Origin of the sequence: Bacillus sp. FSL K6-6038, assembly GCF_038050455.1 — a bacterium.
In the GTDB taxonomy this organism is placed as follows: Bacteria; Bacillota; Bacilli; order Bacillales; family Bacillaceae_G; genus Bacillus_A; species Bacillus_A pseudomycoides.
Window position 1 is genome coordinate 2826860 of the sequence record NZ_JBBOUH010000001.1, and the last position, 57671, is coordinate 2884530.

The following is a 57671-nucleotide window of genomic DNA, read 5'->3' on the forward strand; positions in this document are numbered from 1 at the left end:
ATAACAACAAATCTCGGGGTAATCTAACAAAATATAAGCCAATCTATAATGAGTAAATCAACCAAGTTAAACATCATTAAAATTCCAAAAGAATGCAAGAAAGTATCTATAAACAATAATTTCTCATATTGATTTAGTAAAAAAGTTGAAATCAACGGTATTCCAAAAAGAATTACATTATATACAATTCCAAAGTATAAAGTAACTTTTATAAAGTCATTCCGCTTTACACAATATGAATGATTCGTATAGAATATAATCGATCTTTATCTCATGTCACTTCTAATTTATCCAGATTTTTAATACGCTAATGAATGAGAGGGATTTGAAAGGGGTGTAAGGTATGAATAAACTAATATTCAAACAATTTGCGATGACAAGAAGTTATTTTATTAAAAACGTAGAATCATTTTCGAAGGAAATAACAAATGTACAGCCCGACGGTTTTAACAATACGATCCAATGGCATATCGGCCATGTATTAACGGTTACTGAACAGTTTATGCTCGGCTTTCCACATAAAACGACGCATCTTCCTGCAAATTATATCGAATTATTTGGAAACGGTACAAAGCCGGCTGATTGGAAGGGAGATGTACCTACCGTAGATAAACTCATTATAGAGTTGAAAGATCAATTAGTTCGTCTCCAACAAATTCCTGCTGAACAGTTAAATGAAACGCTGGAAAAATCATTTATGGGATTGGAAACCTTTGGAGAATTAGCCGGCCTTACATTAATGCATGAAGCAAATCATTTGGGGCAAATTCAAGCGATGAAGCGCATTATTGAACACGCGGGACTAAAGAACTAACAAAATCCAAAAAATAATTTGATGACTTTCAAAAGGAGTTATTCTCACATGAGATAGCTCCTTTTGATTTTGCAAAAACACTTATATGATTCTTTTTGATTTAATGTTCAAAAAAACCAACAAATAAAATTGACATAGGGAAAATGACAAGATTTTATTTCGAAAAAATAAAAATAGTGGTGCTGTAATCTTCGTTACTTTTGCAAATTTTGCACCTTTTGCCAGTGTAGTGACTTTACTTATCCCTTTATCACCAATCAATCCTAATCCTGCTTGTGTTAGGGCATAACTTCCCCACTTTGCACGACTTTCAGCATCACCATTTATTACATCATTAATAAATGAATCTGATAAGGTATTCCACATAGCAAGAAGAGTCTCATCTAAGTGAGTAACTGCATACTCCATATTCTCCCACGTTTCCCATTTACGTGATAGTCAAAACCGGAATCAATCACCGCAATATTTACCCCTTGTCCTTTGTATCCTTCTTGCCAAAAATCTTCTGCATTCACAATAGAAACTCCGTAATTCTTTTGAGAATGTGTTGTTTTCAAAACTTTTGGTACAACGACTTCAGTACTCATATAAAAACCTCCTTTTACATAGAGGTGAAATTTATTTTTTTGAAACTTTTTTTTAATTTCCCAATATTCGTTTCACCTTTAACTATTAGAAGAGGTTGAGTACACAACTTCTTACTCAATTAAATTTAAAGGAGCAACTTTCTATGGAAATGGCAATTAACAACTTTCAATTAATCGAAGCGAAAAGCTTGAATGGCAAGTTACAAGTTGTGGAAGAGAACAAAGTATTCAAGGAGCTTCAAGGCTATTTGAAAGCAGAATTTGGTAAAGAAGTAACTATTCTTGAGCACAAAGGTATTGAATACGACATTTTAAATGATCGTGCAGAAAAAGCTGAGGTTCATTACTTATTAGATACTAACTCTAATATTCGCTTACTTTTCGGTCTTGCAACAAATAAAGAAGGCAAAACTTTTGAAACAGCTACTGTAGATATGATTGTTGAGGAAAATGGCCATCATTATATTAAAATGGTAAGTTATGATGTGGAAACAAAACAATTCGTTGTTACTTATTCTGAAAAAATCCAACAAGATGTTGAAGCTGCTTGGGTAAATATGCTTAGCACTGGTGACAGACCTTTCGAAGCTCTTAAAGCTGAACCAGAAATGTATAAAGCAAAAGGATTCTTTGATTTCTGCTTACCAGGTGGATATAAATGGTGTGGACAAGGTTGCGGTAAAGCAACAGGTGGTGGAGCACTTAAAAATAAAATTGATGGTTGTTGCTTTATCCACGATGATTGCTATGACAAATATAGTTCAAATCGTTGTGCTAACTGTGATAAGAGCTTTGTTTCTTGCATATCAAACCGTACTAACTATGCTACTGATCCAGCAACAGCATCAGCTATCATTATTTTCTTCCAGACTAAATGTTACTTCTAAAACCGGATGAATATGGACAGCATAAACAGAATTGGTATTAAACCAACAATAATGTGTCCTATAAGATTAATTTTCCAGTAAATATTTCTAGGTTTATTCTTTCCGAGCAGAAGCATTAAAGCTAGAATTGTAATCAAGGGACATATGTATGAAATGGCGTCCCACTGGCTAATTTGGTTAGTAAGCATCCGGTTTAATATAGGAGTTACAAGCAAAGTGTTGATTAGCAGTAGAATGTATCCAAAGGCGTACTTCATAGTGCACCAACCTTTACATTTTTATCCTAATTTTAGCATCATGACTGTATATCAAGCAATATAAAAAGAAGTTCCGAATTCATCTATCCACATATATTCTCCTCCTTACAAAGCGACCAAATATATATTTTTTTGCATTTGAATAAACATCTCTTGTAAAACAAGGTTTAATGAAACGTTTGCTTGTCTTCTTATGTAACCTTTTTCTAAAAGTTCTATAGCATCAGCTATTCCTTGAACTCCTAGTTTCTCTGCATGTAGCTCTAAAATATTTATTTGGCTTTGAAAGGATATGAAATTCTTCTTACTCGTTAAAGCATATAGTACATCTTTAAACCATATATTTATAAATTTAAAAAGTATGGACTCCTTTTCTTTTGTATCTATTAATTTTAATAACCTTATTATTTCTATAAAAACTGTGGACTTCATTACACTTTTCATCAAACTGACTGTTTGTAAATATAGGTCTATGAACCACTGCTCACTTGCTAGTGACAAAGCCTTTTCAATATTGTTTGTCATACGAGTTAAAAGCTTCACTATATCTTGAGAGATATTAGCAGCAGATAATTCCTCAACATATTCATCCATAGGTGTTACTAGAAAATTTAATATTTGGCATCTAGATTGAATGGCAAATATTCTATTGTAACTGATATTGAAAAAACGTTTGTACAAGGTCATCGAATCCCAATTGATGAGGAGCTCGCAAAAATTCTTTCAATTTTAATTTCATATTCCAAAGAAAATAGCACACAAGATAATAATCCAGAAAGATATATTTTTGTACGATATCAAGGGATACGAAAAGGTAAACCCTATACTCAAGGTTGGATTCGAAGGCATTTGAATGAACTAGCAGAAAAGAAAAATATTGCAGATGAAAATGGTGATATCTTTCGTTTTAAGCCCCATCAATTTCGTCATACATATGCTGTAAAATTATTGAATGGCGGTGCAGATATTTTAACGGTACAAGAATTACTAGCTCATGCGTCTCCTGAAATGACTTTACGGTATGCCAAGCTATTGGATGAGACAAAACGAAAAGCATTCGAATCTGTTGTGAATCAAGGAGTTTTCAACTTTGATTTGAATGGTGAGGTGCAAAAGATTAATGCTTGTAAGATATTCCTGAGAATATCTTACAAGCACTCTGGCAAGAGCATAAATTAAATGCAATGGACAATCCCTATGGAACATGTCACGCACGATTGAAAGGAGATTGTCCACATATGGAAGCGCCACCTTATTTAACATGCAACAGTGGTAGCCCTTGCAAAGACTTGGCGATTGGATTTTCAGAGCTAGATATTGAAAAATATGAGTTATATATTAAAACAACAACAAGGGCTGTAGAAGTAGCTAAACAGCATAATCGTGAGGATATGGTTGAAAAACATGAACGAAATTTACACCGATATCAAGGTATTTTGAACAATATTCGAGAAGGTAATATTATATTCGGCCGACAAGATCGTATAAAGAGAAAGTATGGTGTGAAATATGAATAGTTATGGTCGTAGAGAACAGCTAAAAGCAATTCATGCATCCAGAAAGGCAGGTACCGCTCAAAAAATTGATGAAGCTATTCAAAGGCTCGTGCGAGCCAATCAGAACATCAATTTTAATAGTGTAGCAAGTGAGGCAGGTGTTGCTAAAGCAACACTCTACAACAATACTGGAATACGCGAACGGATTGAATCCTTACGTCAGCAACAAGCCCAAGTTTCTACCCCAAAGCAAATTAAACGGGAAACGGATGAGAACAATAAGGACGCCATTATTGCTTCATTAAAACGGAAAATCAAGAAATCGGATGAAGAAAATAAAGAACTACGTGAGCAGCTAAAATTTGCTTACGCAGAGGTTTATAAAAAAATATAAACCATTTTATAAGGGAACGTCATACCCATACTTGCTCAACTAAAGGGTACAGGTTAGTTTGAGAAGAGTTAAACCATGAATCATAGAATTAATTTAATAATCTCTAATGTTGGAGGGAGAAAAGAATGAAATTGGGATTAAAAAAAGATGAAGTGAAATTAGTTCCATACACCACTGATTGGAGTACAGAATTTTTAAAAGTACAAAAGGAAATATACCAATGTACAGGTATTAGTGAAAATCGTATTGAACATATCGGTAGTACAGCAATCAAAGATATGTTAGCAAAAACCATTTTGGACATATTAGTAGCAGTAGATGATTTGGGCATATTAAATCCTTCGATTATAAATGGGCTAAAGAGCATTGGATTCCTTCGGCTAAGAGTAGAAAGACCTAATGAAATTGTATTTGCGAAATTTACAGATAACACTTATGAAGAAAGAACCCATTATATTCACATTGTAGAATTTGAAAAAGAACTATGGAAAAACTTAATTTTTTTAGAGATTATTTAAATGCGAATGAAAATGCATACAAAGAATATATCAACATAAAATTGGATTATTTAAAGAGCCATTCTACGGGGATAAATGAATATACCAACCACAAGGAAAGTTTTGTGAAAAGTATATTTGAAAAAAGGATAGATAACTAAGTTATATACGATTGTCGGTCACGGAATACAAACCGAAGCGTGTGTTGATACAACTTGTAGAAGGGCATTTAGTATGGGATACAAGGTTACTTTAGTTTCAGATATACATAGTACGTGGGATTCTGAAGAAATTACTGCTGAACAAATTATTAACCATCATAATGGTGTGTTACGTTGGTTTGCTAATGTTTATCCAAGCAAAGAAATTAAATTTGATTAAATGAACAAATCTATTTGCTAATAAGGAATTAGTTTAGGTAAGAATTCAAATATGAATTAAAAACGCACAGATTATATAATCTGTGCGTTTTTGTATACTAATTTAAGTGTTATTTCTGTTGCGATTTGCATAGTTTTTTATGCCAAAGATTGTACTGTGAATTTAGATTTTCTCCACGTTATCTGAACTACTTAGGTATATACCCTAGTCTTTTTAATTTGGCATTACCTCTTATATACTTAGAGGTATCGTTATTTATTAGTTGATTTTTTGTTCATCTTGACTATAAATTTCAACAGTATATAAATCATTTTCAATCCATTTGTTTACTTTCTTTGTTTTTAGTAAATCATCAACCTCTTTTTCTATTTTCTTTCCAAAGTCTTTGGCTCCTGGATCTGAATTATTTATTGTAGTATGTATAGCAAGGGTAAATGGTTGGTTCGATTCGAAATTAACTGGTTGAATTCCAAAACCTTTGTATCCATTTTTGGTAAACACTTCATCAAAAATAGAACTGTAAACTTCGCTCCATCGCCTCTCTTTCTTTACAATGTCCATATTTCTCTGACTCACATTAATTGTATATGGTCTTATATCTTGATTCTTTAATTGAGTGTTAATCGCTTTTTTTAACTTACTTGTATTCACAGTATCAGCTATTTCTAAGTCTACTGTTCTTGGTGTATCGCTCATGGAAGCACTAAGGAAATCCTTATCATCTACCGTTTCCATAATAGTGTCCATAACTTTTGATTCTTCACTTTTTGCTTCTTCTTTATCGTTCTGACAGGAACATAATAAAACGAGTGAAAATAGAAGTGCAAGCAACTCTTTTCCCTTTTTCATCTTATTCTCCTCCCTAATCATTTCTTTGCTCTTATAATAGCTGATATCTTTAGTTATGTTTATTCTAACCTTGTAACATTCTCCAAAATAAATAAAAAACCTTCATCTTATCTTTTTTGTTTGTAGTATTCATAATACCTTTTTAAAGAAAGTTTAGATTTAAATCCTACTTGTTGCACTTTAAACTGTATTAGCAGCCATCCCCATTTGCGTAGCAATTTGTGCTGCCGTTTGAAAATCACTTAATTTTAGCTTGATGGGTCTGAGCAGTCATCCGTATTTCTTGACATATCATTTCAAACTTCATAAAGTGAAACTCTAATCGTTGTTTTTCATCTTCACTGATTATTAGCCCACAATACTTAATTAACTTATATAAATTTATATAGGAATAGGACAGGTGAAATAAATGAAAATCGAACATATAGCTATTTGGGTAAATGATTTAGAGGCAATGCGCACTTTCTATACACAATACTTTAATGGAGAGGCAAATTCTTTATATCACAATAAAGCTAAACACTTCGAATCTTATTTTATTACTTTTGAATCTGGAGCACGCCTTGAAATTATGCGAAAGAAAGGAATAGAAGATAAACCTAATCCCAATATAACCGGGTATGCTCACTTGGCTTTTTCTGTTGGTAGTGAAGAAAATGTGAATCAACTAACCAAAGCATTAAAAGAAGCTGGATATCCTGTATTAAATGGACCACGTTTCACTGGAGATGGCTATTATGAGAGCGTAATTAGTGATCCAGAAGGAAATCAAATCGAAATAACTATCTAGCATAACTTTTCAATATATAAGTTAAAAAATAATATAACAACCAAAAACCGTTCGAAAATTTTGAACGGTTTTATTATCTAATTCTGTCGCATTTAAAAATTTGATTATTACAGAAATGCTAGTTCTATCGTGTTCCTTAATGACAATACTGATCTACTAACTTCTTTAGATATTCTATGTTTTCTGAAGATACTTTTTCTGACAATCTTGCCCCAGCAATAATAGGAGCCCACTTTATAACTTCATCCCTTGATAAACCAGCATTTTTGCAATATATACGTAAATACATTTCAGCCAACTCTACTGAAGCCTGGGCATACAACAAATATGTTCGGTAGACATCGGCACGAATATCTCCCGCGCTAGCATCCACCCAATCAATAATTTTCACATTATCATTACTCAAAATCAAATTAAATGGATGAAAATCCCCATGACATAGCCTAGATTCAAATACCATTGAATCCAATTTTCTTAACAATTTACCCTTTTGTTTCTCATCTAGATTCTGTACTGATTCAATTTGACGACGTAGCTTTTCTGACATCGGTTCAAGTAAATCCGAATCAACAACAACAGCATGCACCTTTTGTTGTGCATTAACACAAATACTTATGTAATGCTCCGCTCGTTCCATATTATGAATTAAGAGATCACCTACTGTTTTTCCTTTTACATATTCCATTATAATTGCTTGCCTACCCTTTATTTTTGTGACTTCTAATACCTTTGGGACTTGAATCCCACATGAATAAGCGTATTCTTGTTTCTTTGCCTCATATAAAGATTCTGTATTTGGAAAGTGCTTTTTAAACACTTTCACAATTTTATTATCATAAAGATATATCTTTGCTGTATTCCCAATAGCTATCGGATTACCTAGGTTCAATTATTTTCTCTCCTTACAATATAGTGAATTTTTATATTTTAACGCGATCTTTTCTAATGCAATATATACAGTTTTTTTCATATTTCATTATTCTCCCTTAATCACTTCTATCAGTGTAATCGAAGAAGAACCAAGATCCATTCCTATTAGATACTAATAATAAATCGAAAAATTCAGACTTTAATAACCTTAAATTGGACACTTCTTCTTATTTTGACTTCCATATTCAATCTACGACGTTTTTTCTTCATCCCTCTTACTTCATTACTATATTCATAGACAGTTTTATATTATCCTAAATAATATGTAAAAGGCTAAATCCATACATCGAAGCAACTACAAAAATGATTGTCCATACCGCTAGACTGACTGTCATCCAACTTATGACGTGCGTCTTGTTAGATCCAAATGTTAAAGCTAATACGGCTGCAATATCAGTTCCTACGAGAATGGGAGCAAGTAATGCCAAACCAGGAATACCATATCGTTCCCATATTCGCCTTGATCTAGTTTCTTTTTTAGAAGGTGTTGTTATACCTTTTTTTAACTTTCTTGCCGCTTGCCATTTTGCATACTGCTTAAAGAAGAATCCCAATAATAGAACCAAGATAAGATTCCCTGCAAATGCAGTCACCCCTACTGCAAATGGTTGCAATCCCCATGCAATACCAAGTGGTACAACGATTGATACATCCATCCATGGAGCAAAAGCTAATAGAAATAAAACGACATATTGCCACATTTCACCTGCATTTTGAGCCCACTCTAGCATATTGTTTCATCCCCTTTTTTCTTTAAATTAAATACGATTTAAAATAAGAATAGTAGTTAACCAATAGACCATGTATTGGCCTGCACCTAATACACCAATGCACAGTAATGGAACAAAATTATGTTGAGAAAAGAAGAAGAAGATCCCTGCCATTACTGGAAGTGCAACGCTATAGTAAATATATACATTTCGGCAAGCCTTATAAGTTACCCACTGCTGCCCTTCATCTATTTCACGAAATTCGGATGGTATAAAGCTAAATAATCTAATCTTATCATCCGAATTCTTTCGATTATAAAACTTTGTGAGAATGAACCAGAAAACAGTAACCGTCACTAGAATCCAAAAACATAATCTAGCTAAAACGACCTGTGTACTCATAAGAGAAAATAGTAAAAATGCAATAATCAAAACAAATATACCGGACCCTATAAGCGGAGATTTTAAAACCTGTTTCATTATAATCATTCCTTTCCCTTTAAATAAAAAACATCTTCTACTGTAAGTTGAAACGCGGCAGCTATTTTTAACGCCATGGTGACAGAGGGAGAATAATCACCTTTTTCAATTAACCCAATTGTCTGCCTCGTCACTCCAATTGCATCAGCCAAGTCTTGCTGAGTCCACCTAAATCTTGCCCGTAATTCTCTAACTCTGTTTTCAAGCATCCTAACTTCACTTCCCTCCTTTTCAAACACTCTCATTGTAAATGATTACCAATAAAATGTAAATAATCATTTGCATTTTGTAATAAATAATTGCTCAAAAACTATAAAACAACACCATCTATAAAATGGTGTTGTTTCGTTTAAAGATCAAGTTAGTCAATTTTATACTTACTTCTTTTCCATAATTGCAAAGTAATTTTTCTCATGATCAGCAAAATTAAACGCTCTACCAGACGGCATATTTACAAGTTCTCCAACTGTAATTTCTTTCTCTACAAACTCTTTATATAATTTATCGATATCTTCAGTGAAAAACAACATGGATGGTGTACTAAGATTTAATTCTGGCTGCATCTTCGCAATTAATTCTTTATTATGTAGAACCATACTCGTTTCTGCTTTCTCTGTTGGCGCGATTTCAATCCATCTAAATCCTTGACCGTTATCTTCATCAGCAACTAAGTGGAAACCTACTTTTTCTGTCCAAAATTGCACAGCCTCATCTTGATTATTTACATATAGCATAATTTGACCAACTTTATGAATCATCATCTTCTCTTCCCTTCTTCTACTTCAACTTCAACTTCAAATGTATTAAGTATATACGAACTAGCGTTCTTTTTAAAGTTTTTTTATGGTAAACTTTCACTTCAAACATTTTCACACACTGTTTTTATCTCTTTCTTACTATCTTGAGATGAGGGTTATCAATTAAATAATAGCATCCTTAAACGTCTTAACCATAATTATATTATGTAAATAGTGTTATTGTATTATATCTTCCTTTTAACATGTGGCTCTTAATTTATTCCCCCTCTTTCTCTTCATATATATTTCTAGCACACTACAAATAAGTGCCAAAAAGAAAATAAATGCTCCTATTAAAAAAGTTTTATTAAAACTACGAATAACCCCGTATTTATATTTCCATTTAATTTGTTCGTAGAGTTTATTTCCTTCCTCTGATTCCATGCTTACATATTTCTTCTCATCAATTGCTTTTATTACGTGTAGTATTTTTTGTTTTTCAAAGTCTGTTTGATCGTCTTTTTGAATCATCGCTTTCACTTGTTGCTTTATTTCTTCTTTTTCGATAGATAATTGATGATTTAAAATCACAACTAATATCGCTACACCTACTATACTTCCTACTGTTCTAGAAATATTAGATATACTTGACGCAATACCTGATTTTTCGATTGGAACACTTAAAACGGCAGTTGTTGTAAATGGAGCAAGCGTACACCCTGCACCAAAACCTACAACCACGAGTCGCCAAATATAATCCCAATTTGAAAAGCCTGATTCCATATGACCAAATAAATACGAAGCGATTATAAATGCGATAATTCCTATAATACCGATAACACTACTTCCATGTTTTGCAGCAATGGGTGTCATAATCGCGGTAACTACCATTGATACTATCGCAAGTGTACTAATAATCATCCCTGATTGAAGCTCGCTCATTCCATCTACTTGAACTAAGTAAAATGCAAAAACAAATAAAAAGTTCATTAAACCCATGCCTACAAAAAATAATGAAAGATTTGAAAACGAAAACTCCTTATATGAGAATAAATATAGGGGTAACATCGGATTTTTACTTTTCTTTTCAATAAAGATAAACAATATAAAGCTTATAAAAGAAATAACAAAGAGAAGACTTATACTTAGCGGACTTAAACTCGATTTATTTACTTGTATCAGAGCGTATACAAGTAAAAACAATGCACATGATGAAGTAACCATACCTGCCCAATCTATTTTAGAACTAGCTGTATAATCATATGATTCTTTAATAAAAAGAAAGGCGAAGAGTAAGGATAGAATACCGACTGGAACATTAATAAAAACTACCACTTCTTGAACTTAATTCACCTTTCACATCATAGTTAACTACAGATTTCTACATTTGAATATACACTTCATTCACAATATCCTCTACATCCTGCTTATCTACTACTAAAAAAGCTACTGTTCTATAAATATCTTTACATGTAAATTTATAAATAACCTGAAAGGCTTGTTGATCTCCAGAGGCCCTTCTCTGTAGCCATTCCTTTAGTTCAATTTCATCCAATTCTCGTTCCCCTCTCATGTTTTAAACAATCTTTCACACTATATTCGCTCGTTTCTCACAAAAGGTTCATTTTACATGAAAATTTATGTATTACAATAAAGAAGGGACAACTCATGTAAGTTGTCCCTTCTTTATACACCGTTAAAATATCAATCTAACAAAGCGATTTATCGCCCAACCTCCAACTAAACCAACGCGCATGGCCATCCGTTTCTCCAACAGTTTCATTGCATTCTTTCCCATTCATAAAATAATCAAGATGAAGATCTCTATCCCACATATTGTTATAAAGATGGAAAACATCCCGTTTCGCACCAATTTCTTTAACTTTTTCTACTAATTTATGTTTTACACTCTCTGGTATTTGATTCGCTACATGTGTATGGAAAACACAAATCACCGAATCCTCTGGAATTTGTTCTGCAATGTCTGAAAGAAGAGCTACTCCATCCCCTTCTATTAATTTCACAGATTGTTCTTTTAAACAAGCTGCTGCGTGATCAAACATTTCAAGTCGTTCTTTATGCTCAGGCCAAATAAGTGAGCGTAACCATAAATAATCTTCCTCATTATTTAAATCATTTATATGTAAATCAAGTCCGATTCTTTCTACGACAGGTGGACTTTGTTGTAAGAAAAATGGCTGATTCTCCCCTTTTATTTCTGATTTCAAATGAACTTTAGAGTCTTTATTTCCAAACACCTCTCCTGTTCCATAAGAATATCTATATTGATCCCAGAACAGCTGCAGGCCCGCACTTGTCCCAATTTCAATTAGCGCTAAAGGCTTATTCACTTTATTAAACATATAACAAAAACTCGGATATAAATATGTACATCGTCTTACTTCGTTCGTCTGCACTAGCTTTGTTTTTAAAATATTGATTATCTCTTCCCTATGAATCTGACAAAAATCTTTAAAATGTTGAAAAGAATGTTCTAGATTTTTTTCTGGAGCCGAAACAAGGCTACCATAGTATTGTTTTAATACATGATTATTCCCTTTCAGTAATAAATAGTGAACGGCACCAAGTAATAAGTTAGGAGTTGGCTGACCAAGTTGTGCGTGTGACGCTAATGCAAGGATTTCCTCATCTTCTGAAATTTCCAATGATAAATGTTCGTATAAATCGCTCGATCCTTTACATTCTTTTATAGAAAAATTTCTAAATAAGTTGAAGATCTGTCCTTGTGTAAGCAAATCGATTCCTCCAATCACATAATTTAATATTCAGAATAATTTTAACATAAATACAATTATTAGGACATTTGTACTTATTTTGCTAAAAAGATTTATCCTTCAAGGTAAAAGGAGGTAGCAAGTTGAATAGAAATATAACCTATACTTTCCTCATATTAATCACATTTCTTATTAGCTGTTCAAAAGAGCAATCTTTTTATATGTACTTCCATGAAAAGATGCAAAAAATGCATTTTGGACAAAAGAACAATTCCTACACTCTCATTCATACAGAAATGAATGTTTCACAAGAAAATGATGCCGTAGCAATATTTACAGAATAAAATCAGCAAGGAGAACAAATATTCATTGCTTATTTTGAAAAGGAAAGTGACAAGTGGAATTGGATAAGAACTACAGGAACTGAATGGAATAGCCCTGTAAGATGGACTTCCATGCATCAAATCCCTTACATTTATGCTGGAACAATTCGTGATAACGCTATTACTAAAGTTTATGTCGGGAACAAAAATGCAAAAATCATTACTGTTGAAGGAACAAAAAGGTTTTGGTATGTCGTTAGTAATACAGAATGGGCTGAGGTTAAAATTGAAAAAGGTGATGGTACACAAGAAGTAGTTGGACAAATTGATGAAGAGATTCTAAAAGATTGGCATAATAAAAACGTCCGATAAAAATACCGGACGTTTTTCATTTCAACATTAAAAATTATACTTATCAATATTATCCTTCGTAAATACAACTCTTTCTGGTAATACAATGATTCCATTTCCATCTGCTTCGTAGTCATAACCTTGAATAGAATTCGGTTCCACCTTTACTTTACCTATATTCGGAACTTCAAAGCTATCGCCAACTTTTAATTTCTTTCCTTTTACCACAATTTCATTTGCAACATAAGTTGCAAGTGCGCCTTGTTGTTTTACATCCCATAGCCCAAATTGCTGAACAGTTCCACGTTTTACATAATCACGCATTACGTTTGGAGTTGAAAATCCCGTCACAACTACCTTTTTATCCATTTTTAAGTTTTCAGCAGCTTGTGCCATTGCTGGAAGTGCTGTTGCATCAGGACAAATGACCGCATTAATATCTGGATACGTTTTTAAAATGCTTTCTCCAACCGATAATGATTTTTGTGCGTTATTTTCTCCGTACTGCGTCGTTACAATTTCCCAATTCGGGTACTTTTCTTTTATTATCTCTTTTGCTTTTGTTACCCATTGATTTTGATCTGTTACAGTTGGACTTGAATAAAAGAAAGCTATTTTTCCTTTATCTCCAATTTGTGATGAAGTCATTTGAATTAATAGATTTGCCAATTGCTCCGGCGTTCCTTGGCTTATATAAAATGAACGATCTTTCGGATTCACATCAGAATCCCATGTTAAAACTGTCATTCCCTTTTTCTTTGCTCTCTGTAATGATTGCGACAGACCATCAACCGATGTAGATGAAACCATTAACGCATCATAGTTTTGATTAATAAAATTATTTATATATTTCACTTGCCCTGATACACTAGCCTCTGACGGCCCATCATATTTCACTTGTACCCCTAATTTATCTCCCATTTCTTTTGCCCCTTCACCACCTGATGTAAAGAAGCCAACCCCTGTCAATTTCGGAATGAATGCAAATTTCACATCATCTACTTTTTTCTTGTCTGCTGTTTTGCTAGAACATGCGATTAAACCGATGATACAAACACATGTAATGATAAAAATCCCCAGTTTTCTTTTCATGACATTTCCCCCTTATGCAATTTCCTTCTTTTCCACATAGTAAGTTGCTGTAATTTGAAATGCCTAATAATAACAGAGAGGATAAGTATAATACCAATAACTACATTTGACTGTTCGTTCGTTAAACCTGTCATTTGTAAACCGTACTGCATCATTCCAATAAATATACTTGCTAGTACTGTTCCAAGAATACTTCCTTTTCCCCCAGTGATGAGTGTCCCACCTAATACAACTGCCGTAATAACCGGCAGAATTGTCTCGCTTCCAATATCAGCTCGAGCTGAGCCAAAATATGCTGTTAAAAAAGCTCCTCCTAATCCACCTCCTAACCCAGAAAGAATATAGGCAAGAATAACTACTTTTTTTGTTTTGATACCAGAATATTGTGCTGCCTTTTCATTCGCACCTGTCAACAAGACATAACGTCCGTACCTTGTTCGATGAAGTAAGAGTGTAAACAAAACAGTCAAAACGAAAAGTAACCATACTAAATTAGGAATTCCTATAAAACTTCCATTTGCAAGTTGCACGTAAGAATCCGATAAACCACTTATCCCTTCATATCCACTGGCATTTGAGCCACCCGAGATAACAAGTGCAATTCCTGAATATAAAAACATCGTTCCAAGTGTAACAACAAGAGGTTCTACCTCTGTCGTTTTAATAATCACCCCGTTGATACAACCCGCTAGACAACTGATAAGCAAGGCAATAATTACAGCTAAAATAACCGGAATTCCATTCATCCAGAGTACACCAATAAGAATTGAAGTAAGCCCCATAATCGATCCTACAGATACATCGATTCCACCTGTTATAATTACAAAAGTCATTGGAATTGCGGCAATCGTAATAAAAACGAAGTCATTCATACTGAAAAGTAAATTACTAATATTTAAAAAATCACTGTTTAACAAACCAAAGAGAATGAACTCTATAATAAGTAATACAATAAGAACTCCTTCCCATCTTAAAAATCCATGTGCATACTTCATAGATTCATCCTTCTTTCTTCCAACTGTCTTATTCCCTTCCATTTTTTTAAGATGCTGTCTAATATAATAATAAGTAACAGTAAGAATCCTGATATAGCACTATTCCAAAAAGCAGGTATTTTTAAAAAGACTAGTGAACTACTTATAACTTCTAAAAAAATCGCTCCCAGTGCTGCTCCAAATATAGAACCTGTTCCACCTTTTAGATGAATTCCGCCGAGAACAGCGGCAGCAATTACTTGTAACTCAATTCCTGTACCAGTTTGATTTGGCACAAAGCCGATATTCATAACAAATATGCATCCTGCAACCCCTGCGCTCATCCCAGAAATAATAAATGCATATATTTTCACCTTGTCTACCGGTATTCCAATGAGGCGTGCTCCGTCTTCGTTATCTCCGGCAGCATAAAAATATCTTCCAAAAGGTGCTTTCGTTAAAAAGATATATAATAATAGTAAAATAGCCAAAATAATCCATACTGTAACTGGAAGCCCTAGTATCATGACAGAAGACATCTGTTTATAAGACTTAGGAATATCTTCAATCCATTTGCCACCTGTATAGATCAACATCGCTCCTCTAATAATCCCTAACATTCCTAATGTCATAATAATTGCCGGTACACGAAACTTCGTAACCCCAACGCCATTTATCATTCCAATCACAGCTCCAAGCAAGATTGCAACAATGATTGAAATTAAGATGCTATTACCATTTGTCAAAAACATCCCACAAATTGCTGCGCTTAATCCCATAATAGAACCGACTGAAACATCAATATTTTTAGTAAATAATACGAATGATTGACCAATAGCTAGTATGACTAAAATAAGACTTGATTTCATAATTAAAGAAAGCGAACTAAACTGAACAAAACTAGGATTAATAATTCCTACGAGGGCTATGTAAATAAGTAATAAAATAATAATGGATGTTTCATGCATTTTAACTATATTTGAAAAACGTTTCATTCCGTTACACCTTCCCTTCCCACATATGCAAGGCGTGTAACTTCATCTATACAAACTTCTCCTTTCTCTAAATGAGAAACAAGTTTTCCATTCCTCATCACATATACCCGGTTTGCTAATTGAACAATTTCTTCTACATCTGAGGAGATTAATAAAATCGCAAGCCCTGATTGTTTTAAACTTTGAATTGCCTCATATACTTCTAATCTTGCTTTTGCATCAATCCCGCGCGTTGGTTCATCAAGAATAATTACTTTAGGTTCACAAGCAAGATATTTTGCTAATACAACTTTTTGTTGGTTTCCACCTGATAAAGATGTCATTTTTTCATCTACATTGGAAACAACTATCCGAAACTTATTCATATACAACTCTGCTAAAGCGCTTTCTTTTTTACACTTTAAAAAGAATGGGCTCATTCGGTGTAAAGAAGCTGCTGTTATATTTTCTTTAACAGACCGAATTGAAAAAATACCATTCCCTGCCCTATCCTCTGGAACATATACCATCCCTTTATCTAATCGTTTGCTCGTAGAACACTTTGCAATTGACTCCCCTTCTAATAAAATATCCCCTGACCGTATGGGCCTTATCCCATATAACACTTCTGCTAATTCCGTTCTACCCGATCCAACAACACCAGCAATCCCTACAATCTCTCCAGCATGTACATTTAGTGATATATTCTGAAATACATAACTCGACAGATTTGTTACCTCTAATACTTGTTGAGAAAGTTTCATCGTTTCTTGAGGCGCCACTTTTTTCTCCTCTTGTTTATAATCTTTTGGCAATAATCCCTCCATTAGCATGTCATATGTATAATCTGATACATCCCCTTGACTCACTATCATTCCATCACGCAAAATAGCTACTTTATTCGCAATCTCAAAGATTTCCGGAAAACGATGCGTAATATAAATCATTCCGATTCCCTTTTCTTTTAAGTCTTTTATCAGCACAAAAAGACTCTTTATTTCATGAGTTGTTAATGTCGATGTTGGCTCATCTAAAATAAGAATCTCTGCTTCTCTTATTAATCCTCTTAATATTTCTACTAATTGTTGCTGTGCAATTGATAATGAACTTCCAATTGCACTCAGTTCTATGTTCCACCCTAAACTTTTTATCAAATCTTTTATCTTTGTACGAAGTTCCTTCTTCTTTGCTTTTATTCCGATACATATATTTTCTTCAATTGTCATATGAGAAAAAATTAACGGTTCTTGTGGAATTAAATAAATACCATTTAAATGTGCTTCCGCTGGATTAGAAAAACTTTGCACTACTCCCTTTACATACATCTCCCCAGCATCATAAGAGTATAAACCTGTTAATATTTTCATCAATGTTGATTTCCCAGCACCGTTTCCGCCAACTAAAGCATATACATCGCCATAGTCTAATTCTAAATTCACTTCTTTTAGTACCCTTTGTTCTGAGAATGATTTACTCATTTGCCTCACTTTTAATAAGGGGGGATTCTCCACATCTTGTCACCTGCCTTTATACAGAACAATTTTTGAGAAAATGATTTTTTGTTCTACTTGTTTTGTAGCATTGTATATCCCTTTTTTCATATCTAGAACAAATTTTTCTTGAACACAATTACTACTTCTATTGGTATAAACAAAAAAATAAGCACATATGTTTAAGCATCGGTCAATTGTTGAAAGGGATGAAGAGGATGTCACAGTTGAACTTTGAAGAAAATTTGTTAACAAAAGTAGCCTGGTATTACTATAAAGATCATTTAACGCAGCAGGAAATCGCTTCTTTGCTTCACATTTCACGAAATAAGGTCGTTCGGTTATTAGATAAAGCTCGAGCTGAAGGTGTCGTTACATTTCATGTAAAAGGTACGGGTTTACATTGCTTAAGCATTGAACGTGAACTAATTAAAAGATTTCATTTAAAAGACTCTTTTATTATCCCTACGCTAATGGAAAATTCCCCTTCTTCTTTAGGGAAAGCTGCAGCGCAATATGTAGAAACACATTTACAACAAGGAGATTTACTCGGCATTGGTTGGGGGGAAACGATATCAAAAATGTTAGAAAACATCCATTTTGAAGCATCTATACAACTTTCAATCGTTACTCTTACAGGTGGTGTAAATCATTACCTTCCTAGAAAACAAAACTATCTCAATCACATGCAAGGCGAACTTCATATCATTCCTACGCCATTTTTAGCATCCACAACCGAAACGGCACAAAGTATCCTTTCCGAACCAGCTGTTAAAGATATGCTACATGTCGCTTCACTTGCTAATACAGCAATAGTTGGTATTGGTGGTTTATCTCATGATGCAACCATTGTAAAAGAAGAAAAATTAACGCTTCGTGAAATGACCTATATACGAAGTCAAAATGGTGCCGGAGATATTCTAGGACAATTTTATAATACGCATGGAGAATTACTAGAACTTCCCCATCACGACCGCCTAATTGGTACACCTCTTTCAGCTCTTCAAAAGATGAAACACGTAGTCGGTGTAGCTGGCGGTGAAGAAAAAATAGATGCAATTTATGGAGCCTTAAAAGGTAGATTCATTCATACATTAATTACCGATGAGGACACAGCACTCTCCCTATTAAGAAAGGAAGGTGAATCATAATGTCTTCTCTATTAGCTTATGACGCGGGTACTGGTAGTATCAGGGCCGTCCTTTTCGATTTACAAGGAAATCAGCTTGCTGTGAGTCAAAAAGAGTGGGTTCATAAACCCGACTCTCGTTATCCTGGTTCTATGAATTTTGATGTGATAGAGAATTGGAAACTCGTTCAAGAATGCACAAAAGATGTACTTCAAAAAAGCAACATATCCCCTTCTTCTATTAAAGGGATTAGTGCAACAAGTATGCGCGAAGGATTTGTTTTATATGATAAAAGTGGGCAAGAAATATGGGCATGTGCGAACGTTGATGGCCGTGCTTCTTCTGAAGTAAGTCAATTAAAACAGATCCGCTCCCATCTTGAAGAAGATTTATATATGAAATCAGGGCAAACTTTTGCACTTGGCGCTCTGCCTAGGCTACTTTGGATTCAAAAACATCAACCTGATATATATGATAAAATCCATTCCTTTACAATGTTAAACGATTGGATTTTATATAAATTGTGCGGGGTATTACAAATAGACCCTTCCAATGGATGTACATCTGGTATTTTTGATTTAGAAAATAGAACTTGGGATAATTCAATCGCTGAGCAATGTCGTCTAAACTTATCATTTTCTCCAAATGTAAATGAAGCGGGGACAGTTATTGGTAATGTCACAAAACAAAGTGCAGAACTGACAGGTTTACATGTAGGAACACCGATAGTTGCTGGGGGCGGAGATGCCCAGATGGCTTCACTCGGTTCGGGAGTCGTACATCCTGAACAAACATTTATTTGCGGAGGGAGCTTTTGGCAACAAGAAGTAAATATAACAAGTCCAAAAACAGATTCAAATGCTCGTATTCGCGTCAATTGCCACGCTATCCCTACACTTTGGCAATATGAAACAATCGCTTTTTTCCCGGGGCTTGTGATGAGATGGTTTCGAGATGTTTTTTGCCAAGAAGAACAAGAACTTGCTACTGAACTAGGTGTAGATGCTTATGAATTATTAGAGGAACAAGCAAAACATGTGCCAGTCGGATCATATGGCATTATTCCTATATTCTCAAATGTAATGAACTACATTTCATGGCGCCATGCCGCACCTTCTTTCATTAATTTAAGCTTAGATGCTAATAAATGCGGAAAGAAAGAACTGTTCCGTGCACTCGAAGAAAATGCTGCATTTATAACACTTGGAAATTTAAAATTAATAGAATCATTAACAGGAAAGTTCCCTTCTGAAGTGATATTTGCTGGGGGTGCTGCCAAAGGCAAGCTCTGGCCCCAAATTGTTGCGGATGTTCTCGGAGTTCCTGTCAAGGTACCAGTTGTGAAAGAAGCTGCTGCTTTAGGAACAGCAATCGCAGCTGGAGTTGGTGCAGGAATATATGACTCTATGGAAACAACTTCTCGGGAGTTTGTAAAGTGGGAAAGCACATATGAACCGAATACTGAACATCACAAACTCTATCAACAATTCTATCAAACATGGAAATCAGTTTATGAAAAACAACTCACGCTAGCAGATGAAGGATTTACATCACATATGTGGATTGCACCAGGTGCACTGTAACACATTACATAAAGGAGTGAACAATATGCTCAAAGTAAATGAAGAGGATTTCTCCTATCGCTTTGGTAACAACGGCCCAAAATATTTAATAAAGGGTCCTAACATTGACCTTGGGGTTGTAGTGATTCAACCTGGGCAGGAATTTCAAAATCATTATCACACCATATGTGAAGAAATTTTTTATGCCTTAGAAGGCGAAATTGATTTCTATATTGATAATGAAAGAGTTCCTGTAAAACAAGGTGACGTCTTGCAAGTTCGCCCTCATGAATCTCACTATCTTATTAACCACTCAGATCAAATCTTTAAGGCTGTTTTTATTAAGTCACCACATTTACAAGAAAAAGATACTGTGCAAACAGAAAATCCAAAATTAACGAAGGAGTGATTCACAATGACTTGGGGATTTCAAAATCGATTAAATACGATTCTGCCTGATGGAAAAGCAGTTATGTTAGCAATTGATCACGGTTACTTTTTAGGTCCAATTCATGGATTAGAACAACCATTAGAAACAGTAAAAAACTTACTTCCCTATACAGATTCTCTCTTTTTAACAAGGGGTGTACTCAATTCCTGCATTCCTAAAGACTGCAAAACACCAATGGTTTTACGTGTTTCAGGCGGTCCAACTGTCGTTGGTAAAGATTTAGCAAACGAGACCATTGTGACACCAATTAAAGAAGCACTGCGGCAAAATGTAGTCGGAGTTGGTGTATCTGTTTTTGTCGGTTCAGAATATGAAACACAAACTGTTTCAAATCTAGCAAACGTAGTTTCCGAGGCTCATGATTACGGTTTACCTGTTCTCGGTATTACGGCCGTTGCAAAAGAACTACAAAAACGAGAAGCACGCTTTTTAGCACTTGCATCGCGTGTATGTGTGGAGATGGGTGCTGATATTATTAAAACGTATTACTGCGAAGGATTTGAAAAAATTACGAGCACATGCCCTGCCCCAGTCGTCATTGCAGGTGGCCCAAAATTAGATTCGATCGAAGACGCTTTAACAATTACATACCAAGCATTGCAAGAGGGTGCGATTGGAGTTGATATGGGACGAAATATTTGGCAGTCAGAACATCCAGCTGCAATGATTCAAGCGATTCATGGCATCGTCAAAAATGGCTTGAATGTGAAAGAAGGGCTAGAGTTGTATGATGAAGTAAAAAATTAAATTAGTTGATTAAATAATGTATTTTTACTAAAAAAAGAACCCTCTTTATTAAAAGGGTTCTTTTTTAATGATAAAATCTAAGTATCACTTCTGAAAAATATGTTTTATTTTTTCACCTGGAACATTACTACCCCCTCTTCCTTTCACATCTTCAATCATCATTGTAACAATCATATCCGGCGCATTTGCATCGAAAGCTGCAAACCATCCGAGTTCTTTTCCATCTGCTTCTTTTGATTCTTTTAGTTCTGCCGTACCTGTTTTACCAGCAAGAGTCATATCATCAATCCTAGCAATTTTTCCGGCACCATCGGAATCATTAATTACTTTTATTAACGCACTTTTTAATATTCTTTGACTTTCTTTAGAAATCACATTCTCTTTCCAATTCTTCACTTTTTTTTGTATCAGATGTGGAGATGGAATATTCCCTTCATTTACAATCGGTGCATATGTTAAAGCTAAATGAAGAGGTGTCATTAATACTTGTCCTTGACCGTATCCTGTATCTGCCAGTTGAATATCGTTTTTCATCCCATCTTTTGCAATGATTGACATAGGAAATTCGTATTCAATCGGCAATTTTTCATGAAATCCGAACTTCTTAAGCATGCTTTCATACTGATCTTTTCCTATTTTTAAAGCTTGTTGTGCAAAATAAATATTGTCAGAGTACTTCATTGCCTTATCGAAATCAATCGGACTAGCATCTTTCACACGTGTTACATAATAATTTCCCCATGATGAATCTTTTGTCCACTTTAATCCTTCAATTTTAAACTCTTCCGTTGGATTTATAACGTTTGCTTCCAAACCAATTGCCCCTGTAATTGTTTTAAATACAGATCCTGGTACAACTGCCTGTGTGAAACGGTTTATCATTGGATTTTTCAAATCATTATTCCATACTTCACGTTGCGCTTTTGATGCCCCTCTAACTATTATATTTGGATTATAAGCTGGACTACTTACAAGGGCAATTGTTTCACCCGTTTTTGGATTAATCGCTGCACTAGATCCTGCTTCATTTTTCATTTCATTATAGATTTTTTCTTGAATTGAGGCATCGATTGTTAATGTAACATTCTCTCCATCTCTTGCTTCTGTTTTTGCTAAGTTTTTAATCTCTTTTCCGTTCTCATCTTCCATAAATACGCGTCCACCCTTTTCACCGCGCAATTTATTTTCTAAGACTTTTTCTAATCCTGTCTTACCTACTAAATCATCCGTTTGATATCCTTTTTTCTGAAGCAATTTTAACTCTTCTGCATTTACTTCTCCTATATATCCCGTTAAGTGTGCTGCCGCTTCTCCTAATGGATATGTACGGACTTTTACTGGACGAGACGAAACACCTTCCAACGAAATATAATCACTTTGTGTTCGTCCTTCTGGTAAAATACCAATTGGTACATAGGAATCTGGTTTAATCCATTTCGCTGTAAGCTTCTGATCGACTTCTTCGATAGACATATTAAGTAATTGCGCTATTATTTCTTTCGTTTGTGTTGCAGTATCTCCTAATTTTTCTGGAATAATTCCAACCTCAGTTGCCTTTCCATTCACTACAAGCCCTTTTCCATTTCGATCATATATTTCACCGCGTTTTCCTTGCTCTGTCTGCAGACGGACTTTATAATTTTTTTTCATCCCTGGAAAGATAAAGTCTGGGGTCCAATTTATTTTCCAAGACTTCTTATCTCCATCTTTTTCTTTCACAAGTGTTGCTTCATGTGAAAAAGAAATTTCTCCTCCTGCTGTATCCATACTTACGGTAAAAAGAATGACCTTACTTTCCTTTTTATCTTTACTTACTTTCTCTCTTTTAATTTTTAAATTCTCAACTCCAATACCTTCGTAAATTTTTTCATTTTTCTCTGTAAATTCTTTTTTTGAAATGGATTCTTTTGCGTATTTTGACAGTTGATCATACATATCTGCAAATTTTTTGTCATTCCATAATTTTACATATGCTTCAAATGCTTGTTCTGAAGTTTCGCCTTTATTGCATCCTACCAATATAAATGTGAAACAAAAGAAAAGTAGTATCCATATTTTTTTCAATTCAAACTTCTCCTTTAAATAAATCAAAATAGCTTAAATAATTCTTATAATCCTTTTTACATGAGTAACTTGCTATAAATAGTGTACATCCGCTCGTTTTCTACTGATTAATATGAACCTGAGATTTAATAATGTTCTATATCTTGGTAACAAAGTTATTATTAAAAACCTGTGGAATAGCAACTATACTAGCTGCTATTCCACAAATTCACCTTAATTGTTTTATTCAAAAAGCTTCTTAATATAAAGTACAACCTTAATAAGCCCGCTCTAACCAGGCTTTTACGGACAATTGAGTCCCACCTAAACTTGTTTGCTTTCGCCGAAATTTGAGGTGAGAGTCTTACTGCCCGCGAATAACTGGATAAACAATATAACTTGGATCCTAGTAATCATTACCTTCCCTACAGAGAACGAAATTTCACTATTACTGATTAGGATTCACTATATTAGTAGCTTCACCATTCATACGTTGCTTTTTCAAGTCAAAGTATATATCTAATATATCCTTTCCAATTAATGAATTAATACCGCCTTTATCATTGTGAACCCAAGGGACTACTATAGAAAATGCTATTTCTGGATTATCATATGGAGCATATCCAACTAATGTTAAATTGTAACACTCAATACGTTCTCCCTTCTCATTCCTTCCAATTTTACTATCTCCTCCATATACTGTTTGAGCTGTTCCTGTTTTCCCAGCTGGTTTATATGGAGCCTTTTGGAAATATTTCACACCAGTTCCATCGCCTTCTTGAAATACCCATCTAAACCCTTCTTTTACTCGATCAATATATTCCGATTTCACATCCACTCGATTTAACACAACAGGTTCTATAGATTGTACAACTTTTCCAATTTCTTCTTTTTTTGTTGTTTGTTCTCGAATCTCTTGGACAATTTGAGGTTGCATTCGGTATCCATCATTTGCAATAGTTGAAATATATTGTGCCAATTGTAGTGGTGTATACGTATCATACTGTCCAATAGAAAAATCTAATAAAAATCCAGGTTGGCTATCTTTTTGTCTTGTTTGTCCAGTTATTTCATTCGGTAAATTAATTCCTGTTGGAACCCCTAAACCAAATTGTTTAAAATAATAACGCATTGTATCAAATGCTGCTTGTTTAATATCCAATGAACTATTTGGTACATAATTCACTCCAGCTATTTGTAACGCTGTATGAAACATGTATACATTAGATGATACTTGTAAAGCTCTTAAATCATTAATATTCCCAAATCCAGATACATTCCATGATTTTTTAACTCTCGTACCTTTAAACTTCATAGGTGCATCATAAAATTGAGTCCCTGGTTGTATAGCTCCTGTTTGGTATCCAGTTAATAAAGTAGCACCTTTTACAGCTGATCCTAACTCATAAGAAGTTACCATGTTACCTAATGCAAAATCTTCTACTTCTACTTTCCCATCTTTTTCTACAAATCTCTTACCAGCCATAGATAAAAGTTGTCCAGTTTTTGGATCCATCATGACAACAAAAGCACGATCCATTAATGGTTCAGAACTCTTAAAAGCTTTTAAATTTTTTTCTATACTTTCTTCTACTTTCTTTTGTAACTCCATATCAATTGTTAAAGTTAAATTGTTACCACTTTTTCCTTTAGAGACTGTTTCCGTTTGAACAACATTTCCTGCTTTATCAATATTATTTTTAACTTCTTCTTTTGTTCCATGTAATACATCTTCATATCGCTGTTCAATATAACTTTTCCCCACGCGATCGTTCCGATTATATCCGCGGACCAAATAAGAATCTAAGTGTTCTTTTGGCAACCCTTCTTCAGCACTTGTTATATTACCTAATACCGAACGGAATAAATCACCATTTACATAGTTTCGTTCCCAATCAACTGTCGCATCTATCCCTGGAAATTTCGCTAAATTTTCACTTATCCTCGTATACTCTTGCTCTGTCACGTCTTTTTTTATAACTTGTGGTGTCATTTGATAACCAGAACTCATTTTACTTTTAATAACTAATACTTGTAAGTCTTGTGGCGTGAGCTCTCCTAATTCTTCTTCTGTAATGCGTTTTCGTCTTAACTCTTCGATTCTTTTGTCTAACTCTTTCCCTTCTATACCCTTTTCTCTAAATTTTCCCTCTTCTTGCTTCGTGATCTTTGCTTTAGCACGCTTTTTATTTAATTGCATCCAAAAATCTTTTTTATCTACTTCCGTTAATTTATTTATTTCTTCTTCTGATATTTCAAGTATATTTGCAATATCTTTTGCAGTTTTTAAAATGTCTTCAGAGCTTACACCCTTCAATCTTGTATACGTAATCGTACGAAGTGCTCTATTATCAACAACCTGTTTCCCTTCTCGATCATAAATTTTCCCACGGGGAACTGGTATACTCGTTGTTGCATTTTCATTTTTTTCTACTTGATTTTTATAGGTCTCTCCATCAACAATTTGTACTTTTCCTAGCTGAAAAATAATAGCCGAAAATAGTATAAATACGCAAAAAAATAGGATGTTTAATCGGATAGATATCGATGTCTTCTGCTTCTTTCCTGTTTGCTTTTTCATATATCCTCCATTTTTTAATGAGTTTCATTCAGATTACAGTTTCATATACAAATTCACGCATATGTGTTATTCGATCTTTATACAAAGAAAACTAAAAGGTAGCGGTTCATTCAATTAATGAATTGAATAGATGAAAATGGAATCGTTCCTCTATTTACATAAAGTGAAACTTCCATCAGTGGGCGTTTTCTTCATCCCTCACTGATGGTTAGCCCTCACTAACCGGGCTTTTACGGGCAGTTATCCCCAACCTCTCTTCCTCGTTTCTCTCTGACCCTTAAGTTGGGGACTTACTACCCGTTAATGCGGGATAAAGAATAAGAGAAACTGCATTCAATCATAAGCAGTTCCCCTTATTTTTTATTAATATATCTAAAACAAAAATTAGGCTATTCCTCTATATTACGTGGCCGTCACACCCTATTAATTTTCATTATTTTTTAACAAGTTCAACGTATGAGTAAATAAACGACTATCTCCGGGATCTCCATGTCCTGGTACAATAATATTTATATCGCTGTATTTCTTTTCTACTTTTTTAATTGCCTTTGACCAATTAGATACATATGAACCTGGAGTTTGTACAATCTCTTGCGTATCTAGTGATTTTATTAAACATCCTCCAAATAGGATTTTATACTTTGGTAACCATACTGTTATGTTATCTTGTGTATGTCCTTTTCCTGGATAAAATGTTTCCACGTTTATATCACCAAATCGCATATTATCGCGTTTCTTCAAGTCTCCAAGAGGCTTATCAAAACCTTGTTTCTCTGCTAAATCAGCAGTTAAAGCCGTACTGTGTACCTTGACGCCTTTTTTAGTCAGCGTTTTAATTCCTCCTATACGATCGTCATGAGCATGAGTCACAATTGCTTCTGTGACCTCTTTTGTAGGAAATTGCTTTTTTAGTATTTGAAGCAGTTGATCTGTAAGATCATCATTCCAAGGTGTATCAATTAGTACTAGTCCTTTAGACGTTTCAAGAATTAAACCATTTGCAGGAATACGTGTTCCATTTACCACTCCAATGCTTGTATGCATCCAGACCTTTGGATACAATTGTGAAATGGATACATCTTTCTCTTGATCTTTATTTTTTATTTGCTCTACTTTTTCGGCAGCTTGTACTGGAAATATTGAACTGGCAAATTGGCTAATCCCTAATATACTTGCGCATAGACCTACTTTTAATATCAGTTTCTTTTTCATTTTCATTGCTCCTTTCCTAGCAGCTTACTTCTCTAAAAGCGCTACTACACTTAATAGACAATCCAAATGATAAAGTTGTTCCCACATTTACAAAAAAAATAATAAATTTTAATATAGAATAGAATCTGGGTAAGGGAGGATTTTATGTTACATAAAAAATCAAAGAGGTGGATAATTTTAGCAGTTTTATTCATTTTAGGAGTTATTTTGATGTTTTTATTCAAAACGAGTTTTATTTCGTTTACTATCAAAACTTCTGCAGCTGAAAGAGGAAAAATTATTGACCAAAATGGAGTCATACTAGCCACAAATAAAAAAGTAAAATCTTTGTATTATGTCTATAATATTGATTGTCCAGCCGATCAAGAAGTAGCGAAGATATCAAGTTTTCTAAATCAGTTTTCATCCAAGTTTAACCATAAGATTTCAGTAGATGATATAAATTCACAATTACAAAAATCTTGTAAACATCATGATAAAAATGAAATACGATTACATGCAAACTTAAATGATAAAGAATTCGCATTTATAAACGAAAACAACTTCAAAAATATAAAAGTAAAAAATGAGTGGATACGTGTTTATCCACATCATGAAATTGCTTCACAAGTAATTGGGTATGTTGACTATGAAAAAAATAACTCGGATTCTAATTATGTTCCTGTTGGTAAAAACGGAATTGAACTTCAATATGAAAACGATTTAAAAGGGAAACCAGGAAAAACTCTCACTTTTAAAATAAAAAATAAAAAGTTCTTATGGAACATACAAAGTCCTCAAAGAGGAAAAGATATTCAGCTAGCACTAGACTATAAACTTCAGCAAAAAACTGAAAAAGCACTAAGATCCCAAATTCAGAAAACCCCTGATGCTACTGCTGGTTATGCTGTGGTGATAGATGTTAAAACAGGAGAAATATTAACTATGGCTAACTCGCCAGTTTTTGATCCAAATATATTCAATACACCTTTATCATCGTCTGAAAAAGAAAACATCCAATTACTTGCTCAAAATAAAACAATCCAAAAATTAAAGTATGGTGATTCCTATGTAAATATGGCATCAACTATAAAGCCGCTTACTATATTAATTGGGTTAAACGAAAAGCTTTTTCAGCCTGAAGATACGTATTTAGATAAAGGTCGCTTTCAGTATAATAATCAAAATAACATCACCAATGCTGCTGGAACTCCAACTGGTGAAATTACACCGAGTCAAGCTATCATTAACTCATCAAATACATTTATGACAGCAAAAGTAGCAATTCCATTATTCAATCAAAATAATGGAAATTTAGAAAAAGTGGCAACCGTGTGGACGAGTTATTTAAAGCAATTCGGTCTTCGCTCCAAAACTGGGATTGATTTGCCCTTTGAAGAAGACGGACAATATAAGTTACATGCATCTAGTAATTTTGAAAGTGGGATTTCTGCTTTATTGAATGCTTCTTGGGGCGCAAATGAAGTACACACTACTCTCCAACTCGCCCAATATGCGGCTGCTCTTGCAAATAAAGGGGACAAATACAAACCTCAAATCGTGAATGCAATTATGGAAAACGGTGATAAAAAAACAAAAGAATTTAAACCAATTTTAGAAAGTTCAAATCGTTATCCTTCAAGATTCTGGAATGTTTTACAAAGTGGAATGAGTCAAAACATACAAGAAATTAAAAACTTACCCTTTGACGTTGCTGGTAAAACGGGAATAACAGGTTCGCCGAATGAACAAGAGAAAGTTATAAATCATTCTCTATTTATTTCATATGCCCCTACTAAAAATCCGCATATTGCTATTTCTGTCATTATTCCTGGTGGTAATTCTGAAAGAAATAGTGCAGCACTTGCTGCAGCGGAAATTTTAAAGGAGTGGGATACTCTCCAAAAAGAGAATAAAAAATAAAGAGAAAGGTTCAATAAAGTGAACCTTTCTCTTTTACCATATAGAATCTATACTCTTTATTTTCCACATACCATCATTTTGTTTTTCAAAAATGAAAGAATACTGGATATCTATTGATACATGGTCTTCTTTTACGTAGCCAGTATAACCATTCATTGTAGTTATTTTTATATATCCATCATTCTTCACTTTCTCCGGAATCCATGCTTTTACAGTTTCGTTAGATACCCGATATAAAACGCGTGAATCATGTTTTGGTTGAGTTAAAATTTTTGTTTCTTCACCAACAACAGTAGCATATAAATAACGTTCTTGCTTCGTTTGGTTACTTTCTGCCAATCCACTTGGTATCTTATATAATGTTTTCGTATCATTCACAAATTCTCCCCCCATTGCAAGAGCTACTTGTAAATCATGAAAAATATCATCATCAAACTTCCATTCATTTTTACTATACTTTTCTCCCTTAAAAACAAATTCTTCATCTAATACTCTATATAAATCGTTCTTATTTTTTAAGCTTGTGTTTTGATTTAATTCATCCATAAATTGTTTTAGTGATTGATCTTGATTAGATTCATCTTTCATCTTAACTTCAATTTGAGTGCTACTTTGCACAGGCGGTTCATTTTTTCCAAACCAGAATTGTTGAAAGTTAAACAGCACAGCCGTAAAAACTAGAACAGCTGCAACAGTGAATGTCTTTATACGAAATGGCCTTCTAATTTTAGGGAAACCTTCCTCCCTATTTTGGTATATAGATTGTTTTATTTTATAAATAAATTCCTCTTCGTCTTGAGGCTGTTTCATAGGCCCACCTTTTAATTCTTTATACCAATCCGGCTTTCTATCATTGTTCATAATTCATCCTCCGATAATATTTTTGAAACTCGTGCACGAGCGCGATGTAGCCTAGATTTCACAGTTCCAATAGACACGTCTAATGTTTCAGCAATTTCATCATAAGATAATTCATATTTTGCATCTAGTATTAATACTTCACGATGTTTTTGGGGCAAATTTAATACGGTGTCCCAAACTTCATTCATAGTTTCTTTTTGTAAAAATTGTTTTTCTGCTGACGGATATTCCTTATCATGTCGAAAAAAACTTACTAAAGAAATCCTCTTAAAATAGGAGGACTTTAAATAATTTAAAGCTGTATTCCTTGTAATTTTTAATAACCATGTCTTAACAGAGGACTCATTCCGGAATGAATCCCACTTTTTAAATACTTTTATAAACACCTCTTGCGTTATATCATCTGATAAATGTGTATCTTTTGTAATAATGAATGAATAATTCCATACGTCTTGCCAATGTTCTCTTATAACATTATCAATTTCATCATGATTGCAATTTTCAATAACCTTATGTTCCATCTCAACACCTCAAGCTTATTTGAATAAGCATAAACACCTTTCCTCATGTTTTATAATTGACTCCTTTATATAGACAAGATAAAAGTTTCTTTTGTTCCATTTTCTATTAAAAATCATACGGAAGAGTTCTGTCATCAAAATCCCAAGATACTTGTATGCAATCTTTTAACATTTGACATACGAATTGCTTCTCTTTTTCAAGTGCTCATATATCCAATTCCTTGTATAGAATCTACCATTGCCGTCCAACAGGTTGTATCATGTGGAGATATGTACATTCACACTATATGTGGATAAAATTATCATTTCATGTCTATTTAGCTTAACTTATCTTTTCAAAAATACTGGTAATACCCTATCAACGGCAAGTTAAGATTGAGTCTCCAAAGGACTTTCTCTCTTGTTATTAACCTGTTTTATATTATTTGTGTTTGCTTAAACATTTACACGTACCAATTAAATAAAAAAGTACACCACTATGTGTGATGTACTTTTTTCATATACTATAAACAAGACATTGATATTAAAAAACTTTATGACACTTCATGTCTTATATTTCACAAAATTTATTTCCTTTTTTGATTAAGACTGCTGATAAGCAGATTTCGATGATTTCACATAATATACCGCATGCTCAGATTTCAAAATATGATCTGGTTTTGGTTTCCCGCGACTTTCTCTATGCCCAGCTAAATGCTCTTCACTTGTCTCCCAGTTTTTCCATGCATCTTCAGATTCCCAGCGAATCATTACAACGACTTCTTCGTCCCCTCTTCTCACCTTTTTAACAAGAACACTTAAGTCGATAAACCCTTCAAATTTTTCAATAATACCTTCTCCAGAAAAACGTTGAACAACAAGATCTGAAGTTCCTTCTTTAACTGTAATTGTTTTCGTTTCGATAAACATATATCCCACTCCCTTTGTATGCAATTAATTCTATTATTGTTTCATTATAATTGATTTTGATAATTATTTTCAATTAAAAGATTTAAGCTGATTTTTCTCGAATCGATTCATTGAGAAATTTAAAATATGGAAGGACTATTCCAGCTAAAGAAGTTACACATATGATAGAGCCAATTAATATATATAACGTTCTTACTCCCCATATCTCACTCAATACTCCTCCAACTAAAACACCTAGTGGCATCGCACCCCTTATTAAAAATAAGCGTACCGAAAATACCTTCCCCATCATATCATTTGGCACAGTTTGCTGGCATATTGTCGTGTTATGGACATTAAAAAACGCCATGCATACGCCCGCTACAGCTTCAATCATAACTGCTAAAATGATGCTATGATTTAGGCCTAGTGAAATATATGTGATTCCTCCTACCAATAGCGCCCCAAGCATGAGAAGACGTCGACTATGATACTGAACTTTCCCAACAAGTATAGAGCCAATTACATATCCAAGGGGAAAACCTGCCATAAAATATCCATAATCAGCATAACTTGCCGAAAGCTCATCTATTATATATGGAAGGTTGATAACCATCGTTACACCGACTCCAAATTGAACAAATGTGAGAAAAATACCTAACCAAACGATAATGGGTTGTTTGAAATAATAGGTAAATCCTTTAATAGATTGCTTTAACCAACTTTTACGAACAGTTTGAGCTACTCTATGTTCCTGTATAAATAACAATAAAGTACCACTTATAAATAGAAATAAACAAACGAAAAATAAAGTTAGCTTTACGCCTATAAACTCAATAACAATTCCCCCTAATACAGGGGCTAAAAACATCATAAGACGAACCATACCATCAATATAAGCGTTCGCTGTTTGTAGCTCTTCCCTTGATACAATTGTTGGTGTAATCGCTTGATTGGCTGGTACATAGAATGGGGTGATAAGCCCCACGATTATTTGTACAACAAAAATATGCCATGTTTCTATATTTCCAATGATTATCATACATAGAGGGAGTAAAAAAGCTAGCCCACGTGTCCACTGAGATACAATCATAATCCATTTCCGGCTCCACTTATCAATGAAAGGACCAATGACAAGCTGTAAAAGAAGCGATGGGATAAAGTAAAGTAGCCACATACTTCCTAAGGCCATTTTCGAGCCCGTTAATTGATAAATAAGAATGGAATTACATAGGGTACCAAATGCACCGCCTAATTCAGAAATCGCGCTACCAATCCACATAAAGAAAAACGATCGATTTTTTAAAATATTTCTCCCCATTTTGCACCAACTTTTCTTTTTAGTTCTCCTCCTATTGTGCATATTCTATAAAAGTAAAATTATTTTATCTTTTACCTTTGGATGTACAAATTCATAATTAATGATTTAAATAGAATTCCAACTCTTTCGATATAGCCTCTAATGCTTTCTTTTTCAAAATATACTTTGCATCTTGAATATCAACTAACTTCGCAGATCTTAAAATTTTCAAATGATGATGAATTGTTGACTTCCCAAGATTTAATTGTTCCGTTATCTCCTGCAATGTACGATCTTTTTCAAATAACAATTTTACAATTCTCAATCTTGCTTCATCACCTAAAGCCTTATGTTTATGAACTAAAAAATAACTTGGCTGATATGGATCTTCTGGATGTATACTTTCATTTGCGATTGGATAATGAAATATTTTTGTATCTTCTATATCTGCTTCGATATTCCAAGGTCGATACGTGTATTGTGGAATAAGAAGAACATGATGTACACTTGGCTCTGGAGAATAGGTAACACCGCCTGTTGCCCATTCAACAAATTCTTCGGCCTTCATCTTTTCGTTCATTTTACATTTCGTTTCATAGTCTTGTTTTAGTATAAGTGATAGCTTTTCTGCTTCCAGTTCAATAATAGCTTCATACCAGCCTGTCATCACTGCAATGAAATGCTCTTTAAGCATTTTTATATCCACTTTACAGATGAAATCAATATAAGCAGGAAAAAATGGATTGCTACTTGTTAACTCTTTTAAGTCCTGAACTGCTTTCATCTCTCCATTTGCTGCCTTCCTTCTTTTTTCTTGATATGTATAGCCGACAAATGGAATGCATATATACTTTAAATCTTCTTCTGATAACGTGGTTACATACTGGATAAACTCAGGTAAATTCGTAAAATCTTCTTGATATAATAGTTGTAACAACGCTTTCCACGTGTTATGTTTCTCCACGAAATGTAACTGCTCTAACATTTCCACTGATAATGATTGTCTAATTTCTCCCCACTCACTTGGAGATTTTTCTAACGTATCAATCAGCCTCGTATTCGTAATTGCCGCAATTCCAAGTGCACATTCGAAAAGTATCGAATACTTTACTTGAACGTTATATGTTTCTCGTTTTCTACTTGTTAAATGTAAGACTTCCATTGTATCCCTCCTTTTTTTGTTATTATTTTAAATTCTATAAATATCGAATTTACCCTTCTATAATTTCAGAATTTTAAGTAATTCAAGAAAAAAACGCATGAATTTAATTCTTGCACTACAGTTCAAGAAAATTCATAAACCATTTGCTAATGACATTATTTTCAAGATATTACACTGTATATAAAAACAAAAAGATAGATAAGGCAGAAAGTATTTCTTCCTTATCTATCTTTTTTTACTGTATATTTAATTTATAATATAATACAATAGAAATAGAATAATTCATAAGATTCCCACTAAAATTATGTTTTTCGGAATTGAAAGGGCATACAGAATATGAATAAAAACTTAACAAAAATTACAATAACAAGCGGTCTCATTCTTATCCTTTATCATTTTTTACAATGGTATTTAGTAGAATTACTTACACCTTTCGCTATGCCATTTTTATCATTAACAATCCATGGATGGTTTTTCGTAATGTTTATTCTTACGATTATACATGTAATCAAATATAAAAATTGGAAACCATTTGTTATTCAAATAATAATAATAGTTTTTTGGCTGTGCACGCCATTTACACTAATCTATCTAAAGTTAGATTTTATAATCCACAAAGAAAACCGTACAGAAGTTGTAGAGCTTATCAATCACAAAGAATTAACTCCTAATGTTAATCATGATAATAGACAAATTCACTTACCTAAACAATTTGCAACTACTTCAAAAGGCGGTGGAGATGTACGAATACAACATGGCGAAAATGGTATTTTAGTTTTCTTTTTTACTTACCGAGGTATATTGGATAATTTTTCAGGATTTATTTATGCACCAAATGATGTAAAACCAAACAAATCTGATTTTAATAGCGAATTTAAAGAAATCACGAAAATCGAGAAAAATTGGTATTATGTCTCGTCGTATTAAAAAGGTATAGATATCATAAATACAAAAAAAGCTAGCATTTGCTAGCTTTTTAGAAACTATTATTATATTCATTATTAAGAGCAATCCTTTTATAACTACATCAGCATTTTGCTTTGGCATTCCTTTTTCAATTATAAATCCTCCGCTTCCCAATATCTTCGTTCAAACTTCGGACGATTCTTATGAACTGCATTGTTTCAAATCCATATGTAAGAATTGCTTGCAATGCCTCAGATGCATAGCCTTTTCCCCAATATGTATCATCTAGTTCATAATCAACCTCAGCCCGCTTATGATTTTGATTGATTAAATGAACTCCACATGTACCAATTAATGGATTCGTTTCTTTTAATTCGATCCCCCAGCGAATAACACTTCCTTCTTCATATCTTTTTCTAAATACCTTTCTTAACCCAATAGAAAACGCCACTTTTTTCCATAACGGGATCGGATTTGAAATGAAAATTAAAAACGTCCATGTAAAAAGAGGTGCAATTAGCACCTCTCTTGCATTTATTTTAGCAATTAAATTAGCACCCAAATTAGTGAACTTTTGATAATGTCAATTTATCAATAATTTGCCCTAACGGTTTCTTGGAGTTTTTCCATTACCCTTGATAAAGCTAAAATTGAATTTCTTGTTTCAAATTCTCCAACATTCAAGGAATGATTTGCATTTTGGATAACATCAATCGTTACATTTGACTTACTTAATTGGTCAATTTGATTTGCATTGTAATAATGGTCTTTATCCCCGATAACTAAAAGCCCTTCATGATGACTATTCAAGATTGAGTCAAAAATCGAATCAAAATTTATTAGAGGGGTGAATAAAATCATTTTTGACTTTAAGAATTCATCTCTCTTCATTAAGTCATTCGCAATTGGAATTGTTCCGAGTGATTTTCCTAAAAAAATCGAATTGTTGTATTGCCCATTTTTTAAAACATCTAAAATCACAGGATTAATATCATCCATCATTATTTTTGTTATTTCTTCAATCGTTTTTTTCATTGTTTTCTCATCATAAGAGTAATGGATATGGACAATATCGATTTTGTTTTGGAGCATTAACATCGTCGAATAATAAAACAAGGGTTTATCGTAATTGTAACCTGAACCTGAAAACATAAAGCAAATCTTTTTGAAACCCATTTCTATATGTGTATAACGAATCACTTTGTCGTTTATTTGTATCTCCTTTTTATTTCCTTTCATCCTTTTCCCCTCCGAAACTTTTATAATACCATAACATAAATTTCTAATTATTCTATAAAGATAAAGATTTCCCCATTACTGATTGTCTTATCTCTTCTCATTCACTTTGAGATTTTTCTAACGTATCCATCAGTCTAGCATTCGTAATGGCTGCAATTCCAAGAACGCATTCGAAAAGTATCGAATGCTTTACTTGAACGTCATACGTTTCCCTTCTTCTACTTGTTACATGTAAGACGTCCATTGTATCTCTCCTTATTTTGTTACGTATTAAATTCTATAAATACCATATTTTATCTTCTGTTTTTATCGAATTCTTAAACAAAAAGACGCATAGATGCAATTTATGAATTCATGCGTCTCTTTTCTATTTATTGTGCAGAGATAATAAAGTTGTTTCATTTTCGGAAAGCCAATAATTAATAATCACCCTTTTTAAGCTTCATTAAAACATTTCGATAATTTAATAACCATATCTTTATAATTCATAAAAAAATTTTGAGTAGGTAAAATGGCAGAGTAAGGAGAAATATTTTCTTCATCTACTAGTACACATTCGTCATAAATTAAACTAATATACAATTGCTTTAAAGGCTCTATTTGGTTTTGTTCAAGATACAAAACCAAATCATTATAAAGCTGTTGTCCATACTCATCGACAGAACGTTCTAATGAGAAGCCACCTGCTAAGCTTGTCCACCATACTTCAAAGCCACGAACAATTTCCTTAAATGATTCCTCATTAGATAAATCTGCTTCAAATAGCTGTTCATAAAATCTATAATTCCCCTCGTAAAAAGTCTGCATTTCATTTTTTTCATTAGCGATTTGCTTACGAAGCGTGCTCCATAATTCTTTAAAGTTCACTTCAAAATCATTGGAGAAATTTAATTTTCTTGCTATATAAGGAAACCTCATGTTTTCTTTTTCCTCTTTTTGATTAAGATAAATATTTTGAATATAAATCATAAAGTTTAAACAGCGTGACATGCTAGTATATATTCTAAACGAATCCGTCATTTCCAGTTCCTCCTTAACACTTACCTTTTATTAATTAATCAAATATCGAAATATTCTTTTATTATACAAAGAAATTAAAGAAGATGATATTCCAATACTATACCATCTTCTTTAATTTGGTGTAGTGCTTTAAGAAAAAGGCAAATCCTTTTACAAAAAAACTACTTTCTAGATAAAAAGTTGGGATTTTTGATTTTTAATAGACTTAGGGTGATGAATAATATTTGTCGCATATTCAAGAAAAGCACCCGTTAGTGCATTAATAAAATGTAATGTACATATTGAGACATCCTATAAAAAAATAGAAAAATCATTAATACCTGCATATGGCACTTGATTCTTGATTTTGTCTTCTAAGCTATGTAAGGTGTATGCTTGCCATTCTTCTAAATTATTCATATCCCATTTTTGTATGAATAATTGATACAAATAAATCTCTCTTATTTTTAAGAAAATAGGAATTTGTATAATTATATCCTTATGAAGCATATTTTCTGTTTTATATCCTGCAAAAAAATTACTCATAAATATATCACAAAAGGAATGTGTATTGCCATTGAAGGAACTATGTTGCCAATAAGCATGATAGAAAGCTACTGCAATATCTTGAGCGTACCAATTAAATGCGCATTCATCAAAGTCAATTGTGGTTATACAACCTTCCTCATTAATAATTAAGTTTCCTTGATGGTAGTCATTATGAATAAGTCCGAAAGTATCAGGCGTAATAATATATGAAGTTAGACTGTGTACCAACTTTTCATATTTTTCCTTAATCCATGGATCTAACTTTCTTCTAAGATTAAAGACATCAGGACTTTCAACTTTCCATTCAGGACGTTGTATTGTTTGTAATTTAAATTCTTTGGATAGCGCATGCATTCTTCCTAAATTTTTACCGAGTTTTTTAAAAATCTTTTCATTCCAGTGGGATTTATTTGTAACATCAATTTGATTGCCCTTAATAAATTCAAAATATGTTTTAACCCGTTCTTCCTCACACTCTAAAGGAATTACTGGCTTAGGTACAAGTACACCTTTTTTATATAAAAAATTCATCCACTCTATTTCTTGTAAAACCATCTCCTTTGTTTTACTCTTATCAGAAATTCTAACTACCCTTTCTTTCTCTTTAATATAAAAAACGTCGTTATTAAATCCTCCATTCAACCTAACACGATTTTCTAGCATCCTGCTTTCCCCTTACACTCTCAATTTACAAGAACACTTTTATTTAAAAAGTAGCATAATAACTTCTTTGTCTCTTCATTTACTAACCTGCATCGTTAGTTTAATAGCACAACTTCTAAAATAAACCCATTTTTAAAAATGAATGTTTAGAAAAATTTCATTTTACATGTATTTCAAAATCTTAGACATATAATAACTATCAACTAAGTTTCCATCAATAATACAAGAAGCTCTTTTTATCCCCTCAATCTCATAACCCAGTTTCTTATATAAAGAAATTGCTGATGTATTATTTATCCTTACCGTCAACTCTAATCTAATTACACCAATAGTTTTTGCCCAGTTTTCAAGTTCTTTAAATAACTGGGTCCCAATTCCTTTTCCGCTATTTTCATGTGCTACACCAGCAACAATATAAACACTATGTCTAATTCTTTTAGGCTTACTACCAATTGCCATCAAATATCCTACTAATTTATCTTCAATCTCAGCAACAAAAATAGCTGAATTAGGAGATTGAGATATTTTGTTGATAAAATTTTGTTGTTGTTCAATTGTAGTAGCTCTTTCCCCTTCCTCAAATAACATAAATTCCGTTTCTCCATCAATTTTTTCGCATAATTCTAAAAAGGATTCTGCATCTCTTTCCATAATTAATCGAATCATATAATATAAACCTCACTTAAACTAAATTCCATAATGAATAATTCTATATATAACTATAATGGAATTATTAGGTTGAAAATGTGCTAATTCCCGTTTTAAGATATTTCTCATTTTTAGATTGATGGCTCTATCCATTTAAAACTAGATCAGCCCTCCGCTTCGGAAATTCCGTCCTCAAATAAAAATCTTCCGCTTTCCAATATCTTCGTTCAAACTTCGGACGATTTTTTTGTATCTCCTCACTTTCACGAAGAAACCTTTGTTCCCTTGGGCAATCCAAATATACCATATAGTCAAAGTATGCTCGCCATTCTTTCCGCTGGATAAAGACACCTTCTATTACGATTACACAAGGCTTAGGTATAATTACCTCTCTCATTTCATAGGAATCCGTTTGATGATTATAGAACGGAAGGTTTAGTTGATTTTCGATTCTTAATTTATGAAAAAAATATTGCCGCAACCATTCAACATTCCATTGTAATTGATAATACTCATACCACTCTTCATATCCAGTATCATAGCGCTTATTGCGCTCCACAATATGATCATCAATATGAAAAATATGAAATGGAATATCTTTTTGTTTCAATTCGTCTTCTAGCTGCTTGACTAATGTTGTTTTTCCCGAACGACTCAGACCATCTATACCTAGAATAAAACGATTACTTGTATTTTCAGCAATCACTTTTACTAATTCGTTTGAATTCATTATCTTTTCCACTCTTCTTCTAATAATGAATAGATTACAGTATCATGAGCTACACCATTTTGAATCATATATTTTCGAAGTAATCCTTCTTCCTGAAAACCAGCTCTTTTCAGTAATCGATGTGAAGCCTCATTTTCTGTATAAACAACTGCTGCAATCCTTATTAGCTGTAGTGTTTCAAATCCATATGTAAGAATTGCCTGTAAAGCCTCAGATGCATACCCTTTTCCCCAATACGTATCATCTAATTCATAGCCAATTTCGGCTCTCTTATGATTTGGATTGATTAAATGAAATCCAAATGTACCAATTAATTGATTTGTTCCTTTTAGCTCTATCCCCCAGCGTAAAACATTTCCCTCTTCATACCTTTTTCTAAAAGTTTGAATCGTATTTTTCACTTGTTCCATATTTTGAAAAGAGTCCATACCAAAGTAACGGATAACAGATGCCTTCTCAAAATAATAAAACATTGTTTCAGCGTCTAATAATGTTAATTCCCGTAATTTTAAACGCTCAGTTTCTAAGATTGGAAATCCCATTCTCTTTTCTCCCTCTACTCTAATGAGTTACAAATTTCTATGTAATTACCATCTGGATCAGACACATAAGCAATGGTTTGCCCCCATGGTTTCGTTATTGGCTCCACTAATACCTTTACACCTTTTTCTCTTAATCCCGAAATCGTTTCGTTAACATCCTCCACAACAAATCCAATTTCAAAATTAGAGGATTCTGATTCACCCTTTGGAATTGATAATCCCGTTAACTCTCGTACATCCTCTCTACTATTCATCGCTAAAATTGTTGCTCCGGTATCAAACTCAATGTATGTACCATGTTCGCCTTTTATCGGTAAGCATAAAAGATCTTTATAAAACCGAAGACATTCTTCATATCGCTCCACATATAAAATGACATATTTCATTTTTAAGTTCATTGTAATCCCCCTTTCAAATTCTCTTCTAAAAATTCGACAAAGGACGTAGAAAACCTTGTTTATATGACAGTATTTATAATTATAAACAAAAAAAAGAAGACCGATTTCTCGGTCTCAAACATATTGGCATAAAACAGGAGATTGGTTTGGACATAACCAGTTCATACTTTTATTATATTTTATCTTTTCTGAATTTTAAATATAATAATCAACGATTTATGTTGAGAAACTTTTTTTACAGGGATGGTTAAATATAATTGCTTGTACATCAATAACTTTTGCTTTTGAATAAATTTCTTCATATAAAGAGATGCTAAAAATGGAGGTGTATACATATGGAACCAATGCTTTGCCCAAGTTGTAAAACAAATCGCACTCGCTTTAATATTCTTGAGCAGCAAATAAAGCCAGTAAAATTAAATCCACAAACTGGTCAAATTGAAGAAGAATATACAAACGAAACAATGAATGCTTTTCATATGGCATATCAAGGACCTTCCTATCGTGTCCAATGTGCAGTATGCGGGCTTGTTGAGAACCCAGAACAATTTATTAAACCTGCGCAAAACCAATCATTCTAACACTTGAAAACTTGATTCATATTTCCTAATCCAAAAGGTAACATAAAATCCCTCATTACCTTTTGGATTATCTAGCAATTACTCGCTTTTAATCGACCTACTCATCTCTTCATAATGCTTTTTTGTTTTTTCTTGGAAGTGACTATATGCCATTTCCACTTGTTTCCCTTGCTTCTCGGTTAAATCGTTTATCTTTTTCTCTATTTCATCAGCTAGTTGTTGACTCATTTTTTCGTCTTTATGTAGAATTGTAACCGTATGCTTCATAGCAATCTGAACGCTTCTTATATTTTCTTTCGTTTTCCGTTCATATTCATCAAGTTTCATTTTATCACTGACGCTAGCCATATTTAAATCTACTTGAGCTCCACCAGCCTTTAATCTACGACTCGTAATATCTTTTCCTGTTTCTTTAAACTGATCTTGTAACTCTTTTGCACTATTTGCTAGTACGTATTTCCCCTTACTTACTTCCGCGATCTCTTTTAATTGTTTTTCTGCTTCATGATCTACTTGAAATCCAATAATATTCATAATAGGTTTTATGTTTGAATTCGAAACTTTCTGAGCCTCTTCAACTGGATTTCCTCCACATGTTTCCACTCCATCGCTTACAATATAAATTATATTTTTATCATTTTCTTTTGCAGATTGGAACGTTTCTGTCGATTTTTTAATTGCTTCAGCAAGCGGTGTCCATCCTACGGGTTGAAATCCATCTAATGATTGACGAAACGTCGTTTGATCATACTTTTGTAATGTATATATATTTTCAATCGCTCCGCATGAAGCCGTTTTATCCTTCTCATCATTTGATCCTTTATGTCCATATACTCGTAACGAAACATTAACAGCCTCTGGTAAATCAGAAACAAATTGCTGAATTGCCTCTTTTGCAATATCCATCTTCATTTTTCCATCGATTTTACCAGCCATACTCCCACTCGCATCTAATAGTATTTCAATATTATAGTTTCCCCTATCCTCTTTATTTTTTTGCTCTCCCTTCGTTCCATTGCTTTTCTTTTCTTCATCCTCAACTCTGCCTATTTCTAAAATTTGTAATGGCATTTTATCAAATGGTATAATCTCCTGTTTTAACAAGCTATACATCATATGTACATATAAGTCCGCTTGCTCACTATTAGATTTATTCTTCAAATCGGCAGATTTTATATTCGATTCCGTATCACGAGCCGCCTCTTTCATAATCGGTTCCGATTCTTTCGATATGTCTAATAACCCCACTTTATACTTCCCGTTATATTTTCCATTCGTATATTTCGTCATTTCTTCAAATGTAACAGGAATAGAATGAACAACTTGTTTTTCATTATCTATTTTCTTACTTTCTTTCTGACTTACATTCTTGTTCTCTGTTTTCGTTGTTTCTGTTTGTGTACTACAAGCATTACAAAAAATAAAAATGATACATATCAATGTCAGTTTATGAAGTTTTTTCATATTTTTCCCCCTATCATATTCACATACAATTAATCCCATTTACGAATAATTATAACAGAATAATCTTATCTTTCAGAAAAATAAATAAAAAATTACATATACTCCTATAAAATTTCCTTACAACTCTTTCTGAAATCAATAAAAAACGCCACTTGTTTTCCAAGTAACGTTTTTAATTTTATTCTTCATCTATTCTTTCAACTCACTGTAAAATTACTTTCTCTTTTCACACAAGTAAACCAATTATGTAATAGTACACTTCATCAAAAACTGTTTAAAGTAACACTCAGTGAAATGAAACTGTACTTTTTTGGAACCTAGTCGTTCACAAAACCTCTTTTTTAAATTTTCGTATCTTCCAAAATAACCTTACAAATACATACACATTTATACACCCGCAAAGCCCCACCACAAGTTTTATCCAAATGGGACTATTGGCTGCTGAAGGTCCTAAGTAATTCAAATACATCCCTAGCATCTCAATGACAAAGATAATTCCAAAAAATCTCATTAAATCCATAAGCTTTTCAATCTTTGTTTCTTTTTCAGAATAAATATCAGGTAAGTCATTATCATCATCTACTTCTTTACAAAAATAATGCCACTTCGTAAAGCTTGTGACATGCTTCCAGCCAGACATTTCATATATTTCAATGTATTCTTTTTGATTCATTTGTGAGTTTCGATTATCTAGTTTGAAATCGGCTTTATAAACAACATCCTTCGGCTCCGTTTTCTTGAATGTATACATAAAATTGTAGTTTTGAAATGCCCAGCCTTTTTGGTGCATTTTTCTTAAATACGCCTCTTCTTTTTCTAGGTTCCACGCCGCAAAAAATTTTAATGTCTTCTTAATCTCCATACTGTCTTCACTCCCCTAAAATATTTTTCCCATTTTGAACAGAACGTTGTAACCTTTTAAATTCAAGTTCTAACACTTCTCTCCCAAATGGAGTTAACACGTAACATTTTTTTCTATCTGTAGACGCTACTTCAACAATTAGTTTTTCTTTCAATAACTTTGTTGTGTTTCCATATAACGTACCAGGCCCGAGTTTTACTTCTCCATTCGTCATTTCTTCTACCATCTGCATAATCCCATAGCCATGCATAGGCATTACTAATGACAATAAAATATAATACGTCGCCTCTGTTAATGGAATATACTTCTGTGCTTTCACACTCATTATAACTACCTCCGATACATCGATATATGATATATCGAATAGCGATACATCGTATATCGATATTGTATATCGTATTCCAAATAAATACAACTAAAAACGAAGTTGTTTTTTGAGATTTAATATTTATTCTATATAAAAATATTATTATATTAATTTTCAGAAAAAATTGTTAAAATATAACAAATACACTTGTCTACTTTTTGAAAGGATGATACATATGATAAATAAATTAAAAGAAAATATAAGTTCTGTTTTTGTCGGAAAAGAAAACGTGGTTGATTTACTCCTTGTTTCATTACTTGCAGATGGTCATGTATTGCTTGAGGATGTACCTGGTACTGGAAAGACATTACTCGCTAAAACAATTGCAAAAAGTATTGGTGGCGGATTTTCTCGTGTTCAATTCACTCCCGATGTCCTTCCGAGTGACGTGACAGGGATTGAATATTTCAATCCTAAAACGAGTGAATTCGAATTAAGATTTGGACCAGTTATGACAAATATATTGTTAGCGGATGAGATAAATCGGGCGATGCCTAGAACACAATCCAGTTTATTAGAAGCAATGGAAGAGCGCCAAGTCACACTCGAAAAGCAGTCTACGCCTCTACCTAAACCTTTTTTTGTTGTTGCAACGCAAAATCCAATTGAATCACAAGGGACTTTCCCGCTTCCTGATGCACAGCTAGATCGTTTTTTAATGACCATTTCAATTGGCTCTCCTTCTCCAGAGGATGAATTAAAAATGATGCGCCGTTTTCGCAATAATAAGCCTTTAGATAGCATTCGTTCCGTTATCACTTTAGAAGATATTTTACAAGTACAACAAAAAGTAAAAGAAATATATGTATCCGAACCGTTAGAGCACTATATCATTCAGCTTGCCAACGCTTCGCGTAATCATGATTATATCGCCAACGGTGTTAGTCCGCGTGCAACACTTGCCTTAGTACGAGCAATACAAGCACTAGCATTTTTACATAATCGTGAATACTGTACACCTGAAGATATACAATTCTTACTTCCTTACGTGTGGAAACATCGTCTCATTTTATCAATGGAGGGGACACTTCGAACAACAAAGCAGAAGTTAATTGAAAGTATTTTAACTGAAGTAGACGTTCCTGTGGAGATTGAGCAATCATGAATGGACAACGCGTTGTAACTGTTCCTTTATTTTTTCAAACTCATATTATTCAATTAACCATTCCAATCGCTTTACTATTTACATTTGTGCTACCGCAACGATTTTTCATGTTTCTATTTTTCTTTTATTATTTGTTTGCATTTTTTGTTTATCGATATGTCACTTATATTGAGAACCGGTTCCAAATTATAAATGATAAGCAAACTACTCGTCTCTTTCCAAATGAGACCGGTACATTACATATCCGTTTGAAGAATGGAGCTAAATTACCACTTGTCAATGGCGCATGTTATTTTCATTTGAACCCATCCTTACTTCCGCATACGGACCAAGGGATTACAAAAATATCGAAGACATTGTTTTCTTTTCTATTTTCCCAACCTGCTCATTCGCAGCAAAATTGGGAGTTAACATTAACAGCTACAAAAAGAGGAGTCTTTCAAATTGAACAATTTGAATGTGTTCTTGGAGATCCGTTTCAAATCATATCTGTACATTTACCGATTTTAGATAAATTAAAAATGGAAATTATCGTTTACCCGACTCCTAAAAAAGTAGCTGGTTTACAAGAAATTCAACAATTATTAACGGGATCTTATAAAACAAACTTTTCCTTTTTTCAAGATGAAACATCAATTATTGGAGTAAAGCAATACGAACGCGAATCTTTTCGCTCCATCCATTGGAAGGCATCTGCAAAAATGCAAAGTTTACAAGCAAAACAATATGAACCTGTTAAAAATTATAGCTGGACAATTTGTCTTTCGTTAGCTGCCGAACGAGGAATTGGCTGGAAACATAATATTGAAGATCTCATATCTTTTGCAACATACATTTGTCAATACGCGACAAAACATCAAATTCCGTTTGAATTATTTATTAGTGTTTTAGTAGAAGGTGGCCCTATACATTTACCAGTAAATGAGGGGCATATGCACTATGCGAAAGCATTAGAGGAGCTAGCTCGTGTTTCAGATGACAGTACGTTACTACCACAGCAAGGATTTCTTCACTATATACTGCGAAAAAGAGAGCGTTCTTCAACAATGATTTATCTCGATATTCCTAAGGAACATGTACCTCTCACAATGCAGCCTACTTTTCTCATTCATCATGAAGGGATGGTGGAACCATTTGAAAATGCGACTACAATACGTTCATGATTTCATTCTCCTTCTGCTTCTTTCTCTACTTACGGAAAGAGATGAAATGATAAGTATAGTGATATTTTTATCAGTTAGTTACATAGCATTATTTGCTATAAATACATTTATAAAGAAGAAAAATGAGGGATTAATTGCACTCTTAATCCTGCAAATTATTGGCTGCGCTGTTTTTCTATCGTTTTCTGTTTTAGGTACAATACTTTTACCGCTATTCTTTTTTATCGTACATGCAACAGAGTTCGGTTCTCCAGTCCAAAAATCAATTGGTGCTATTGTATGGTTTGTAGTTTCAGCGTTATTTTATCCTCCATTTCCGCCTTTATGGAAGTTGATGTTACTAGTATTACATATTCTACTAACCTTTTGGCTGACTGGAGCAAATCGAAACCAACAAATAGTACGCTTTATTTCTATCATTACTATTGGAATCATCAGCGCTTTGCTTATCCCAATATTTCCGTATATTCGTCTGATTTTATCTTATATTGTTGAAAAAATCGCTTTAGGGTTTGGTTTTGCTTTAAGCCCACTGTTCTCAGCAGCTGAATTAAAAGATACAGATGATTTTTGGAATAATAAGGGCCATTTAAATAAACCGCAAATTGAAGAAGGTAGTCCCAAAGAATTTGACCCGATAATTGTAAATAGTATTACAATTATCATTATCACTTGTATCGCATTTTATATCATTTGGAAAGTATATAAAAAGCGCGAGTATTTTAAATTACCTAACACCCCTATTTTCGAATCTATTTTGATAACAGATAAAGAAGGAACAGGCCAAAAACCAATACGGTACAATAAACCACCAAAAAATGAAATTCGCAAAGAAATTTTCAAACTAGAAAAGAAATTAAAACCACCTTTAAACAGAAATCGTGGTGAAACGATTGACGTATGGATAGAGCGAATTCACATGGAAGAAGATGCCCCTATACAAGTCGATACAATTATAAAAACATATAATAATGTACGATATGCGAATCAAGAAAACAACGAACTTTTTAGGCAGTTTAAAGAAGAAGTAAATAAGCTCTATTCCTATCAAAAAACATTGAAAAAGAAAAAATAAAACACCCCCTCGAGGGCTCTATTTTAGAGTAATCGAGGGGGTGTTTATTATTTTACTCGTTGTCCATCATACACTTTAATATCTAATGGCGCAGTTAAAAATTGATTTGCTTTGCCAACGAAAGAAGTAAAATGTTCACTCGCATTGTGGCTAGCGACTGCTTCTGCATCTTTCCAAACTTCTACCATTGTATATACACTTTCTTTTTCAGTATCTTTATATAAATTATATGATACGTTGCCACTTTCTTCTCTTGAAGCACGAATTAACTGTCGAATTTCTTCTACAAATGCTTGTTGTTTTGCTGAATCTACTTGAAATACTGCGTGAATGATAATCATAGTGCTTCCCCTCTCATCTTCTACGTACTTTTACAAAATTACTTCCACTCTGCAACTTTATCAATTGGCAGACGAACTGATTGATATCCACTATCGGCTGCTTTTCCAATTGAAATTAGCATAACTGGTACATATCGGTCTTTATCTAATCCGAAAGCTTCTGCAATTTTGTCTTTTTCAAAACCGCCAATTGGACATGTGTCATATCCATGTGCACGTGCAGTCAACATAAACTGCATTGAAACAAGGCCACCATCAATTAATACTGTATCTTTCATTACTTCTGGTGAAACTGTAGAGAAATACGCAGAAAGTTTTTGCATTTGATCTTCTTTCACTTCAGCTGGCATAAGCCCACGTTCAACCGCTGTGCCATAAATCTCTTCCGCATTATCAAAGTTTTGTAAATCACCAAATACAGCGATCATAGCTGATGATGTTTCTACTTGAAGCTGATTGAATTTAGCAAGCGGCGCAAGTGTCCCTTTTCCTTCCGCACTATCAATAACAAGAAAGCGCCATGGCTGCATATTAACTGAAGATGGTGCAAGTGTTGCTTCAGTCAAAATTTCTGTCATTTCTTCTTTACTAATTTTCACAGCAGGGTCGTATTTTCGAATTGAACGACGTCCTGTTAAAATTTCTGTAAAATCATTTATTTTTAGTAAGTTATTCATAGATGTAATCTCCCTTTTTCCATTTTATATTTAGAATTCTTGTATATTTTCTTCAATGCGGTTTAACATATTTAAAAGGTTATCGCGCTCTTCTTCACTTAAACCCTTTAACGCAGTCGCTGCAAAACGCTCTTTCTCTTCTTGAAAGGCATGGATTTTATTTCGTCCATCTTTCGTAAGAGAAACTAAAGTAATTCTGTTATCATCTGGATTTTTACGTCTTGTAATCATTCCGCTTGCCTCAAGCTGCTTTAAATGTCTTGTAATCGCAGCATTATCAATATTCACTTCTTGTTGAAGTGCTTTTTGACTAATTTCATCAACCTCATATAGCTGAAGTATAAGCTCCAGCCTAGATTGACTCATACCTGTACAACCTTCAAACTTCGAACTTACTTCTTTATTAAGAAAGTGTATTTTATATAAAATAATCGCTTCCTTTGAACATGAATTGGTCAATTTACTCCTCCTTTGCAAAGGCAACACATAATTAATTGACATATCAATTATTGATACATCAAATAATATACCTGATTAAAATTTTAAATGCAACCATTTTGTTTTTCACTTATTTATTTTTTGCCGACAATAAAAAATAAAACCTCTTTCCTTTTACAAAGAGGTTTTATTCATTCCGCTTAAATTATAAATTTCTCTCTAACAATATTCCCACCTGTTCTGCAATTACACGAGATGGTTCATTTCATTCATTCGTGTATTCGTTCACAAATCATTTAAAAATGTGTAATTATGATAAATCGCATGTATATAAGAAGTGAAACTTTAATATCAACCTCATTAGTAATCTTACCCTGCCATTTTTCCAAAATTAAGTATTTCACCAGATTACAAATAAGGAAAATTTCCCTATAATAGAAATATCATGAAAGACTGGAGAGTGATTGTAATGCGGCAATTTATTACGAAAAGAAATGAGGAAATGAACATGAAAAACGAAATGAGGATTTTAATACATGAAAACAATAAATATAGGGATTGTGGCGCATGTAGACGCTGGAAAGACGAGTTTGACTGAGCGTATTCTTTATGAAACTAATGTGATTCAGGAAATCGGTCAAGTAGATAAAGGAAGCACACAAACAGATTCGATGGAGTTAGAAAAGCAACGTGGTATCACAATTAAAGCATCTGTCGTTTCATTTTTTATAAATGATCTGAAGATAAATGTAATTGACACACCCGGCCATGCGGATTTTATTGCTGAAGTGGAGCGATCTTTCCGTGTTCTAGATGGAGCAGTTTTAGTTATATCTGCAGTTGAGGGTATTCAGGCACAAACCAAAATTTTAATGAGAACTCTGCAGAAACTGCGCATTCCGACCATACTATTCGTCAATAAAATTGATCGGAGTGGTGCCCAAACTACTAAAGTGATCCAACAAATACGGGAAATGCTTACCAATCAAGTACTTCCATTATATAAAGTGAAAAATGAAGGGACAAAAGATGCATGTATGATTCAAAATGAAGTACATGCTGATGTATATGATGAATATATTGAACTTCTAGCAACACATAATGAATCGTTACTTGAATCCTATGTAAATGGCGAAGTATTAACTACAGCCACTTTAAGAAATGAATTATGGGATCAAATTCAGCATGCAACTGTATATCCAATCTTTTTCGGTTCGGCAATGACTGGAATAGGAATCACTGAATTACTCGAAGGTATCTCAGTAATGATTCCCAAAAATAATTGTGACAATGATATAAATACACCTTTATCTGGGATTATTTTTAAAATCGAAAGAGAACTTACCGGGGAAAAAATTGCTTACGTACGAATATTCTCAGGCTGTTTACACGTAAGAAAATATGTTGATATTAATCGAAAACAAAGTGACTTAAAGACCCTTTCACACAAAGAAAAAATCAAAAATCTTCATATATTTCATAATGGAAGTGCTATTCAATCCCCTACTGCTGGAACGGGAGAGTTTTGTAAAGTATGGGGGCTTAGCGACATTAGAATCGGTGACGTGATCGGTGAATGGTCAGATAAAATGAAAGATATTCACTTTGCAGAACCTCAAATGGAAGCTGCAATTGAAGCACGGCCAAAAGGGGAAAATCACAACCTATATCAAGCACTCGTAGAACTCTCAGAAGAAGATCCACTTATAAAAGTAGTGAAAGATGATATTCACAATGAAATCTATATTCGGCTTTTTGGTGAAGTTCAAAAAGAAGTGATTGAAACAACCTTACATGAAAAATATAATTTAAATGTTTCTTTCTCAGACACAAGAATTGTGTGTATAGAAAAACCAATTGGAATCGGAAATGCACTAGAAATAATGGGTGAAAAGAATAACCCTTTCTATGCAACAATTGGTTTTCACATGAAGCCTGGTGCACCTGGTTCTGGTATCACTTATAACTTAGAAGTCGAGCTTGGTTCATTGCCTTTAGCATTTCATAAAGCCATTGAAGACACTGTATTCCAAACGTTAAAACAAGGCTTATATGGATGGGAAGTCACTGACATTGCCGTAACATTAACCCATACCGGTTATGCAAGTCCCGTAACGACAGCTGGTGATTTTAGAAAACTAACACCTCTTGTCTTGATGGATGCTTTAAAGCAATCTGGAACAAATGTATACGAACCAGTAAATGAATTTGAATTAACAGTACCAACAAATTCAATTAGCACAGCAATGTATAAATTATCGGCAATACACGCTACTTTTAAAGACCCTGTACTGCATAACAATTCCTTTTATTTAACAGGAACTCTGCCTATGGCCAAAACGGAAAATTTTAAGCGCGGCCTACATTCTTTCACTGAAGGCGAAGGTGTTTTTATCGCTAGACCTTGCGGATATAGTAAAATCGAATCAAATTTCCCGTCGCGAAAACGAGTAGATTATAATCCACTGAATCGAAAAGATTATTTATTGCATGTGCTTCGTGCTTATTAAGTGAAGATACTCGCATGCTCTGTTGTTCCCAAAATCAACCTCCTTTTATATTAATTTGTTAAAAGAAAACAAATTTATCAACTTGAGCATATAAAATAAAAAAGCGAATCTAAAGAAAGTTTAATTCCTTAGACTCGCTTTTTCTATAATATTTCACGAGCGATATGACACTTTTATCTGGGCGTTTAAAGTATCGTAACTAAGTAGAGAATTTATTATCAAATTATACTTGAAAACCAATTACTATCCATTCATCGACAACATCCCAGAAATTTAAATTGTACTTAGGTGGCTTATTTTTAAACCACAAGGTTGAATTCACATCAATTTTAATGGGTTCATCTCATTCTTCGATACTGCCCCAATCATTTGATACTTCATCTTCGGGAACTCCCCCATAGTATGACTGACATAATAGTAGACACCAATATGCTTTCAACTCGTATTCCGAAACTTCACAAACAGAAAATAAAAAGAGCGCTCTATCCAGATAAGCTCGAAAAACAAGGTTTTGTAAACAGTCTGATCTTTCACAAATTATGAGTGAGAAGTGAAGCTATTTATTGTCTCTTAGCTAATTGTTGATGATAGCATATTTATTATTCCCGAAGAACATTTGATCCCATAAACCCTCAGCTTTATAATTTTTTTTCACACCATTCAATTCATGAGTCAGGTGGACATCCCCTAAGATACGAGTATAGGTAGGGTTAGCCCCTGACTTTTTGGCTATCAAAGCCTGAGTAGAATCCAAATTGTCTAATAAACTTATTGAAACAATATCCCTATTTCTAATAAATTCTACTGTATAAGACTCAAAACTTGAAATAGGTTGAAGGTATATTAAATGGTTATCCATAAACTTTTTCGTTTCGGGATGTTCTATAATATCTTCTCTCTGAATTTTAGTAAGAGATTGATCGTCCGATATTATTTTTCCATCTTTAGCTAACATAAACACAGGCAACCTTTTGTAGTTATAATTCTTCTCAGCAATAATGTCGCAAGCAATGATGTCAAAACCATCAACTTTAGCTCTGCCCCAATACCAATGATTCATCAATTTCTCCATGCCGATATTACCCCAGTTATGATCATGGTAACCAGTCCCATTTAATTGAACCATTTTATCACCAATAGTCAAATTAGCTTCGATTGTCGCGGATGGTTGAGCAATAAACCATGCAAAGAAGTGCTCATCTTGGTCTCCGTAGAACCAATGACCGGTGTTTGGACGCCACATCGGTAATTTTGACGTCATTACAGCATGATATTTAATATATCCTTCTTCAAAATGAAGGACATATTGTCCATCTTGGTATTTGAGGTAGGATTTGTTGATATTGACATCACAAATATCTTTTTTAGCGTTAAGCCTGCTGCCTTTAGCCTCTTGAGAAGACATAAGGGTTTTGGTGCCATCAGGATATGTAATATCAATTTGGACTGTAGGCCATGCTGGTCCAAGAACATCAAAGTGATTTTTGGTGTAAAAGGTAGTCACTACAGTTGTTCCGTCCTCAAATTCGGCATCAGTATACCACCACTCAAAAGAACCCTCCCTTCCATCTGTGCGCATACCATCCTCTTGTTGCTGCGGTTCTGTAGGATGAATATTTAATTTTCTATAAGTTTCCTCATCATTTGCCAATCTAACTTGTTCTACGTTTACACTCATTTTAACAACCTCCATTTTGTAATGTGCTAACGACCGAAAACTGATGATTGTAATAAAATTGACAATTGTAATGTTTCTTGTTTGAACTACCCCCACTTAACAGTCTAACGAACTGTTTGAAGTGGGGGATTCCTACGAACACCAAAGTATCCCTCGGCTTTATGAGTAGGCAATCCCCGTAGTCCCTACGGTTAGAAGCCTTAAGGCCTCTTTTCTCAAATTTTGTCCTGCGTTGCCATCTCTATCATGATACATACCACAAGAAAGACACTTCCATTCACGAAATTCCAGATTTTTCACGTCTTTGTTTTTGTTGCCACAATGCGGACAAAGTTGAGAGCTGGCGAATGTTTTGGATACGACGACGACTTGTTTTCCATACCACTCCGCCTTATACACAAGCATCGCTCTGAATTGTGACCAAGATACTTCTTGAATCGCTTTCGCGAGCTTGTGATTCTGTAACATATTGGATACTTGCAAATCTTCTATCCCAATCATATCGTGGTTTTTGATGATCATCGTAGAGAGTTTTTGCAAGTAATCAGTTCTTGCATTTGTGATTCGTTCATATATACGAGCCACTTTGATTCGCTGTTTATGCCAGTTCGCTCCACCTTTTGTACGACGAGACAAAACACGCTGGGCATGAGCGAGCTTCTTCTCTAATATCCGAAACCATTTCGGATTGCCAAATACCTCTCTCGTTGAAAGAATCGCAACGTTTTTCACGCCAACATCCATACCAACAGCGGAATCTGTCTTTGGCAATTCTTGCACTTCTATTTCGGCAAGAATCGAGACAAAATCTGTTCCACTTGGATTCCTTCTGACAGTAGCACTCAAAATACGTCCTTCTACCTCACGACTTTTGGCAAACGTGACAAGGCCAAGTTTCGGTAACTTTATTTTATTCCCTACAATCGCGAGGTTCCCATTTGTGTGCTTCGTTGTATATGATTGGACTTTATTGTTTTTCGACTTAAACCGAGGTGCTTTGTTTTGTTTGTTGAAGAATCATGAATACGAGTCAGTGAGGTTGTGAAGAGAAGATTGAAGAGCCGTGCTGTCCACTTCTTTGAGCCATACAAATTCTTTTTTGAGGGCAGGTAATTGCGAAGAACAAGTGCCATAGGTTAATCCTTTTCCTGTTTCTTTATATCTATCATTCCATTTTGCCAAAAAGTAATTGAATACAAAACGAGAACAACCCATTGTTTTCGCGATACGTATTTTTTGTTCTGCATTAGGGTAGATCCGGAACTTATACGCTTTATGGACGAGCACCACTTTCCACCTCACTTCCTATTTTGGTTTTTCTACATACTTTTTTCACGATATGTATGAGAACGATATCGGAATATACTCAAAAATACTTCTCTCGTATCATTTCTTCTTTTTTGTCGAAATCCCTCTGTCACCCTTCAAAAATGTATACATACGGACGGACTTTTATGATGAAACAATTCCTTATATGTAAGAATGCTTCTTACTGCATCATTTCCCTTCTATAGGAACGAATGGATTCCGATACCTCATACTGACTCTTCCACAAGGAGAACCGTTAGGCTTTTGCCTAACCGCCATTCACCTCTCACCTACTCATTGGACCATGTCCTACCCATTCCTTGAGGTGGGAGTTTTCTGTCGAGAAATAATAAAATTGGTGGAGAAGCCAAATTTGGATTAAAAAACTCCACATGTAGTATGTAAGGAGATTATCTCATGGGCTATTTACAAATAGTAGGTGGGGAATATTTGACGCTTATCTTATTAATTTAGCATAGACTAAGAAGTCGATTGTCAACAGACAATCGACTTCTTAGCTAAGTATGATGTATGTAACCCTTTTTGAAAAATCTTACATGTAGCGCATTCATGCAGCAAATCGCACGTTATGAACCACTACTAGCAGAAGTCGCTGCAGAGGAAGCTGTAATTGCTGCGATCATAGCTGCCTGCTGCGCCTGTATGAGGACCTCTATCATTGTTTGTAAACCTGTGTTGGCAGCTTGACTTTCCGCACCTTTCTGACTTACGAATAGCTGAATCGCAATCAAAATATTGGTATCCGTATGCCAGCGGAATAGCTTTTCTCCTTGCAATTTCTCAATGAATGCTCGAACAGAATGGACCTCTTTCTCTCCATCCTCAAGCAATGCTAGCAGCCCGATAGCTGGATAATGCATTTGTTTTACTTTTACCTTTTCTCGCTTTAGCAGATTCCATATGTTTGTGCACTGTGCTACTAAAATATCTTCACTGACATCCTTCTTTAGAGAAAGAATATGACTTAAAAATTGAAGATTATTCCCTTTGTACATACCAGCTGCCGCCAGCTTCTGATAGAGACGTTCCACTCGATCCATAAGCGCCTCTACTTTCTCTGATTGTCCTGCTAGTAAAATAGCGAGCGGGTAATCATCTGTACTTGTAAGAAAGAAGTGATCCTCTTTCATGCGCTTATATACTTGCATTGACCGCTGAATGCGTACCTCATGCTGCCCAGTTTCTTCTGGTAAAAGCGCAGCTGCTGCCAAATAAGTAAATATACTCCGGCTAAAACCACCAGCGACTAATCGTTCATATAAGTCTAGAAACTTCTGAAACGCTTCTTTGTAATGTGTAAAGTGAATATCTAATGTTGCGGCAACCACAAAGCGATGATAGGACTTTAAATAGGAAAACATCCCTACCTGATCCTTAATATAATTACTGATTTCTAAAAAACGCCCAAGATGAAACGACTTATCACTGCCTGCATACATAGCGGCAATCATCATCCCTGTCCGAGAATCACTAGTTTTCCATTTTAGTTCCCCTTTTAACTGTGCATATATATGTGTGTATTGCTCCAGCTTTTGTTGCAATGTAATCATAGCTGTTCCCCTCATTTCCTTGTGTTTCTCTTCTATTATACTATAATTCCATATTTAGGAATATTGTTTTTTCATACAGACTTTGTAAGCTTATACTTTTCTTGTTATTCCCCCCATAATCATCCTATTAGTTATAAGTAAAGTCCCAATTCTTATCTTCCTATCTCTTCTTATCCATTCCTAACAATATGCTCCATATGAATAGGCAACTCATTCACTTTATCCTTTAGAAAATCTGGTTTCAAGTTATATTCACTTACATGCTCTAAAGGTACCCATTGAAATACATACCTTTTGCCGTCTTCTTCAAGAAAGAAAGAATCCTCTCCCTTTGCAGGCAGCTCCAGTAAATTTACTTCATAATAAAAGCTGATTTCATGAAATTGATGTTCATCATATGTGAAAAAATTTTCAGCCATCCAAAGCAGTCTCTTCACATCAACATCTACTCCTAGTTCTTCCCTAAGTTCTCTTCTCACTGCCGATTCACTGCTTTCTAGCATCTGCACTCGTCCACCTGGTATATACCAGAAATCTTCCCCTTCATTTTGAATCATTAACATTTTATTATTATGTTTACATATTGCGCCGACTCGATAGTTGAAACAAGTTTTCTCTAATTTGAATGTAAGATCCATTGTTATGTACCACCTTTATATGATTATTAGATTTAACTACTAAAATATTTTACTTGCAAACTTTGCTTATAAGCGATGATAATAGAAAACAATCCATTAAGCGCAAACAGGATAACTACTCCAATTGATAAATAAGCTAAATCTGGAGAAAACACATAAATCGCATGCCATGGAGAATCCGTACTATAAATGAGTACCGGAATTGTAGCGATAGATAGCACTAAGAAAATAATACCAGAAATGCACCATACGCTTCTTTTACGAATTTTTTTTGATTTCATCTTTATCAACAGATAAACGAGCATTACAAAAAGTAAGCATATTGTCCCTAGTGTAACCAATTGAACAATAGGAGTATTTGAAGGTATATCAACTGGTTCATTTCCATTTATTACATTTATAATACCTTGCTTCAAATAGGAAAGTGCCTCTTCTTCCAAAATATGATTTTTGTTGGTAAGAATCACACCGCCCCAACCCGTTTTCGGTATAAAAAACATTTCTGCATGTGAATCAGGGGTTGAGCCTGAATGCCATATCATTTTCTCCTCAGAATCTGGATTTGTGATTCTTACCCCTAAGCCGTAGTAGCGGGTTTCACCCGTTTGAACATGCGGTGATATATAAAGATTCATAGTGTTTTCAGTTAAAAAATTGTCATTCTCTTGTCGGCTAAGGAATTTAATGTATTGAATCATATCTTCTGCACTTGCTGTTATGTACCCATACGGTGCTCCCCCATTATCATATGTTACCGAACTTTTTATAGGAATCCCAAACCATGACTGATAACCAGCAAGATATCCTTTTTTATATGCAGTATCATTATCAGCTGCTGCATTCTTCATACCTAATGGTAAAAAAATCTCCTGCTTCATGTAGTCAGAATATGTTTGATTGGTAACTTCTTCAATAAGAGCACCAAGAATCAGGAAATTGGCATTACTATATTGATGCTTTTCTCCAGGTGAAGCGGTAAGTGTAACGTTTGATAGACTTTTCACATTATCTTTTATAGCGTTAAACCCATCAGATTCTTTATCAGATATTGCCAAACCTGAATAAGTACTGATACCACTTGAATGAGTAAGTAAATGTTTAATTGTTATTT

55 protein-coding genes and 11 pseudogenes (2 of these 66 running past the window's edge) are annotated in these 57671 nt (G+C 33.9%); 20 read left to right on the forward strand and 46 right to left on the reverse strand.

Annotation, left to right across the window (positions count from 1 at the left end; translation table 11 throughout):
• Positions 1-209, reverse strand: a pseudogene (locus tag NSQ40_RS14655) (nitroreductase) (its annotated part extends 124 nt beyond the left edge of the window); the annotation flags it as partial.
• Between the two features lie 134 nt (positions 210-343).
• Here NSQ40_RS14655 and NSQ40_RS14660 point away from each other — a divergent pair.
• Positions 344-814 carry a DinB family protein gene (locus tag NSQ40_RS14660; protein ID WP_006095154.1) on the forward strand — a complete coding sequence of 157 codons (471 nt, stop codon included), beginning with the start codon at positions 344-346 and terminating at the stop codon, positions 812-814.
• A 201-nt stretch (positions 815-1015) separates the two neighbouring features.
• Here the strand turns inward: NSQ40_RS14660 and NSQ40_RS14665 are convergent.
• Positions 1016-1243: pseudogene (locus tag NSQ40_RS14665) on the reverse strand (hypothetical protein); the annotation flags it as partial.
• The gene (locus tag NSQ40_RS14670) at positions 1198-1401 is read right to left on the reverse strand and encodes a hypothetical protein (RefSeq protein WP_003198407.1); all 204 of its coding nucleotides are present in this window, start codon (positions 1399-1401) and stop codon (positions 1198-1200) included. The gene NSQ40_RS14670 and the pseudogene NSQ40_RS14665, both read right to left, overlap by 46 nt.
• A gap of 95 nt (positions 1402-1496) precedes the next feature.
• On the opposite strand from NSQ40_RS14670, the gene NSQ40_RS14675 reads away from it, so the two are divergent.
• Positions 1497-2288 carry a hypothetical protein gene (locus NSQ40_RS14675; protein ID WP_224796086.1) on the forward strand — a complete coding sequence of 264 codons (792 nt, stop codon included), beginning with the start codon at positions 1497-1499 and terminating at the stop codon, positions 2286-2288.
• 362 nt (positions 2289-2650) lie between these two features.
• Here NSQ40_RS14675 and NSQ40_RS14680 read toward each other — a convergent pair whose 3' ends face one another.
• Complete coding sequence (locus NSQ40_RS14680) at positions 2651-3139, reverse strand: hypothetical protein (protein WP_003198403.1); 489 nt, start codon at positions 3137-3139, stop codon at positions 2651-2653.
• 33 nt (positions 3140-3172) lie between these two features.
• Here NSQ40_RS14680 and NSQ40_RS14685 point away from each other — a divergent pair.
• From NSQ40_RS14685 to NSQ40_RS14705, 4 genes and pseudogenes are all read left to right on the forward strand, one after another.
• Positions 3173-4062 (forward strand): annotated as a pseudogene (locus tag NSQ40_RS14685) (tyrosine-type recombinase/integrase); the annotation flags it as partial.
• Positions 4055-4435: a DUF6262 family protein gene (locus NSQ40_RS14690; RefSeq protein ID WP_033796224.1), complete on the forward strand. Its 381-nt coding sequence runs from the start codon at positions 4055-4057 to the stop codon at positions 4433-4435. The pseudogene NSQ40_RS14685 and the gene NSQ40_RS14690, both read left to right, overlap by 8 nt.
• Before the next feature lie 125 nt (positions 4436-4560).
• Positions 4561-5093: pseudogene (locus NSQ40_RS14695) on the forward strand (GrpB family protein).
• A gap of 10 nt (positions 5094-5103) precedes the next feature.
• Complete coding sequence (locus NSQ40_RS14705) at positions 5104-5313, forward strand: isochorismatase family protein (protein ID WP_080547217.1); 210 nt, start codon at positions 5104-5106, stop codon at positions 5311-5313.
• 258 nt (positions 5314-5571) lie between these two features.
• Here the strand turns inward: NSQ40_RS14705 and NSQ40_RS14710 are convergent, their stop codons facing one another.
• The gene (locus NSQ40_RS14710) at positions 5572-6162 is read right to left on the reverse strand and encodes a DUF4030 domain-containing protein (RefSeq protein ID WP_033796223.1); all 591 of its coding nucleotides are present in this window, start codon (positions 6160-6162) and stop codon (positions 5572-5574) included.
• A 409-nt stretch (positions 6163-6571) separates the two neighbouring features.
• Between NSQ40_RS14710 and NSQ40_RS14715 the strand changes: the two genes are divergently transcribed.
• Positions 6572-6952, forward strand: coding sequence for a VOC family protein (locus NSQ40_RS14715; protein WP_003207462.1), 381 nt, complete (start codon positions 6572-6574; stop codon positions 6950-6952).
• Between the two features lie 136 nt (positions 6953-7088).
• Here the strand turns inward: NSQ40_RS14715 and NSQ40_RS14720 are convergent, their stop codons facing one another.
• The 8 genes and pseudogenes from NSQ40_RS14720 to NSQ40_RS14755 all read right to left on the reverse strand — a co-directional run bounded on the left by NSQ40_RS14720 (position 7089) and on the right by NSQ40_RS14755 (position 12565).
• Positions 7089-7841, reverse strand: a complete 753-nt coding sequence (locus tag NSQ40_RS14720; protein WP_033796222.1) for an aminoglycoside phosphotransferase family protein — start codon at positions 7839-7841, stop codon at positions 7089-7091.
• A gap of 295 nt (positions 7842-8136) precedes the next feature.
• Complete coding sequence (locus tag NSQ40_RS14725) at positions 8137-8613, reverse strand: small multi-drug export protein (RefSeq protein ID WP_003198383.1); 477 nt, start codon at positions 8611-8613, stop codon at positions 8137-8139.
• A 27-nt stretch (positions 8614-8640) separates the two neighbouring features.
• The gene (locus tag NSQ40_RS14730; protein WP_033797026.1) at positions 8641-9075 is read right to left on the reverse strand and encodes a hypothetical protein; all 435 of its coding nucleotides are present in this window, start codon (positions 9073-9075) and stop codon (positions 8641-8643) included.
• 2 nt (positions 9076-9077) lie between these two features.
• Positions 9078-9281 (reverse strand): helix-turn-helix transcriptional regulator, encoded by a 204-nt coding sequence (locus NSQ40_RS14735; protein ID WP_026008563.1) that lies wholly within the window; start codon positions 9279-9281, stop codon positions 9078-9080.
• 168 nt (positions 9282-9449) lie between these two features.
• On the reverse strand, positions 9450-9830 hold the full coding sequence (locus NSQ40_RS14740) for a VOC family protein (RefSeq protein ID WP_026008564.1): 381 nt from the start codon (positions 9828-9830) through the stop codon (positions 9450-9452).
• A gap of 237 nt (positions 9831-10067) precedes the next feature.
• Positions 10068-11141: pseudogene (locus NSQ40_RS14745) on the reverse strand (MFS transporter); the annotation flags it as partial.
• A gap of 52 nt (positions 11142-11193) precedes the next feature.
• A pseudogene (locus tag NSQ40_RS14750) lies at positions 11194-11364 on the reverse strand (sigma-70 family RNA polymerase sigma factor); the annotation flags it as partial.
• Positions 11365-11518: 154 nt separating this feature from the next.
• Positions 11519-12565: a DUF2332 domain-containing protein gene (locus NSQ40_RS14755; protein ID WP_018765758.1), complete on the reverse strand. Its 1047-nt coding sequence runs from the start codon at positions 12563-12565 to the stop codon at positions 11519-11521.
• A 122-nt stretch (positions 12566-12687) separates the two neighbouring features.
• Between NSQ40_RS14755 and NSQ40_RS14760 the strand changes: the two genes are divergently transcribed.
• Both NSQ40_RS14760 and NSQ40_RS14765 read left to right on the forward strand, forming a co-directional pair.
• Positions 12688-12888, forward strand: a complete 201-nt coding sequence (locus NSQ40_RS14760) for a hypothetical protein (protein WP_258248334.1) — start codon at positions 12688-12690, stop codon at positions 12886-12888.
• Positions 12889-12999: 111 nt separating this feature from the next.
• On the forward strand, positions 13000-13239 hold the full coding sequence (locus tag NSQ40_RS14765) for a hypothetical protein (protein WP_258248333.1): 240 nt from the start codon (positions 13000-13002) through the stop codon (positions 13237-13239).
• A 27-nt stretch (positions 13240-13266) separates the two neighbouring features.
• Here NSQ40_RS14765 and lsrB read toward each other — a convergent pair whose 3' ends face one another.
• Genes lsrB through NSQ40_RS14785 form a run of 4 tightly spaced genes read right to left on the reverse strand, consistent with a single transcriptional unit; the run spans position 13267 to position 17769 of the window.
• Entirely contained in the window at positions 13267-14310 is a 1044-nt protein-coding gene (gene lsrB, locus NSQ40_RS14770) for an autoinducer 2 ABC transporter substrate-binding protein LsrB (RefSeq protein ID WP_033796221.1), read from the reverse strand.
• Positions 14307-15305 carry an ABC transporter permease gene (locus NSQ40_RS14775; protein ID WP_018765761.1) on the reverse strand — a complete coding sequence of 333 codons (999 nt, stop codon included), beginning with the start codon at positions 15303-15305 and terminating at the stop codon, positions 14307-14309. Before NSQ40_RS14775 ends, lsrB begins: the two co-directional genes overlap by 4 nt.
• A complete protein-coding gene (locus tag NSQ40_RS14780) occupies positions 15302-16279 on the reverse strand; it encodes an ABC transporter permease subunit (protein ID WP_016131531.1) in 978 nt (325 codons plus the stop codon). Before NSQ40_RS14780 ends, NSQ40_RS14775 begins: the two co-directional genes overlap by 4 nt.
• Positions 16276-17769: a sugar ABC transporter ATP-binding protein gene (locus tag NSQ40_RS14785; RefSeq protein WP_003207453.1), complete on the reverse strand. Its 1494-nt coding sequence runs from the start codon at positions 17767-17769 to the stop codon at positions 16276-16278. The genes NSQ40_RS14780 and NSQ40_RS14785 overlap by 4 nt, the downstream gene beginning before the upstream one ends.
• 179 nt (positions 17770-17948) lie before the next feature.
• Between NSQ40_RS14785 and NSQ40_RS14790 the strand changes: the two genes are divergently transcribed.
• From NSQ40_RS14790 to lsrF, 4 genes are read left to right on the forward strand one after another with little or no spacing between them, the layout of a single operon-like run.
• Entirely contained in the window at positions 17949-18899 is a 951-nt protein-coding gene (locus NSQ40_RS14790; RefSeq protein WP_003207451.1) for a sugar-binding transcriptional regulator, read from the forward strand.
• On the forward strand, positions 18899-20461 hold the full coding sequence (gene lsrK, locus NSQ40_RS14795; protein WP_018765765.1) for an autoinducer-2 kinase: 1563 nt from the start codon (positions 18899-18901) through the stop codon (positions 20459-20461). Before NSQ40_RS14790 ends, lsrK begins: the two co-directional genes overlap by 1 nt.
• A gap of 25 nt (positions 20462-20486) precedes the next feature.
• Complete coding sequence (locus NSQ40_RS14800) at positions 20487-20849, forward strand: cupin domain-containing protein (protein ID WP_018765766.1); 363 nt, start codon at positions 20487-20489, stop codon at positions 20847-20849.
• Between the two features lie 6 nt (positions 20850-20855).
• On the forward strand, positions 20856-21638 hold the full coding sequence (lsrF, locus tag NSQ40_RS14805; RefSeq protein WP_003198352.1) for a 3-hydroxy-5-phosphonooxypentane-2,4-dione thiolase: 783 nt from the start codon (positions 20856-20858) through the stop codon (positions 21636-21638).
• 84 nt (positions 21639-21722) lie between these two features.
• Here lsrF and NSQ40_RS14810 read toward each other — a convergent pair whose 3' ends face one another.
• From NSQ40_RS14810 to bla, 3 genes are all read right to left on the reverse strand, one after another.
• A complete protein-coding gene (locus tag NSQ40_RS14810; protein WP_098715858.1) occupies positions 21723-23702 on the reverse strand; it encodes a penicillin-binding transpeptidase domain-containing protein in 1980 nt (659 codons plus the stop codon).
• A gap of 427 nt (positions 23703-24129) precedes the next feature.
• Positions 24130-26262 carry a peptidoglycan D,D-transpeptidase FtsI family protein gene (locus NSQ40_RS14815; RefSeq protein ID WP_003207445.1) on the reverse strand — a complete coding sequence of 711 codons (2133 nt, stop codon included), beginning with the start codon at positions 26260-26262 and terminating at the stop codon, positions 24130-24132.
• Positions 26263-26685: 423 nt separating this feature from the next.
• Positions 26686-27474, reverse strand: coding sequence for a subclass B1 metallo-beta-lactamase (gene bla, locus NSQ40_RS14820; RefSeq protein ID WP_018765769.1), 789 nt, complete (start codon positions 27472-27474; stop codon positions 26686-26688).
• Positions 27475-27618: 144 nt separating this feature from the next.
• On the opposite strand from bla, the pseudogene NSQ40_RS14825 reads away from it, so the two are divergent.
• A pseudogene (locus NSQ40_RS14825) lies at positions 27619-29398 on the forward strand (peptidoglycan D,D-transpeptidase FtsI family protein).
• Between the two features lie 11 nt (positions 29399-29409).
• Here the strand turns inward: NSQ40_RS14825 and NSQ40_RS14830 are convergent.
• The 5 genes from NSQ40_RS14830 to NSQ40_RS14850 form a co-directional block, all read right to left on the reverse strand.
• Positions 29410-30237 carry an SH3 domain-containing protein gene (locus NSQ40_RS14830; RefSeq protein ID WP_018765771.1) on the reverse strand — a complete coding sequence of 276 codons (828 nt, stop codon included), beginning with the start codon at positions 30235-30237 and terminating at the stop codon, positions 29410-29412.
• Positions 30234-30758, reverse strand: coding sequence for an RNA polymerase sigma factor (locus tag NSQ40_RS14835; RefSeq protein ID WP_003207441.1), 525 nt, complete (start codon positions 30756-30758; stop codon positions 30234-30236). The genes NSQ40_RS14830 and NSQ40_RS14835 overlap by 4 nt, the downstream gene beginning before the upstream one ends.
• Positions 30759-31340: 582 nt before the next feature.
• Positions 31341-31667, reverse strand: coding sequence for an antibiotic biosynthesis monooxygenase family protein (locus tag NSQ40_RS14840; RefSeq protein WP_003207439.1), 327 nt, complete (start codon positions 31665-31667; stop codon positions 31341-31343).
• Positions 31668-31749: 82 nt separating this feature from the next.
• On the reverse strand, positions 31750-32967 hold the full coding sequence (locus NSQ40_RS14845; protein WP_003207437.1) for an MFS transporter: 1218 nt from the start codon (positions 32965-32967) through the stop codon (positions 31750-31752).
• 97 nt (positions 32968-33064) lie between these two features.
• Positions 33065-34108, reverse strand: a complete 1044-nt coding sequence (locus NSQ40_RS14850; RefSeq protein WP_003207435.1) for an ArsR/SmtB family transcription factor — start codon at positions 34106-34108, stop codon at positions 33065-33067.
• Positions 34109-34444: 336 nt separating this feature from the next.
• Between NSQ40_RS14850 and NSQ40_RS14855 the strand changes: the two genes are divergently transcribed.
• Positions 34445-35035, forward strand: coding sequence for a hypothetical protein (locus NSQ40_RS14855; RefSeq protein ID WP_003207433.1), 591 nt, complete (start codon positions 34445-34447; stop codon positions 35033-35035).
• 175 nt (positions 35036-35210) lie between these two features.
• Here the strand turns inward: NSQ40_RS14855 and NSQ40_RS14860 are convergent.
• From NSQ40_RS14860 to NSQ40_RS14900, 9 genes and pseudogenes are all read right to left on the reverse strand, one after another.
• Positions 35211-35441, reverse strand: a pseudogene (locus tag NSQ40_RS14860) (GNAT family N-acetyltransferase); the annotation flags it as partial.
• Between the two features lie 164 nt (positions 35442-35605).
• Positions 35606-36253 (reverse strand): alpha/beta family hydrolase, encoded by a 648-nt coding sequence (locus tag NSQ40_RS14865; RefSeq protein WP_003207429.1) that lies wholly within the window; start codon positions 36251-36253, stop codon positions 35606-35608.
• Positions 36254-36353: 100 nt separating this feature from the next.
• Positions 36354-36497 (reverse strand): annotated as a pseudogene (locus NSQ40_RS14870) (ArsR/SmtB family transcription factor); the annotation flags it as partial.
• Positions 36498-36688: 191 nt separating this feature from the next.
• Positions 36689-37273, reverse strand: coding sequence for a hypothetical protein (locus tag NSQ40_RS14875; protein WP_033797795.1), 585 nt, complete (start codon positions 37271-37273; stop codon positions 36689-36691).
• Between the two features lie 291 nt (positions 37274-37564).
• Entirely contained in the window at positions 37565-38464 is a 900-nt protein-coding gene (locus NSQ40_RS14880; protein WP_003198327.1) for a phosphotransferase enzyme family protein, read from the reverse strand.
• Positions 38465-38626: 162 nt separating this feature from the next.
• Positions 38627-39130, reverse strand: a complete 504-nt coding sequence (locus NSQ40_RS14885; protein WP_018765776.1) for a GNAT family N-acetyltransferase — start codon at positions 39128-39130, stop codon at positions 38627-38629.
• A gap of 127 nt (positions 39131-39257) precedes the next feature.
• A complete protein-coding gene (locus tag NSQ40_RS14890; RefSeq protein ID WP_003207558.1) occupies positions 39258-39842 on the reverse strand; it encodes a kinase in 585 nt (194 codons plus the stop codon).
• Complete coding sequence (locus NSQ40_RS14895; RefSeq protein WP_003198320.1) at positions 39842-40384, reverse strand: GNAT family N-acetyltransferase; 543 nt, start codon at positions 40382-40384, stop codon at positions 39842-39844. Before NSQ40_RS14895 ends, NSQ40_RS14890 begins: the two co-directional genes overlap by 1 nt.
• Positions 40385-40398: 14 nt before the next feature.
• Positions 40399-40782 carry a VOC family protein gene (locus tag NSQ40_RS14900; RefSeq protein ID WP_003198317.1) on the reverse strand — a complete coding sequence of 128 codons (384 nt, stop codon included), beginning with the start codon at positions 40780-40782 and terminating at the stop codon, positions 40399-40401.
• Between the two features lie 335 nt (positions 40783-41117).
• Between NSQ40_RS14900 and NSQ40_RS14905 the strand changes: the two genes are divergently transcribed.
• On the forward strand, positions 41118-41363 hold the full coding sequence (locus tag NSQ40_RS14905; RefSeq protein ID WP_003198313.1) for a hypothetical protein: 246 nt from the start codon (positions 41118-41120) through the stop codon (positions 41361-41363).
• Between the two features lie 78 nt (positions 41364-41441).
• Here the strand turns inward: NSQ40_RS14905 and NSQ40_RS14910 are convergent, their stop codons facing one another.
• The 3 genes from NSQ40_RS14910 to NSQ40_RS14920 all read right to left on the reverse strand — a co-directional run bounded on the left by NSQ40_RS14910 (position 41442) and on the right by NSQ40_RS14920 (position 44014).
• Positions 41442-42827: a vWA domain-containing protein gene (locus NSQ40_RS14910; RefSeq protein WP_258248332.1), complete on the reverse strand. Its 1386-nt coding sequence runs from the start codon at positions 42825-42827 to the stop codon at positions 41442-41444.
• A 325-nt stretch (positions 42828-43152) separates the two neighbouring features.
• The gene (locus NSQ40_RS14915; protein ID WP_003207554.1) at positions 43153-43689 is read right to left on the reverse strand and encodes a DUF2812 domain-containing protein; all 537 of its coding nucleotides are present in this window, start codon (positions 43687-43689) and stop codon (positions 43153-43155) included.
• A 7-nt stretch (positions 43690-43696) separates the two neighbouring features.
• Positions 43697-44014 carry a PadR family transcriptional regulator gene (locus NSQ40_RS14920; RefSeq protein WP_003198304.1) on the reverse strand — a complete coding sequence of 106 codons (318 nt, stop codon included), beginning with the start codon at positions 44012-44014 and terminating at the stop codon, positions 43697-43699.
• Positions 44015-44231: 217 nt separating this feature from the next.
• On the opposite strand from NSQ40_RS14920, the gene NSQ40_RS14925 reads away from it, so the two are divergent.
• From NSQ40_RS14925 to NSQ40_RS14935, 3 genes are read left to right on the forward strand one after another with little or no spacing between them, the layout of a single operon-like run.
• A complete protein-coding gene (locus NSQ40_RS14925; RefSeq protein ID WP_003207552.1) occupies positions 44232-45161 on the forward strand; it encodes an AAA family ATPase in 930 nt (309 codons plus the stop codon).
• Positions 45158-46324, forward strand: a complete 1167-nt coding sequence (locus NSQ40_RS14930) for a DUF58 domain-containing protein (RefSeq protein WP_033796239.1) — start codon at positions 45158-45160, stop codon at positions 46322-46324. The genes NSQ40_RS14925 and NSQ40_RS14930 overlap by 4 nt, the downstream gene beginning before the upstream one ends.
• Positions 46296-47399: a DUF4018 domain-containing protein gene (locus NSQ40_RS14935; RefSeq protein ID WP_033796238.1), complete on the forward strand. Its 1104-nt coding sequence runs from the start codon at positions 46296-46298 to the stop codon at positions 47397-47399. The genes NSQ40_RS14930 and NSQ40_RS14935 overlap by 29 nt, the downstream gene beginning before the upstream one ends.
• Positions 47400-47446: 47 nt before the next feature.
• On the opposite strand, the gene NSQ40_RS14940 is transcribed toward NSQ40_RS14935, so the two are convergent.
• Genes NSQ40_RS14940 through NSQ40_RS14950 form a run of 3 tightly spaced genes read right to left on the reverse strand, consistent with a single transcriptional unit; the run spans position 47447 to position 48876 of the window.
• A complete protein-coding gene (locus NSQ40_RS14940; protein WP_003198293.1) occupies positions 47447-47740 on the reverse strand; it encodes a putative quinol monooxygenase in 294 nt (97 codons plus the stop codon).
• 38 nt (positions 47741-47778) lie between these two features.
• Positions 47779-48417 (reverse strand): nitroreductase family protein, encoded by a 639-nt coding sequence (locus NSQ40_RS14945; RefSeq protein ID WP_003207546.1) that lies wholly within the window; start codon positions 48415-48417, stop codon positions 47779-47781.
• Between the two features lie 30 nt (positions 48418-48447).
• Positions 48448-48876, reverse strand: coding sequence for a MarR family winged helix-turn-helix transcriptional regulator (locus NSQ40_RS14950; protein ID WP_018765786.1), 429 nt, complete (start codon positions 48874-48876; stop codon positions 48448-48450).
• Positions 48877-49391: 515 nt separating this feature from the next.
• On the opposite strand from NSQ40_RS14950, the gene tet reads away from it, so the two are divergent.
• The gene (tet, locus tag NSQ40_RS14955) at positions 49392-51365 is read left to right on the forward strand and encodes a tetracycline resistance ribosomal protection protein (protein WP_033797794.1); all 1974 of its coding nucleotides are present in this window, start codon (positions 49392-49394) and stop codon (positions 51363-51365) included.
• A gap of 223 nt (positions 51366-51588) precedes the next feature.
• Here the strand turns inward: tet and NSQ40_RS14960 are convergent.
• The 6 genes and pseudogenes from NSQ40_RS14960 to NSQ40_RS14985 all read right to left on the reverse strand — a co-directional run.
• Positions 51589-51797: pseudogene (locus tag NSQ40_RS14960) on the reverse strand (SMI1/KNR4 family protein); the annotation flags it as partial.
• 142 nt (positions 51798-51939) lie between these two features.
• The gene (locus tag NSQ40_RS14965) at positions 51940-53043 is read right to left on the reverse strand and encodes a hypothetical protein (protein WP_033796237.1); all 1104 of its coding nucleotides are present in this window, start codon (positions 53041-53043) and stop codon (positions 51940-51942) included.
• Positions 53044-53202: 159 nt separating this feature from the next.
• Positions 53203-54330, reverse strand: a pseudogene (tnpB, locus tag NSQ40_RS14970) (IS200/IS605 family element RNA-guided endonuclease TnpB).
• Between the two features lie 608 nt (positions 54331-54938).
• Complete coding sequence (locus tag NSQ40_RS14975; RefSeq protein ID WP_033796236.1) at positions 54939-55922, reverse strand: DUF4003 domain-containing protein; 984 nt, start codon at positions 55920-55922, stop codon at positions 54939-54941.
• Positions 55923-56092: 170 nt separating this feature from the next.
• Positions 56093-56560, reverse strand: coding sequence for an NUDIX hydrolase (locus NSQ40_RS14980; RefSeq protein ID WP_033797792.1), 468 nt, complete (start codon positions 56558-56560; stop codon positions 56093-56095).
• Positions 56561-56592: 32 nt separating this feature from the next.
• On the reverse strand, positions 56593-57671 hold the 3' portion of the coding sequence (locus NSQ40_RS14985) for a serine hydrolase domain-containing protein (protein ID WP_003207532.1). It continues 391 nt past the right edge of the window; 1079 of the gene's 1470 nt are visible here — the last part of the coding sequence; its start codon lies beyond the right edge, outside the window; the stop codon is at positions 56593-56595.

Excerpts from the sequence above, each read along its gene's own strand:
- NSQ40_RS14690 (WP_033796224.1), top strand. The coding sequence starts at position 4,055 with ATGAATAGTTATGGTCGTAGAGAACAGCTAAAAGCAATTCATGCATCC.
- NSQ40_RS14875 (WP_033797795.1), bottom strand. The coding sequence starts at position 37,273 with ATGACGGATTCGTTTAGAATATATACTAGCATGTCACGCTGTTTAAAC.
- lsrF (WP_003198352.1), top strand. The coding sequence starts at position 20,856 with ATGACTTGGGGATTTCAAAATCGATTAAATACGATTCTGCCTGATGGA.
- NSQ40_RS14940 (WP_003198293.1), bottom strand. The coding sequence starts at position 47,740 with ATGATTATCATTCACGCAGTATTTCAAGTAGATTCAGCAAAACAACAA.
- NSQ40_RS14965 (WP_033796237.1), bottom strand. The coding sequence starts at position 53,043 with ATGAGTGTAAACGTAGAACAAGTTAGATTGGCAAATGATGAGGAAACT.
- NSQ40_RS14670 (WP_003198407.1), bottom strand. The coding sequence starts at position 1,401 with ATGAGTACTGAAGTCGTTGTACCAAAAGTTTTGAAAACAACACATTCT.
- NSQ40_RS14765 (WP_258248333.1), top strand. The coding sequence starts at position 13,000 with ATGCATCAAATCCCTTACATTTATGCTGGAACAATTCGTGATAACGCT.
- NSQ40_RS14740 (WP_026008564.1), bottom strand. The coding sequence starts at position 9,830 with ATGATTCATAAAGTTGGTCAAATTATGCTATATGTAAATAATCAAGAT.
- NSQ40_RS14710 (WP_033796223.1), bottom strand. The coding sequence starts at position 6,162 with ATGAAAAAGGGAAAAGAGTTGCTTGCACTTCTATTTTCACTCGTTTTA.
- NSQ40_RS14715 (WP_003207462.1), top strand. The coding sequence starts at position 6,572 with ATGAAAATCGAACATATAGCTATTTGGGTAAATGATTTAGAGGCAATG.
- NSQ40_RS14775 (WP_018765761.1), bottom strand. The coding sequence starts at position 15,305 with ATGAAGTATGCACATGGATTTTTAAGATGGGAAGGAGTTCTTATTGTA.
- NSQ40_RS14835 (WP_003207441.1), bottom strand. The coding sequence starts at position 30,758 with ATGGAACATAAGGTTATTGAAAATTGCAATCATGATGAAATTGATAAT.
- NSQ40_RS14815 (WP_003207445.1), bottom strand. The coding sequence starts at position 26,262 with ATGAAAAAGCAAACAGGAAAGAAGCAGAAGACATCGATATCTATCCGA.
- NSQ40_RS14660 (WP_006095154.1), top strand. The coding sequence starts at position 344 with ATGAATAAACTAATATTCAAACAATTTGCGATGACAAGAAGTTATTTT.
- NSQ40_RS14865 (WP_003207429.1), bottom strand. The coding sequence starts at position 36,253 with ATGAAAGGAAATAAAAAGGAGATACAAATAAACGACAAAGTGATTCGT.
- NSQ40_RS14980 (WP_033797792.1), bottom strand. The coding sequence starts at position 56,560 with ATGGATCTTACATTCAAATTAGAGAAAACTTGTTTCAACTATCGAGTC.
- NSQ40_RS14850 (WP_003207435.1), bottom strand. The coding sequence starts at position 34,108 with ATGGAAGTCTTACATTTAACAAGTAGAAAACGAGAAACATATAACGTT.
- lsrK (WP_018765765.1), top strand. The coding sequence starts at position 18,899 with ATGTCTTCTCTATTAGCTTATGACGCGGGTACTGGTAGTATCAGGGCC.
- NSQ40_RS14735 (WP_026008563.1), bottom strand. The coding sequence starts at position 9,281 with ATGCTTGAAAACAGAGTTAGAGAATTACGGGCAAGATTTAGGTGGACT.
- NSQ40_RS14975 (WP_033796236.1), bottom strand. The coding sequence starts at position 55,922 with ATGATTACATTGCAACAAAAGCTGGAGCAATACACACATATATATGCA.
- NSQ40_RS14885 (WP_018765776.1), bottom strand. The coding sequence starts at position 39,130 with ATGATTCGATTAATTATGGAAAGAGATGCAGAATCCTTTTTAGAATTA.
- NSQ40_RS14945 (WP_003207546.1), bottom strand. The coding sequence starts at position 48,417 with ATGAATAACTTACTAAAAATAAATGATTTTACAGAAATTTTAACAGGA.
- NSQ40_RS14920 (WP_003198304.1), bottom strand. The coding sequence starts at position 44,014 with ATGAGTGTGAAAGCACAGAAGTATATTCCATTAACAGAGGCGACGTAT.
- NSQ40_RS14830 (WP_018765771.1), bottom strand. The coding sequence starts at position 30,237 with ATGAACAATGATAGAAAGCCGGATTGGTATAAAGAATTAAAAGGTGGG.
- NSQ40_RS14780 (WP_016131531.1), bottom strand. The coding sequence starts at position 16,279 with ATGAAACGTTTTTCAAATATAGTTAAAATGCATGAAACATCCATTATT.
- NSQ40_RS14910 (WP_258248332.1), bottom strand. The coding sequence starts at position 42,827 with ATGAAAAAACTTCATAAACTGACATTGATATGTATCATTTTTATTTTT.
- lsrB (WP_033796221.1), bottom strand. The coding sequence starts at position 14,310 with ATGAAAAGAAAACTGGGGATTTTTATCATTACATGTGTTTGTATCATC.
- NSQ40_RS14800 (WP_018765766.1), top strand. The coding sequence starts at position 20,487 with ATGCTCAAAGTAAATGAAGAGGATTTCTCCTATCGCTTTGGTAACAAC.
- NSQ40_RS14925 (WP_003207552.1), top strand. The coding sequence starts at position 44,232 with ATGATAAATAAATTAAAAGAAAATATAAGTTCTGTTTTTGTCGGAAAA.
- bla (WP_018765769.1), bottom strand. The coding sequence starts at position 27,474 with ATGAAAAAGAAACTGATATTAAAAGTAGGTCTATGCGCAAGTATATTA.
- NSQ40_RS14890 (WP_003207558.1), bottom strand. The coding sequence starts at position 39,842 with ATGAATTCAAACGAATTAGTAAAAGTGATTGCTGAAAATACAAGTAAT.
- NSQ40_RS14725 (WP_003198383.1), bottom strand. The coding sequence starts at position 8,613 with ATGCTAGAGTGGGCTCAAAATGCAGGTGAAATGTGGCAATATGTCGTT.
- NSQ40_RS14930 (WP_033796239.1), top strand. The coding sequence starts at position 45,158 with ATGAATGGACAACGCGTTGTAACTGTTCCTTTATTTTTTCAAACTCAT.
- NSQ40_RS14895 (WP_003198320.1), bottom strand. The coding sequence starts at position 40,384 with ATGGGATTTCCAATCTTAGAAACTGAGCGTTTAAAATTACGGGAATTA.
- NSQ40_RS14845 (WP_003207437.1), bottom strand. The coding sequence starts at position 32,967 with ATGGGGAGAAATATTTTAAAAAATCGATCGTTTTTCTTTATGTGGATT.
- NSQ40_RS14905 (WP_003198313.1), top strand. The coding sequence starts at position 41,118 with ATGGAACCAATGCTTTGCCCAAGTTGTAAAACAAATCGCACTCGCTTT.
- NSQ40_RS14880 (WP_003198327.1), bottom strand. The coding sequence starts at position 38,464 with ATGCTAGAAAATCGTGTTAGGTTGAATGGAGGATTTAATAACGACGTT.
- NSQ40_RS14915 (WP_003207554.1), bottom strand. The coding sequence starts at position 43,689 with ATGGAGATTAAGAAGACATTAAAATTTTTTGCGGCGTGGAACCTAGAA.
- NSQ40_RS14855 (WP_003207433.1), top strand. The coding sequence starts at position 34,445 with ATGAATAAAAACTTAACAAAAATTACAATAACAAGCGGTCTCATTCTT.
- NSQ40_RS14900 (WP_003198317.1), bottom strand. The coding sequence starts at position 40,782 with ATGAACTTAAAAATGAAATATGTCATTTTATATGTGGAGCGATATGAA.
- NSQ40_RS14680 (WP_003198403.1), bottom strand. The coding sequence starts at position 3,139 with ATGGATGAATATGTTGAGGAATTATCTGCTGCTAATATCTCTCAAGAT.
- tet (WP_033797794.1), top strand. The coding sequence starts at position 49,392 with ATGAAAACAATAAATATAGGGATTGTGGCGCATGTAGACGCTGGAAAG.
- NSQ40_RS14840 (WP_003207439.1), bottom strand. The coding sequence starts at position 31,667 with ATGTTTATCGAAACGAAAACAATTACAGTTAAAGAAGGAACTTCAGAT.